This is a genomic window from Enterobacter sp. C6 (genome assembly GCF_008122455.1).
GTDB classification, from domain to species: domain Bacteria; phylum Pseudomonadota; class Gammaproteobacteria; order Enterobacterales; family Enterobacteriaceae; genus Enterobacter; species Enterobacter pseudoroggenkampii.
On the sequence record NZ_QPFW01000232.1, the window covers coordinates 1 to 56,885 of the forward strand.

The following is a 56,885-nucleotide window of genomic DNA, read 5'->3' on the forward strand; positions in this document are numbered from 1 at the left end:
GAGCTGGTACCACGACAGGTGCGGCGGGTTCAGTTCGATCGCCTGGCGCAGGTCATCCAGCGCCTCTTCCAGCGACTGATCCGGCAGGCCGTGCATCAAATCGAGGTTGAAGCTGCGAAGATTAAGCCCGGTCGCCAGGTTTGCCGCGCGCTTCGCCTCTTCCGGGCCGTGAATGCGCCCAAGACGTTTTAGCTTCGGTTCGCTAAAGCTCTGCACGCCGATGGAGATGCGGTTTACGCCCGCGCGCTTATAGTCGACAAAACGGTCGGCCTCAACGGTGCCGGGGTTGGCTTCCATCGTAATTTCAGCATCCGCTGCCAGGTTCAGGCGCGCACGCACGCCGTCCAGCAGCGTCTGCATCGCCGGGCCTGAAAGCAGGCTCGGCGTACCGCCACCAATGAAAATGGTCTTAACTTCACGTCCCTGTGCGTAAGGTACATCGGCGTCCAGGTCGGCCAGCAGATGCGCAACGTAATCATCGTGCGGCACTTCGCCCTTCAGCGCGTGCGAGTTGAAATCGCAGTACGGGCATTTCTGCACGCACCACGGGATGTGAATATAAAGACTCAGAGGCGGCAAATTAGCCATTACGCAGTGCTTCCAGTAACAGTTTCAGCGCGCGTCCACGGTGGGAAATCGCGCTTTTCTCTTCGCGGGTCAGTTCCGCAGCGGTTTTGCCCTCGGTCGGGACAAAGAAAATCGGGTCGTAGCCAAAGCCGCCGTTGCCAGCCGCTTCACTGGTAATCATGCCCGGCCAGCTGCCGTGGCAGACGATAGGCGTAGGGTCTTCCGCGTGACGCAGATAGACCAGTACGCAGTGGAACTGCGCGGTGCGCTGCTCGTCCGGTACGTCTTTCAGGGCGACAAGCAGCTTTTCGAGATTCTGCTGGTCGGTGGCGTCAACGCCGGAGTAGCGCGCGGAGTAAATCCCCGGCGCGCCGCCGAGAAAATCCACGGCCAGGCCAGAGTCGTCGGCAATTGCGGGCAGGCCCGTAATTTGCGCGGCGTGGCGCGCTTTCAGGATCGCGTTTTCGATAAACGTCAGCCCCGTCTCTTCGGCGGACTCCACGCCAAGATCGGTCTGGGCGACCACGTCCAGCCCAAAATCATTTAATAGCGAGGCCAGCTCGCGCACTTTACCGGCGTTGCCGGTCGCGAGAACAACTTTCTGCATGGTTTAGTCCTGTTCTGTCAGAGCCGCGACTTCCGTCGGGATAGATTGCGGATTAAGGATTTTTACCTGTTTATGTCGCCCAAGTTCACCTTTTTCAATGATGACCTGGCTTTTGGCGACGCGAAACTGTTTTGCCAGATATTTAGTCAGATGCGCGTTCGCCTGGCCGTCAACCGGCGGGGCGGTGATGGCGACTTTTAACTCGTCGCCATGCAGCCCAACAATACCGTCACGGCTGGCTTTTGGCTGAATATACAGCCGTAAAACCAGCCCGTCAGCGCAGGTGCTTACTGCACTCATAGCGCCATCCACAGCCCCGGCAGCAGCATATTGCCCGTGGACTGTAACAGCTCAGCGATCCCCATGTTGACCACATAGAGCAGCAGAACCAGGATCATCGGGGAAAAGTCGATGCCACCCATAGACGGGAGCAGGTTACGGATTGGACGCAGCAGCGGCTCTGCCAGCTGAATCAAAGCATACTCCACCGGGCTTCGCCCCTGGCTGACCCAGCTCATGATGGCCATCACCAGCAGCACCCAGAAAATAAGCAGACCGATGGTTTTGACCAGAATCAGGACCGCAGCAATCCAGATAATCGGCTGGAAGGTGATGACCATAAACAGCACGATCGCTTTGATAACGCTCAGAATAAACGCCACCAGCAGAGACGAACTGTCGATGGGGCCCATGGCCGGGATAATACGGCGCAATGGTCCGACAACAGGCTGCGTGATTTTCACGACAAACTGCGAGAACGGATTGTAAAAATCACAGCGGGCCCACTGCATCCAGACGCGCAGCAAAAGCGCCATCGTATACAGCTCAAGCACAGTTGAGAGCAGGAAAGTCAACGTCTTCATGGCGTTCCTCAGGTTTCCTTATTATTTTGAGTAGTCGCGCGCACCGAAAATTGCCGTGCCGATGCGCACCATAGTGCTGCCTGCCGCGATGGCGGCTTCCATATCATCCGACATGCCCAGAGAAAGCGTGTCTACCGTGTTATAGCGCGCTTTAAGCGCCTCAAATGCTACAGCCATTTGCTGTGCCACGGCAAACTGCCTTTCATAACTTGACTCAGGCGCCGGAATGGCCATCAGCCCGCGCAGGGTTAAGCGCGGCAGTTCGGCCACCTCTGCGGCCAGCGCGTCCAACTCGCTCAGCGCAATGCCGGACTTGCTGTTTTCGTCGCTGATGTTGACCTGAATCAGCACGTTAAGCGCTGGCATCTCTGCCGGACGCTGGTCGTTCAGACGTGTCGCAATACGCAGACGGTCGATGGTGTGACACCAGTCGAAGTGCTCTGCCACCAGACGGCTTTTGTTCGACTGCAGCGGGCCAATAAAGTGCCACTGCAGATCCGTCTTCCCCTGTTCCTGGAAGTAGCGAATTTTATCCACGCCTTCCTGCACGTAGTTTTCACCAAACGCCCGGTGGCCTGCCGCTATCGCTTCTGCGATGGCGCTCGCAGGCTTGGTTTTGCTGACTGCAAGCAGGGTAATTTCTTCTGAAGCCCGGCCGCAACGCGTTGCTGCGGCTGAGATTTTGTCCCGGACCTGTGCCAGGTTATGCGCAATGTCGTTCATTTTCCGAGGAGTAGTCTATGGATGTGGAAGAAATTGTGGCCCTTAGTGTAAAGCATAACGTCTCCGATCTACACCTGTGCAGTGATTCGCCACCCCGCTGGCGCAGAACAGGCCGCCTTGAGCCGGCACCGTTTCCTCCTCCCGACGTTGGGGCGTTGTTAAAAGCGTGGCTCAATGATGAGCAGCAGGGGATATGGTGGGCCAGCGGGCAGGTGGATTTTGCCGTGACGGTGGCGGGAGGCCAGCGTCTGCGCGGCAGTGCCTTTAAGCAGATGAGCGGTATCTCTGTAACGCTCCGGCTGTTGCCGCGTACCTGCCCGCAGCTCGCTTCGCTGGGCGCGCCGCGGGCAATCCCGGAACTGTTGTCCAATGATGCCGGACTGATTCTGGTGACAGGAGCAACCGGCAGCGGTAAATCAACTACGCTGGCGGCGATGGTCGATTTTCTTAACCGCCATGCTGATGGCCATATCCTCACGCTTGAAGATCCGGTGGAGTTTATCTACCGGAGCGAGCGTTGTCTGATCCAGCAGCGGGAGATAGGCCAGCACAGCCCGTCATTTGCAGAAGCGCTGCGCGGTGCCTTACGCCAGGATCCGGACGTGATTCTGCTTGGGGAGTTGCGCGACAGCGAAACGATCCGCCTGGCGCTGACGGCGGCGGAGACCGGGCATCTGGTGCTGGCGACGCTGCATACGCGCGGGGCATCGCAGGCGATTGAACGGCTGGTCGATACGTTCCCGGCGCAGGAGAAAGATCCGGTGCGTAACCAGCTGGCCGGCAGCCTGCGGGCGGTGCTGGCGCAAAAGCTGCTTCCCGATCTACAGGGCGGGCGCGTCGCGCTGTATGAGCTGCTGGTGAACACTGCAGCGGCGGCGAATCTCATTCGTGAAGGGAAAACGTGGCAACTGCCCGGCATCATTCAAACCGGTCAGCAGGCAGGTATGCAGAACTTTGACCAGAGCCTGGCGGAGAGACGGGCGCAGGGGCGGCTGTAGGCCCCTGTGCTTAAAAGCCCTGCTCGAAATAGCTTTCGAGGATGATAACGGCAGAAGCGGAGTCGACGCTGCCTTTGTTCAGCGCCCGGAAGCCACCGTGCTCAAACAGACCCGCGCGCGCTTCGACGGTGCTCAGACGCTCGTCGTGCAGCTTCACGGAGACGCCAAAGCGGCCATGGATTTTGTTGGCGAACTTACGCGCCCGGGCGGTCAGCGGCTGTTCGGTACCGTCCATGTTCAGCGGCAGCCCAACAATCACGTCATCCGGTTGCCACTCCTTGAGCAGGCGCTCAATGAGGTTCCAGTCCGGCGTGCCGTCGTTGGCCTTCAGGGCCGTAAGCGGACGCGCGGTACCGGTGATGCGCTGCCCCACGGCGACGCCAATGCTTTTAGTACCAAAATCGAAGGCAAGAAGCGTTCCGCTCATCAGGCGTGCCCCGCTACGCCAGGCATGGTCAGGATATCAATGCCAATCAGCTTTGCCGCGTCACGCCAGCGATCGGCGATAGGGGTTTTAAACAGGATATTCATGTCCGCAGGGGCGGTGAGCCAGGCGTTATCGAGGATCTCTTGCTCAAGCTGGCCTTTCTCCCACGACGAATAGCCCAGCGCCACCAGCACTTCAGAAGGCTGCTCTGCGGTGCCCAGCGTTTCGAGCACGTCACGCGAGGTCGTGATAACGGTCTTGTCGGAGATGCGAATGCTGGAAGAGAATACCGGCGGCGTATGCAGGATAAAACCGCGATCTTCTGCAAGAGGTCCACCCAGCATCACGGGCTTATCAAGCCGGATTTCCGGCAGTCGCGCTTCAGCCGGGATTTTCAGCTTGTCCAGAATCCCTTCAACCTGAAGATTTTCCAGCGGTTTATTAATGATAATGCCCATCGCGCCGTCTTCATTGTATTCACAAATATAAACCACGGCGCGGCGAAAAATCGGGTCCTGGAGAGCAGGCATGGCAATAAGAAAGTGATGCTGTAAATTCATTGTCAGAGGTACTGTTTCCTGGTTTAAAAAGCGACAGCGCCCAGTATGGGGACAAACTCAGGCGCTGTCACTAATAGTATTGTTAGGTTATTTTTGTAAACGCTTTTCGATAGCGTCCATCAGCATGCCGGTGATTGAGACAGGGAATTCCGCTTCAATTTCACGAATGCAGGTCGGGCTGGTGACGTTCACTTCGGTAAGACGATCGCCGATGATATCCAGTCCGACGAAGATCAGACCTTTGGCTTTCAGCGTCGGGCCAACGCGGCGGGCAATTTCCCAGTCGCTTTCGGTTAGCGGACGCGGCTCGCCGCGGCCACCGGCGGCCAGATTACCGCGGGTTTCGCCACCCTGCGGGATACGCGCCAGGCAGTAAGGAACCGGTTCGCCATCCACCACCAGAACGCGTTTGTCGCCGTCTTTGATCGCCGGAATATAGTTCTGCGCCATGCAGTAACGCGTGCCCAGTTCGGTCAGCGTTTCGGCAATCACGCCAATGTTCGGATCGCTCTCTTTCACGCGGAAAATCGATGCGCCGCCCATGCCGTCCAGCGGTTTCATGATGATATCGCCGTGCTTCTGCCAGAATTCCTTCAGCTGCGCTTTGCTGCGGGTCACCAGGGTTTCCGGCGTCAGGTCAGAGAACCAGGCGGTGTAGAGCTTCTCGTTGCAGTCGCGCAGGCTCTGCGGCTTGTTGACGATCAGCGTGCCTTTCTCTTCAGCGCGTTCGAGAATATAGGTGCAGTAGATGTATTCGGTGTCGAACGGCGGATCTTTACGCATCAGGATGACGTTGAGATCGGCCAGGGCAATGTCCTGCTCGGTGTCGAATTCGTACCATTTGTCGTAGTTCTGCTCGACGTTAACGATGCGGGTGCGGGCGCGGGCTTCACCGTTAATCAGGTAAAGATCGTTCATCTCCATATAGTGGAGTTCATAGCCGCGACGCTGCGCTTCCAGCAGCATGGCGAAGCTGGAATCTTTCTTGATGTTAATGTTTGCGATGGGGTCCATCACGATGCCGAGCTTGATCATGTTCTTCTCCGTTAATGCTTCAACCCAGATCGCCAAACCGTACCTGTAGCGCGGTAATGGCCGTGAGTGCCGTTGTCTCAGTGCGCAGAACGCGAGGTCCCAACAGAATATCAGTAAACTGGTAACGTGCCGTCATCGCAATTTCGTCCGCCGACAGGCCGCCTTCGGGGCCAATCAGCAGGCGTACGCGCTCAACGGGCAGGGGCAGCGTATTGATGCTGGCGCTGGCGCGCGGATGAAGATTGAGCTTCAGCCCACTGTCCTCTTCTGCACACCACTCCTCCAGATCCATCGCCGGGCGGATCTCCGGAATACGGTTGCGGCCACTCTGTTCGCAAGCCGCAATGGCAATTTTCTGCCACTGCTGGATCTTTTTGTTCAGACGTTCCGCATCCAGTTTAACGCCACAGCGTTCAGAAAAAAGTGGCGTAATGAGGCTTACACCCAGTTCAATGGATTTCTGAATGGTGAACTCCATTTTCTCGCCGCGCGACATCACCTGGCCCAGATGGATGTGCAGCGGTGATTCCCGGTCGTCCACTTCGCCACGCAGGACGTTAACGTGTACGCTTTTTTTATCAGACCGCGTGATTTCCGCGTCGAAAACCTGGTTCGAGCCGTCGAACAGCTGTATTGCCTGACCTGCGCCCATGCGCAGCACGCGGCCAACGTGGTTGGCAGCGTCATCAGACAGGGCGATTTCGCGGCCTGCGGTAATCAGTTCAGGATGGTAAATGCGGGGAATGCGCATAGTCAGAAATTCCATGTGTCATGCGATATAAGCGAATTGCCGTAGTGTAGGTTAGCTCTTTTGCGCCTGGCAAGCCCGCTGGACGTAAGGGTTGTGATTCCCCTGGACTCTGGCGATACGTTCGTCGCGCTGGCATTCCCACTCCGTCACCGGGTACTGCTTGTCCCAGGCGTTGAACAGCTGCGTCTGCTGGCGGGAGAGATTGATGTCGTAACGGTCACGCATATAGAAGTAGGTGCGGGCAATGCTGCCGCGCGCGCGGGCAGGGGGCTCGGCGACTTTCTCTTTAAAATCAACCTTCATACCGCACTGGCCGTACTGGCCTTCGCCACCGTTCCACTGGCTGTACATGAAATTACCCCGGTCGCCGTTCACTTCACCCACGGCAGGCTGCAGGTTATGCATATCGCTTTCCATCTGGCGATACACCGGATCTTTGGCGCAGTTTTTACGTCCGCCATCCTGCCAGCACTGGCGCTGGTGGCCAAACTGCCAGGCCGGAACGACATGCTCCCATTCAATACGGCTGGCGCGGTTTTCGTTTTTACGCACCTTGTAGCCGCAGGACTCAAGGTCAACGACCCCTTTTTTACCCTGCCAGTTAATTTTACAGCCGCAGTAGAAATCGCCCGGCACGTCGGCGTTCACCTTCACGCCTGCGGCCTTGGCCTGGGAAAAACTGTTGATACCGTCGGCCAGAGCATGGCCTGAGAGCGCCGTCGTCAGAAAGGCGACCGCGAGAGAAAAATTACGGGACATCTTACACTCCGTGTCAAAACGAGCCCGCAACGTAACGAATGTTGTTCCTGTATGCAATCAGTCAGATCAGGAAAGTTCCTGAAAGTTCAGATGATTATTCCGCAACCAGCGGCTCGCCGCATTTGACGCAGCGGTAGGTCGCCTCGCCGCGCACCACGCGATTATGGCGACGGACGGTAAGCTGGTGCTGCTGACATTGGCAGCGGTAGGGGAAGGTATTGCGGCGCACCGATTCCAGCTCGAACTGATGGGTACGGCGTGCCGGAACGCCGAGCACTGCCTCCATCATCCACTTCCACTCTTTTCCATGCGGCGCGACGCGGCCAAAGTGTTTCCACACCAGCAGATGTGCCAGCTCGTGCGGTACCACTTCCTCGATAAACGCCTGCTGGTTTTCCATCATCAGCACCGGGTTAAGGCGGATCTCATACGACTCGAGCCAGGCGGTACCGGCCGAGGTTCCACGCTGCTGGTAGACGAGTTTGGGTTCAGGATAATTGCGACCGAGCTTCAGGTTCGCCTGGGCGAGTTTTTCCCGCAGGCTGCGCATAACGGCCTGCTGAATGGCGATGGGGAGACGGGGTGCTTTCATAGGGGCAGAGCATAAAGCGCGAAGCGGGGAGGCGCAAGAGGCGCCTCCCGCAAGATAATTAGTCGTGAGCGCCGATTTCGCGCAGAGGACGACCTTTCATCAGGTTACGTTCAATATGTTCCAGCGAAACGTGTTTGGTTTCTGGAACCAGCCAGATGGTCAGCACAATAAAGAAGATGTTCAGACCGGCGTAGACCCAGAAGGTGTTCGCGTTGCCCAGGGTATTGAGCATGGTCAGGAACGTTGCGCCGACGATCATGTTGGCAACCCAGTTTGTTGCGGTAGAGCAGGTGATACCAAAATCACGCCCTTTCAGCGGCTGGATCTCCGAGCACAGCACCCAAATCAGCGGACCGGCGCTCATCGCAAACCCGACGATAAACATCAGCAGCATGCCTACCGCAAAGTACTGGGCGGTTGGGGAGTGAATGCCCACATGCATCATGGTACCGAGGACGCCCATACCGGCCGCCATCACCAGGAAGCCCAGCGTCAGGGTTGGCTTACGTCCCCAGCGGTCCACCAGACCGATGGCGATAAAGGTCGCCAGCACGTTGGTCAGACCCACGATGACGGTCCCCCACATCTGCTCGGTGGTGTTGGTATAACCCGCCAGCTCAAAGATTTTTGGCGCGTAGTACATGATGACGTTCATCCCGGTGAACTGCTGCATGACCTGCAGCAGCACGCCAAGGAACACCGCACGGCGGAAGTTGCTGTTCTCTTTAAACAGCGCCCAGCCGGACTGTTTGACCTTCAGGCTTTCGCGGATCTCTTCCAGCTCGTTTTTTGCCTCCGCGCTGGTATCGCGCAGGCGAAGCAGCACGCGTTCAGCATCGTGGAATCGACGTTTTGCAGCGAACCAGCGCGGGCTGTCCGGCAGGAAGAAGACGCCAATCAGCAGCAGGATGGCCGGGATGATGATCACGCCGAGCATCCAGCGCCATGCGCCGCTGTAGCTAAACGCGGTATCGGAAAGGTACGCGCCCAGGATACCGATGGTGATCATGAGCTGGTACATCGAAATCATACTGCCGCGGATTTTCTCCGGCGCGATTTCAGACAGGTAAAGCGGGGCGGTATAGGACGCCACGCCCACGGCCAGACCAAGCAGCACGCGTGAAACCAGCAGAACCTCAACGTTAGGCGCTGCGGCAGAGAAGAGTGAACCGGCAACGAACAGGATCGCGCCGATCATCAGGCTCTTTTTACGCCCGAGCTTGAAGGAGAGCCAGCCGCTGCCGACGGCCCCAACGGCAGCGCCAAACATCATGGAGCTGACCACCCACTCCTGGGTGTGAGCGCTGATCTGGAACTCGTCAGTGATGAAAGGCAATGCACCGGCAATCACGCCGATATCCAGGCCAAAAAGTAATCCTGCCAGGGCGGCGAGGAAACAGACGAAGAATGTCATCGCCTTGTTGGACGTACGCCCCTGTTTTTTATTGTCAGGCATTATGCCCTCCAGTTGGGTTATCAGTTTTATTGATGTAAAGGGTAGGTGAGTGACTCGTAAAAATATGTGAGATTAATCACATAGGTGTAATCGGTTACACTAACGTGGAACCGTAAAAATAATTAAAGCTTTGAAAATATAGAGGTAAACGAGGTGATGCGCATCGCGTTTGTTAGAATTTCGGACTTAACTGAAATGAAATGTAACAGCAGAAGAAAGGCGATCAGGCAAAGAGATTATTCTGAAAGCGGGATATATTTGGCATGGTGTAATCGGTTTCAAACATAAAAAAAGGCCAGCCCGAAGGCTGGCCTTTTAAAGGCGATGTCAGTCGATTACTTCAGACCGGCAGCTTCACGCAGCAGGGCGGCTTTGTCGGTTTTTTCCCATGGGAAATGTTCACGACCAAAGTGACCGTATGCTGCGGTTTCTTTGTAGATTGGGTGCAGCAGATCCAGCATCTGAATCAGGCCGTATGGACGCAGGTCGAAGAACTCGCGCACCAGCAGCGTCAGCTGTTCTGAAGGCACTTTTTCAGTACCGAAGGTTTCAACCATGATGGAGGTTGGTTCAGCCACGCCGATAGCGTAGGAAACCTGGATCTCACAGCGGTCAGCCAGGCCGGCGGCAACGATGTTTTTTGCCACATAACGTGCAGCGTACGCCGCAGAACGGTCAACTTTAGACGGATCTTTACCGGAGAACGCACCGCCACCGTGACGCGCCATGCCGCCGTAGGTATCAACGATGATTTTACGACCGGTCAGGCCGCAGTCACCCATTGGGCCGCCGATAACGAAGCGTCCGGTTGGGTTGATGAAGAATTTGGTTGCAGAGCTCAGCCATTCTGTCGGCAGAACCGGCTTGATGATCTCTTCCATCACCGCTTCCTGCAGGGATTTCTGATCGATATCTTCGGAGTGCTGGGTAGACAGAACCACCGCGTCAATACCAACGATTTTACCGTCGTCGTACTGGAAAGTGACCTGGCTTTTCGCATCCGGGCGTAGCCACGGCAGGGTGCCGTTTTTACGCACTTCAGCCTGACGCTGCACCAGACGGTGTGCGTAGGTGACCGGTGCTGGCATCAGCACGTCGGTTTCGTTGGTTGCATAGCCGAACATCAGACCCTGGTCGCCCGCGCCCTGTTCCAGCGGATCGGCACGGTCAACGCCCTGGTTGATGTCTGGAGACTGTTTGCCAATCGCGCTCAGTACCGCGCAGGAGTTGGCATCAAAGCCCATATCAGAATGCACATAGCCGATCTCACGCACCGTGTTACGGGTGATCTCTTCGATATCAACCCATGCGCTGGTGGTAATCTCACCGCCAACCAGAACCATGCCGGTTTTGACATAGGTTTCACACGCTACGCGCGCTTTTGGATCCTGCGCCAGGATCGCATCCAGCACCGCATCGGAGATTTGGTCAGCAATTTTATCAGGATGTCCTTCTGATACGGACTCGGACGTAAACAGGTGTTTTGCCATGTTTTATTTCACCTAAGAGGAATTTGGTTAGCTCAAGCTGCTGTGTGGAATAGCCAAAGGAGATAATTCTACCAAGGCCTGCAGGTTTTTGACACTGGCAGTATGAGTGTTAATCAGTATAGATGGATTAACATCTGGATGGCTATTTTAGGTCACTTCTTCGCCCGATTTCCAGTTTTTTTTGACTAACCTCTCACTCAGTTGAAATTGCTGCTGGCAATAATTCCTGACGGCCCCGGCAACACGCGCATTTTTGTTTTGCTTTTTAGCCCCCTTCTCGGTATAAAACGCGGCGCGCGGCTCATATAAAATAAGCGCTCGATGAACTCATCGTGTCGCCACTTCCAGCCGGGTTAAGCAGTGAACTTTTAGCTTTGGCTTGGGGTCCGTTTCAGCAGAGGCGGCCGTGGAGGTGATACGAGATAATGAACCATCGTTTTCCGCTAATTCAGCGCAGCCGTTCTGGCGCGTATTTGATTCCCGCAACCCGCATTTCTAGTCTGCAAACCTGCCGATGTTATACCCATCTCGGCGCTTCTCAGGATTCCAGGGCCGGTCACGCTTTGTGAAAACTGAACAAGGGCGCTCTTGTTAATACAAGAGTTTTCTCGTGGTTTCGCCGAACCTTGTCATACAGAGTTCGGATACGTGTTTTACAATGATATGAATAAGAAACCGGTCGCACGGTCTGGATTTCAGCATACTCTGCTGGGAAACGGAGCCGTTTATGGGTTGTTATCGCCGTATAACGCTGCGATAGTAGTCAACTGTTTTACACTTAATACAAAGAGTTGAGGTTCGCTATGTCTGACGACATGTCTTCTTTTTCGCCTTCGTCAGCGGGCGAACAGGGTGTACTACGTTCTATGCAGGAGGTTGCGATGAGCTCCGAGGAAGCCAGCAAAATGCTGCGCACTTACAATATTGCCTGGTGGGGCAATAACTACTACGACGTCAACGAACTGGGCCACATCAGCGTCTGCCCGGATCCGGACGTCCCTGAAGCGCGCGTGGACCTTGCTAAACTGGTGAAAGCCCGTGAAGCTCAGGGCCAGCGTTTGCCTGCACTGTTCTGCTTCCCGCAGATCCTGCAACATCGCCTGCGTTCTATTAACGCCGCCTTCAAGCGCGCGCGTGAGTCCTACGGCTATAAAGGCGACTACTTCCTGGTTTACCCAATCAAGGTAAACCAGCACCGCCGCGTGATTGAATCCCTGATCCACTCCGGCGAGCCGCTGGGGCTGGAGGCTGGCTCCAAAGCGGAGCTGATGGCGGTTCTGGCGCATGCGGGCATGACCCGTTCGGTGATCGTCTGTAACGGCTATAAAGACCGTGAATACATTCGTCTGGCACTGATTGGCGAGAAGATGGGCCACAAGGTCTATCTGGTTATCGAAAAGATGACCGAAATCGCCATCGTGCTGGAAGAGGCCGAGCGTCTAAACGTGGTGCCACGCCTTGGCGTGCGTGCGCGTCTGGCGTCACAGGGTTCCGGTAAATGGCAGTCCTCCGGCGGCGAAAAATCCAAGTTCGGCCTGGCGGCGAACCAGGTGCTGCAGCTGGTGGAAATCCTGCGCGAGCGCGGTCGTCTCGACAGCATTCAGCTGCTGCACTTCCACCTCGGCTCGCAGATGGCCAACATTCGCGACATCGCCACCGGCGTGCGTGAATCCGCGCGGTTCTACGTTGAGCTGCACAAGCTTGGCGTGAACATTCAGTGCTTCGACGTGGGCGGCGGCCTGGGCGTGGACTACGAAGGGACCCGCTCGCAGTCGGACTGCTCCGTGAACTACGGCCTGAACGAATACGCGAACAATATCATCTGGGCGATCGGCGATGCCTGTGAAGAGAACGGCCTGCCGCACCCGACGGTAATCACCGAATCCGGCCGCGCGGTCACCGCGCACCATACGGTGCTGGTCTCTAACATCATCGGCGTTGAGCGTAGCGAAATCACCGAAGCGACGCCTCCGGCAGACGATGCCCCGCGCTCCCTGCAAAGCATGTGGGAAACCTGGCAGGAAATGCACGAGCCGGGCACGCGTCGTTCCCTGCGCGAATGGCTGCACGACAGCCAGATGGACCTGCATGACATCCACGTGGGGTATTCCTCAGGCACCTTCAGCCTGCAGGAGCGCGCGTGGGCGGAGCAGCTCTATCTGAACATGTGCCATGAAGTGCAGAAACAGCTCGACCCGAGCAACCGTGCGCACCGTCCGATTATCGACGAGCTGCAGGAGCGTATGGCGGATAAGATTTACGTCAACTTCTCGCTGTTCCAGTCAATGCCGGATGCCTGGGGTATCGACCAGCTGTTCCCGGTTCTGCCGCTGGAAGGGCTGAACCACGCTCCGGAACGTCGCGCGGTGCTGCTGGACATCACCTGTGACTCCGACGGTGCTATCGACCACTACGTTGACGGCGACGGTATCGCAACGACGATGCCAATGCCGGAGTACGACCCGGAGAACCCGCCGATGCTGGGCTTCTTTATGGTCGGCGCGTATCAGGAGATCCTCGGCAACATGCACAACCTGTTCGGTGATACCGAGGCGGTTGACGTGTTTGTCTTCCCTGACGGCAGCGTGGAAGTTGAGCTGTCTGACGAAGGGGATACCGTGGCGGACATGCTGGAATACGTTCAGCTGGATCCGAAAACCCTGCTGACGCAGTTCCGCGACCAGGTGAAAAACACCGGGCTGGACGATGCGCTGCAGCAGCAATTCCTGGAAGAGTTTGAAGCGGGTCTGTACGGGTACACCTACCTGGAAGACGAGTAGGAAAACCTCCCTCTCCCTGTGGGAGAGGGTCGGGTGAGGGCATCAGCTCGCACAATGCCCTATACTCACTTGAACCCGTATGCATTACCGGCGATAATTCGCCCCAATAAGCGATTTACGAATCAATCCCTTCCTCGTCGGGTTTAACGACGCGGAGGGGATTTTTTTTCATCTGTTTTTAATGTATCGACTTTAAAAGAGGTCAGGACATGAGCACTTTAGGTCATCAGTACGATAACTCTCTGGTATCTAACGCGTTTGGTTTTTTACGCCTTCCAATGAACTTCCAGCCGTACGACAGCGACGCGGACTGGGTGATCACTGGCGTGCCGTTCGATATGGCAACATCTGGCCGTGCGGGTGGTCGTCACGGCCCGGCGGCGATTCGTCAGGTTTCCACTAACCTGGCCTGGGAGCATAACCGCTTCCCGTGGAACTTCGACATGCGCGAGCGCCTGAACGTGGTGGACTGCGGTGACCTGGTGTATGCCTTTGGTGACGCGCGTGAGATGAGCGAAAAGCTGCAGGCCCACGCCGAGAAGCTGCTGGCTGCCGGTAAGCGCATGCTCTCCTTCGGCGGCGACCACTTCGTGACCCTGCCGCTGCTGCGCGCCCACGCGAAGCACTTCGGTAAAATGGCGCTGGTACACTTTGATGCGCATACCGACACCTACGCGAACGGCTGTGAGTTTGACCACGGCACCATGTTCTTCACCGCGCCGAACGAAGGTCTGATCGACCCGAACCACTCCGTGCAGATCGGTATTCGCACTGAGTTCGACAAAGATAACGGCTTCACCGTGCTGGATGCGGGCCAGGTTAACGATCGCGGCGTGGATGACATCCTCGCGCAGGTGAAGCAGATCGTGGGTGATATGCCCGTGTATCTGACCTTCGACATCGACTGCCTGGATCCGGCATTTGCACCGGGTACCGGTACGCCGGTGATCGGCGGCCTGACCTCAGACCGCGCCATCAAGCTGGTACGCGGCCTGAAGGATCTGAACATTGTCGGGATGGACGTGGTGGAAGTGGCGCCTGCGTATGACCAGTCCGAAATCACTGCGCTGGCCGCAGCGACCCTGGCACTGGAAATGCTCTACATCCAGGCTGCCAAAAAAGGCGAATAAGCCTCTCCTGGCGTGAAAAAAACCTCTCCATGGAGAGGTTTTTTATTGCCTTTAGAACACGTTAAACGGGTATTCCACGTAAGCGCGGATTTCGTCCCCGCCCACGTTATAGTCGCTGGCGTTGCTTGAGACGCGCAGCACGGAGTAGCGCAGTTTCAGTTTCAGATCCTTCGCCGGGCCATCCTGCACCTGGTACTGGATCTGGTTAAACCACTCGTGCTCTTTACCGTTGCTGGTTTCAGCGGTTTTGATGTTATCGCCGCGCACGTAGGCGGTGGTCCAGCTCAGGCCCGGTAAACCAAGGCCGCCAAAGTCCAGACCGTAGGATGCCTGCCAGGAACGTTCATCTTCGCCGTTAAAATCAGACCAGTAGGAGTTCGCCAGCCAGATGGTGTTACCGCCGTCACCCACGCCGCCCTGGTCGCGATAGCCGCCATAGTTGTAGCCGGTGCTGCCGCTGCTCTGCTGGTAGGCCACTTTGAACGTGTGAATATCCCAGATGTAGCTCGCCGCCAGGCTCCAGATGGTGTTGCTGCGGCCCGTGTCGAGGCTGTCAGCGTAACCCTGGTCCAGACGGGAGTTATAGCCGTTGAAGTCGAGCACCAGCTGCTGCCCGGTGCTGAACGGCTGTTTGAAGTTCAGGCCCAGATACTGCTTGTTCATCACCTCTTCATTATGAGAAGCGTAAAGCGCGCCGCTGAACTGGTCGTTGAACTGGTAGCTTGCGCCGCCGAAGGAGAGGCTCTTCAGCCCGCTGTCGTGGCGGTCATCGCTTTTACGCTGCTCGTCGGTGAAGTAACCGGCGTTGATTTCCAGACCGTCGATCTCTTTTGAGGTCAACATAGCGCCGGTGTAGCTTTCAAACAGCAGACGGGAGCTGTCGGCATTGATGATAGGCAGCTCAGGACGCTGATTCCCGTAGCTCAGCACGGTGTTCGATATGCGCATTTTGGCGGTAGCGCCAAACTTTGCCAGATCGGATTTTGCCCGGCCATCATCTTCCTGTTTAAAGAAGTCGATGCCGCCTGCGCCGCTTTTGCCCCGGCCGCCGTCCAGGCGCACGCCGTATTGAGCAATACCGTCCACACCAAAGCCCACCAGCCCTTCGGTATAGCCGGATGCAAACGTGGCGATGATCCCCTGACCCCATTCGGCTTTGTCCTGCTGGCCCTGATGGTAGTCGCGGCTGATATAGGCATTGCGTAAAAACAGATCCAGATGGCTGTCGTCAATAAAACCCTGACTGTCGGATTGCTGGCTTGCAGCGGCAGGTAATGCGGCAAATAAACTTAAAGCAATTAATGATAATTCTTTTTTCACGGAGGGAACGTCTCTGTCTGGATATATTAATTTGAATAACTGCGGAAGTGATAATTACCGGAAAAAGTGACCTTTGCAATAATTATGTGACCAGACATTTCAATATGATAACGTTGATTTGGCGGGGCTTTCAGGGGTGTTATCGATACGTGCTGTTAAGTTAACAATTCATGCGAAATAAAAGGGAGGCAAATATGCCTCCCGGTAAAATTATTTAATTCCGTCTGCAGCCATACGGTCGCGAATATGCTGTGCGCGCTCTTCTGAGGCAGGGTGATCGTCAAACATGGAGCTTTGACGTCCCGCTTCCAGTTTGGCCAGTTTTTCAAAGCTGGTGGCTAAACCTGATGGATTAATGCCGCGTTTGCGCAACAGATCGTAGGAGTAATCATCCGCTTCGGACTCCTGACGCTGGGAGAACTGGGAGTTAACCAGCTTTTCACCCACGTCGCCAAGCTGCGACTGCGACAGGCTGCCAACGATACCACCCGCTGAGGCCGCCGCAGCGCGGATGGCGTTAGTGCCTAAAGCAACCTGCATCCCTTTCTTCACGTGGCCCAGGGCAACGTGGCCCATTTCATGGCCGATGACCGCTTCCACTTCGTTGTCGGTCATCATGTCCATCAGCCCGCTATAGACGCGGATGCAGCCGTTCGCCATCGCGAAGGCGTTCACGTCTTTCGCCATGTACACCTTGTAGTTCACCGGCTGGCCGTTGATGTTATCGCCCAGCGCAGAAGCAATCTTATTCAGACGCTGCGTGTAGGTACTGTTAGCCGGCGCAAGCGTGGCTTTTCCGTCCATATCTTTACAGGCCTGGTCGCTCAGCGCTTTCACCTGCGCATCGCTCAGGGAATAGGCCTGGAAGGCCTCTGCGCCTGACGTCATCAGACCGTTAGAATCCATATTCTGACAGCCGCTCAGCAGGAGCGTTGTACCCAGGGCCAGCACTATTGCACGCATTTTCATGAGGTTGCTTCCGTACTCGTTAATCTGAATAAAATCCGAAAAGTGCACCGTCAGCGAAGCCGGTGTCGGGCTAAGTATAAGGAATATCGACAGAGCCGGGCGAGCAGATTGCGCAACATGCGAGCATGATCCAGAGATTTCTTAACAAGCAAAAGAATGCTCCATGTACATGACTTGCGGCTTGGGTTACATTGTTGGCACTTTTTTCCGGCGTAGCCCAAAACGCGCTGTCGTCAAGGGCATGGCCTTTAACAGTCCGATCTGGAGTTAAAATGTCCTCACGTAAAGAGCTTGCTAATGCTATTCGTGCGCTGAGCATGGACGCAGTACAGAAAGCCAAATCCGGCCACCCAGGGGCCCCTATGGGTATGGCTGATATCGCCGAAGTCCTGTGGCGCGATTTCCTGAACCACAACCCGCAGAACCCGTCATGGGCTGACCGCGACCGTTTCGTACTGTCTAACGGCCACGGCTCTATGCTGATCTATAGCCTGCTGCACCTCACCGGCTACGATCTGCCAATTGAAGAGCTGAAAAACTTCCGTCAGCTGCACTCTAAAACTCCAGGTCACCCGGAAGTGGGCTACACCGCTGGCGTAGAAACCACCACTGGTCCGCTGGGTCAGGGTATTGCTAACGCTGTGGGTATGGCGATTGCTGAGAAGACGCTGGCGGCGCAGTTCAACCGTCCTGGTCACGACATCGTTGACCACTTCACCTATGCGTTCATGGGCGACGGCTGCATGATGGAAGGCATTTCTCACGAAGTGTGCTCCCTGGCAGGTACCCTGAAGCTGGGCAAACTGGTTGCGTTCTATGACGACAACGGTATCTCCATCGACGGTCACGTTGAAGGCTGGTTCACCGACGACACCGCTAAACGTTTCGAAGCCTACGGCTGGCACGTTGTGCGTGGCGTTGATGGCCACGATGCTGACTCGATTAAACGTGCAGTAGAAGAAGCGCGCGCGGTGACGGACAAGCCGTCCCTGCTGATGTGCAAAACCATCATCGGCTTCGGTTCACCGAACAAAGCGGGTACGCACGACTCCCACGGCGCGCCGCTGGGCGACGCGGAAATCGCACTGACCCGCGAAGCGCTGGGCTGGAAACACCCTGCATTCGAAATCCCATCTGAGATCTACGCTCAGTGGGATGCAAAAGAAGTGGGCCAGGCGAAAGAAGCGGCCTGGAACGAGAAGTTCGTTGCTTACGCGAAAGCGTTCCCGCAGGAAGCGGCTGAATTCACCCGTCGTATGAAAGGCGACATGCCGTCTGACTTCGACGCGAAAGCGAACGAGTTCATCGCTAAGCTGCAGGCGAACCCGTCTAAAATCGCGAGCCGTAAAGCGTCTCAGAATGCGATTGAAGCGTTCGGTCCTCTGCTGCCTGAATTCCTCGGCGGCTCCGCTGACCTGGCACCATCTAACCTGACCCTGTGGTCCGGTTCTAAGCCAATCAACGAAGATACTGCCGGTAACTACATCCATTACGGTGTACGTGAATTCGGTATGACTGCGATTGCCAACGGTATCTCCCTGCACGGTGGTTTCCTGCCGTACACCTCTACCTTCCTGATGTTCGTTGAATATGCACGTAACGCCGTGCGTATGGCCGCGCTGATGAAACAGCGTCAGGTGATGGTCTACACCCACGACTCCATCGGTCTGGGCGAAGACGGTCCAACTCACCAGCCGGTAGAGCAGGTGGCTTCCCTGCGCGTGACCCCGAACATGAGCACATGGCGTCCGTGTGACCAGGTTGAATCCGCGGTAGCGTGGAAATACGGCGTTGAGCGTCAGGACGGTCCAACCGCGCTGATCCTCTCCCGTCAGAACCTGGCGCAGCAGGAGCGTACCCCTGAGCAGCTGGCGAACATCGCTCGCGGTGGTTACGTGCTGAAAGATAGCGCGGGCCAGCCAGAGCTGATCTTCATCGCCACCGGTTCTGAAGTTGAACTGGCTGTGGCAGCGTGGGAAAAACTGACTGCCGAAGGCGTGAAGGCGCGCGTGGTCTCCATGCCGTCTACCGACGCGTTCGACAAGCAGGATGCCGCTTACCGTGAATCCGTGCTGCCTAAAGCGGTTTCCGCTCGCGTGGCAGTGGAAGCGGGTATCGCTGACTACTGGTTCAAATACGTGGGCCTGAACGGCGCTATCGTCGGTATGACCACCTTCGGTGAGTCTGCTCCGGCAGAGCTGCTGTTCGAAGAGTTCGGCTTCACCGTTGAGAACGTTGTCGCGAAAGCGAAAGAACTGCTGTAATTGTTTGTACGGTGCGGGCTGATGCCCTCACCCCAGCCCTCTCCCACCGGGAGAGGGTGCAAACACTAAAAACGGTAACCTCTCGGTTACCGTTTTGCTTTTACCTCGCCGTAAATTATTCCACCTAAAATGTGACGCAAGTCATATAGCTCGCTTATTCATCTGGACAGACATTCCTTTTATTCCCCGATTCGCTTATTCTTGCTGAAGCGTTTCAGTCGATTAAATGTTCGACAATTGACCAATCAATCGCAGTTTGTGACAGCAAGGATTCCCCTTCGGGCGTAGCTGGATTACTCTTTCAGCCACCTCAAACTCAGGGATTGCTTTGCAGGAGATCTATGACCGTACGCGTAGCGATTAATGGCTTCGGTCGCATCGGACGTAATGTGGTTCGTGCTTTGTATGAATCCGGACGTCGGGCGGAAATAACCGTGGTGGCAATCAATGAACTGGCGGATGCTACGGGCATGGCGCATTTGTTGAAATATGACACCAGCCACGGACGCTTTGCCTGGGATGTGCGCCAGGAAAGAGATCAGCTCTTTGTGGGTGACGACGCTATTCGTGTGCTGCATGAGAACAGCATCTCCGGGCTACCCTGGCGTGAACTGGGTGTGGATGTGGTGCTTGACTGTACCGGTGTCTACGGCAACCGCGAACATGGCGAAGCGCATCTGGCTGCCGGCGCGAAAAAAGTCCTGTTTTCTCATCCCGGCAGTAACGACCTCGACGCGACCGTCGTGTTTGGCGTCAACCAGCATGAGCTGCAGGCCGAACACCGCATTGTTTCCAACGCCTCCTGTACCACCAACTGCATTATTCCGGTCATCAAACTGTTAGACGATGCGTATGGCATTGAATCCGGCACCGTGACCACGATTCACTCCGCCATGCACGATCAGCAGGTTATCGACGCCTACCATCCGGATTTACGACGCACTCGCGCGGCGAGCCAGTCAATCATTCCGGTGGATACGAAACTGGCGGCAGGGATCACCCGAATTTTTCCGCAGTTTAATGACCGGTTTGAAGCGATTGCCGTGCGTGTTCCAACGATCAACGTCACCGCGATCGACCTCAGCGTGACGGTGAAAAAACCGGTAAAAGCCTGTGAAGTCAACCTGTTGCTGCAAAAAGCGGCACAGGGGGCATTTCATGGTATAGTTGACTATACGGAATTACCGTTGGTCTCAGTAGATTTTAACCACGACCCGCACAGCGCCATCGTTGATGGCACGCAAACGAGGGTTAGTGGTGCACACCTTATCAAGACGCTGGTCTGGTGTGATAACGAATGGGGCTTTGCTAACCGAATGCTCGACACCACGTTAGCAATGGCCGCTCAAGGTTTCAGGTAAGACGCATTGTGCGTCTGCAAAACTTTAAGAATCAACGAGAGGATTCACCATGTCTGTAATTAAGATGACCGATCTGGATCTGGCTGGTAAACGCGTTTTCATCCGTGCCGATCTGAACGTACCGGTTAAAGATGGCAAAGTGACCAGCGACGCGCGTATCCGTGCATCTCTGCCAACCATCGAACTGGCTCTGAAGCAGGGCGCGAAAGTGATGGTCACCTCCCACCTGGGTCGTCCAACTGAAGGCGAGTACAACGAAGAGTTCTCTCTGCTGCCAGTGGTTAATTACCTGAAAGACAAACTGTCCAACCCGGTTCGCCTGGTGAAAGATTACCTGGACGGCGTTGACGTTGCAGCCGGTGAACTGGTTGTTCTGGAAAACGTTCGCTTCAACAAAGGCGAAAAGAAAGACGACGAGACCCTGTCCAAAAAATATGCTGCACTGTGCGACGTATTCGTGATGGATGCCTTCGGTACGGCTCACCGCGCGCAGGCGTCAACCCACGGTATCGGTAAATTCGCAGACGTAGCGTGTGCCGGTCCTCTGCTGGCTGACGAACTGGAAGCGCTGGGTAAAGCACTGAAAGAACCTGCTCGTCCAATGGTGGCTATCGTTGGTGGTTCTAAAGTTTCTACCAAACTGACCGTTCTGGATTCCCTGTCTAAAATCGCTGACCAGCTGATCGTTGGCGGTGGTATCGCGAACACCTTCGTTGCCGCTCAGGGCCACAACGTGGGTAAATCCCTGTACGAAGCAGATCTGGTTGACGAAGCCAAACGCCTGCTGAGCACCTGCGATATCCCGGTTCCAACTGACGTTCGCGTCGCGACCGAGTTCTCCGAAACCGCAACCGCGACTCTGAAGTCTGTAAACGACATCAAAGATGAAGAGCAGATTCTGGACCTGGGCGACGTTTCTGCACAGAAACTGGCTGAAATCCTCAAAAACGCAAAAACTATCCTGTGGAACGGTCCGGTAGGCGTGTTCGAATTCCCGAACTTCCGCAAAGGGACTGAAATCGTTGCTAACGCTATCGCAGACAGCGAAGCGTTCTCTATCGCAGGCGGTGGTGACACCCTGGCAGCAATCGACCTGTTCGGTATCGCTGACAAGATCTCCTACATCTCCACTGGTGGCGGCGCATTCCTCGAATTCGTGGAAGGCAAAGTACTGCCAGCAGTAGCAATGCTCGAAGAGCGCGCTAAGAAGTAAGCCATTCAAGGGCAGGGAAACCTGCCCAATTTTCAGCGCGCTTTTAAGAGCTCGCACCTTTTCTAACGGCCGAAGATACAGGACTAAGCAACATGTCTAAAATTTTTGATTTCGTAAAACCTGGCGTTATCACTGGTGATGACGTACAGAAAGTGTTCCAGGTAGCTAAAGAAAACAACTTCGCTCTGCCAGCAGTTAACTGCGTGGGTACCGACTCCATCAACGCCGTACTGGAAACTGCTGCTAAAGTTAAAGCTCCAGTTATCGTTCAGTTCTCTAACGGCGGCGCTGCGTTCATCGCAGGTAAAGGCGTGAAAACTGACATTCCTCAGGGTGCTGCAATCCTGGGCGCTATCTCTGGTGCGCACCACGTTCACCAGATGGCTGAGCACTACGGTGTTCCAGTTATCCTGCACACTGACCACTGCGCGAAGAAACTGCTGCCGTGGATCGACGGTCTGCTGGACGCGGGTGAAAAACACTTCGCGGCAACCGGTAAGCCACTGTTCTCTTCTCACATGATCGACCTGTCTGAAGAGTCACTGCACGAAAACATCGAAATCTGCTCTAAGTACCTGGCGCGCATGGCCAAAATGGACATGACCCTGGAAATCGAACTGGGTTGCACCGGTGGTGAAGAAGACGGCGTGGACAACAGCCACATGGACGCTTCTGCACTGTACACCCAGCCAGAAGACGTTGATTACGCTTACACCGAGTTGAGCAAAATCAGCCCACGCTTCACCATTGCAGCGTCCTTCGGTAACGTACACGGCGTTTACAAACCAGGCAACGTGGTTCTGACCCCAACCATCCTGCGTGATTCTCAGGAATACGTTTCCAAGAAACACAACCTGCCGCACAACAGCCTGAACTTCGTCTTCCACGGCGGTTCCGGTTCTTCTGCTCAGGAAATCAAAGACTCCGTAAGCTACGGCGTAGTGAAAATGAACATCGATACCGACACCCAGTGGGCAACATGGGACGGTATCCTGCAGTACTACAAAGCGAACGAAGCTTACCTGCAGGGCCAGCTGGGCAACCCGAAAGGCGAAGACCAGCCGAACAAGAAATACTACGATCCACGCGTATGGCTGCGCGCTGCCCAGACGTCCATGGTGACCCGTCTGGAGCAGGCTTTCAAAGAACTGAACGCGATCGACGTTCTGTAATTTGAGCTGCTAACAGCATCAGAAGGCCCGCAAATGCGGGCCTTTTTTTATGCTTTTTCAATACCCTGCCAGACCGGTTTTTGTGATCTCTTTGGCAATACTTGCGCTTTTTGTTTACCCTTTACGGACCTGCCTGTCTCCATGGGGGATGGATTTTGTGTTTTGGTTTAACAAAAGGAAGAATAAATGGAACAACTCGATGTTGTAGACAGCATCAATAACGCCGGTAACTGGCTGGTGCGTAACCAGGCGCTGCTGCTGAGCTATGCCGTGAACATCGTCGCGGCGATTGCCATCATCATCGTCGGGATGATCGTGGCGCGTATCGTATCTAACGCGGTTAACCGCGTCATGCTGGCCCGTCACATTGACGCCACGGTGGCTGACTTCCTCTCCGCACTGGTGCGCTACGGCATTATCGCCTTTACGCTGATTGCGGCGCTGGGCCGTGTGGGCGTGCAGACCGCCTCCGTCATTGCCGTTCTCGGTGCCGCCGGTCTGGCCATTGGTCTGGCGCTGCAGGGCTCGCTTTCAAACCTGGCGGCAGGCGTTTTGCTGGTCACCTTCCGTCCGTTCCGCTCCGGCGAATACGTTGACCTTGGCGGCATTGCCGGAACCGTGCTGCAGGTGCAGATTTTCTCAACGACCATGCGTACCGTCGATGGCCGCATCGTGGTCGTGCCGAACGGGAAAATCATCGCGGGCAACATCATTAACTTCTCCCGTGAACCGGTGCGTCGTAATGAGCTGATTATCAGCGTGGCGTACGACTCCGATATCGATCAGGTGAAGTCGCTGATTAGCAACATCATTGCTTCAGACGATCGCATTCTGAAAGACAAAGAGCAGACGGTTCGTCTGAACGAACTGGGCGCGTCCTCCATTAACTTCGTGGTGCGTATCTGGAGCAAGAGCAGCGATCTGCAAAACGTGTACTGGGACGTGCTGGAACGCATTAAGCGCGACTTCGACGCCAACGGCATCAGCTTCCCGTATCCGCAGATGGACGTAAACGTCAAAAAAGTTAAAGAAGCAGAATAACGTCACCCGTAGGCCCGGTAAGCGCTAGCGCCACCGGGCTTTATTTTTATAAGCCCCGCTAATCCCCAATTAAAATTATCCATTTCCTCTAATGTGATTCGCGCAGTATAGTCGGCTTCCAGAACAACACTGCGAGAAAATCGTCATGCTATCTTATTATTTTCAAGGGCTTGCATTAGGCGCGGCCATGATCCTTCCGCTCGGCCCGCAAAATGCGTTCGTGATGAATCAGGGCATCCGCCGCCAGTATCATCTGATGATTGCCCTGCTGTGCGCGGTAAGCGATTTACTGCTGATCTGTGCCGGGATTTTTGGCGGCAGCGCATTGCTGATGCAGTCTCCCTGGCTGCTGGCGCTGGTCACCTGGGGCGGCGTGGCGTTTCTGCTCTGGTACGGTTTTGGTGCCCTGAAAACGGCGATGAGCAGCAACCTCGAACTGGCGAGCGCGGAGGTCATGAAGCAGGGTCGCTGGAAGATTATCGTCACCATGCTGGCGGTCACCTGGCTTAATCCGCATGTTTATCTGGACACCTTTGTGGTGCTGGGCAGCCTGGGCGGTCAACTGGACGTAGAGCCGAAACGCTGGTTTGCGCTCGGTACGGTCAGCGCCTCGTTCCTCTGGTTCTTCGGTCTCGCCATTCTGGCGGCATGGCTGGCACCTCGTCTGCGTACGGCCAAAGCCCAGCGCATCATTAATATCCTGGTGGGGCTGGTGATGTGGTTTATTGCTTTTCAGCTGGCAAAAGAGGGAATTCACCACGTTCAGGAATTGTTCAACTAATCCTTGTCTTATGGACAACTGAACAAGACCCGCTAAGCTTGCTGGCATGCGCCCTGTTAATGGGCACTCTTCGCAACATGGAGGAATAACAGTGAAGTTTAAGGTGATGGCCCTGGCGGCATTAGTAAGTTTTGGTGCGGTGTCGGCGCAGGCAAGTGAACTGCCGGATGGCCCGCACATCGTCACTTCTGGCACCGCAAGCGTGGACGCGGTACCCGATGTTGCAACCCTGGCAATTGAAGTCAATGTGGCTGCGAAAGATGCGGCATCTGCCAAGAAGCAGGCTGACGATCGTGTTGCGCAATACCTTTCTTTCCTCGAGCAGAACGGCGTCGGTAAAAAAGATATCAACTCTGCGAACCTGCGTACTCAACCCGATTACGACTACCAGAATGGTAAAAGCATCCTGAAAGGCTACCGCGCCGTGCGTACCGTTGAAGTGACCGTGCGTCAGCTGGATAAGCTTAACTCGCTGCTGGATGGTGCGCTGAAGGCGGGTCTGAACGAAATTCGTTCCGTGTCGCTGGGCGTTGCGCAACCGGAGAAATACAAAGACGAAGCGCGTAAAGCGGCGATTGATGATGCCATTCACCAGGCGGAACAGCTGGCTTCTGGCTTTAAGAGCAAGCTCGGCCCGGTTTACAGCGTGCGTTACCACGTCTCTAACTACCAGCCAAGCCCGATGGTACGGATGATGAAGGCTGATGCAGCCCCGGTGTCCGCTCAGGAAACTTACGAGCAGCCAACCATTCAGTTCGACGATCAGGTGGATGTGGTCTTCCAGCTGGAACCCGTTGCAGCACAGCCGAAACCGGCTCAGTAATCTGTAGGCCGGGTAAGGCGAAGCCGCCACCCGGCTTATTTTTTAATCCTGTCTCAACACCTTGTGCCCGTACGCCAGCAGCGCCTCAGTGACGTTGCGCATCATCCGGCTTTCCGGCGCAAAACGGTGCCAGTAGAGCATCCGACGCTGATACAGCCCCGGCGTTAAGTCAATCAGCTCACCGCTTTTCAATTCTTTCTCAATCTGCAGATGCGGGATCATGCAGCAGGTGGTGCCCTGACGCGCAAGCTGCACGAAGGCTTCAGACGAGTTAACGATATGGCACGGCACGCTGCCCGGCGGCAGATCGAAGTTTTGCTGCAGGAACGCCTGATGCATATCGTCCAGATGGTCGAACGCCACGGCAGGGGCTTTCAGCAGCGCCGCGCGGGTGACGCCGTTCGGGAAGTAGCGCTCGGCAAAGGCTTTTGAACCCACAAACAGGTAATCCAGTGCGCCTAACTGATCGACAAGGCAGCTCGGCAACGCCTGAGGCTGGATACTGACCGCCCCAACTACCTCACCGCGACGCAGGCGCTCCTGGGTACGGGTTTCATCTTCAACCTGTAAATTCAGGCGGATAGGGGAGTCAGCTAATACCGGCGCCAGGGCCGGCAGCAGCCAGGTCGCCAGACTGTCGGCGTTGACCGCCAGAGAGAGCAGCAGCGGCGTAGAGCCCGTTTGTTCGTCACCCAGCCACTCGTCTTCCAGCAGTTCAACCTGGCGCAGCAGGGCGAGGAGCTTTTGTCCCTGCTCGGTTGGCCGTGGTGGCACGGTACGCACCAGCAGCGGCTGACCGAACATATTTTCAAGCTGTTTGATACGCTGTGATACGGCGGACTGCGTGATGCAAAGCTTTTGCGCCGCGCGCTCAAAACCTCGTTCACGAATAACTGCATCAAGTGCCTGTAGTGTTCTGTAGTCCGGACGTTTCATTGCTCTGGCTGGCTCCTTAATTTTGCTTATTCTGCACTATGACACAATTTTCCCTTTGTGGCAGACGAATTCCATTCGACGTGTTCTATAATGCGCCCTGAGTTTTCACACCACAGGCAAAACGATCATGACGCAGGATGAACTGAAAAAAGCAGTAGGATGGGCCGCTCTCCAGTACGTACAGCCGGGTACCATTGTCGGTGTCGGTACGGGATCAACCGCGGCACACTTTATCGATGCGCTGGGCACGATGAAGGGGCAGATCGAGGGCGCGGTTTCCAGCTCTGATGCTTCCACGGAAAAGCTGAAAAGCCTCGGCATTACCGTTTTCGATCTCAACGAAGTGGATCGTCTGGGGATTTACGTTGATGGCGCGGATGAAATCAACGGCCACATGCAGATGATCAAAGGCGGCGGCGCGGCGCTGACGCGCGAAAAAATCATCGCCTCCGTTGCGGACAAGTTTATCTGCATCGCAGACGCCTCCAAGCAGGTCGACATTCTGGGCAATTTCCCGCTGCCGGTCGAAGTGATCCCGATGGCGCGTAGCGCGGTTGCCCGTCAGCTGGTGAAGCTGGGCGGTCGTCCGGAATATCGTCAGGGCGTAGTCACCGACAACGGTAACGTGATCCTCGACGTTCACGGTCTGGAAATTCTCGACGCGATTGCGCTGGAAAATGCCATCAACGCTATCCCAGGCGTAGTGACCGTAGGGCTATTCGCCAATCGTGGCGCGGATGTGGCACTGATCGGCACCGCTGACGGCGTGAAAACCATCGTAAAATGATCTGACGGGGGGAGTCCTCCCCCCGCTAAAAAATTTTTGAAAAGCTAAATTCGGTGACTTGTGTCACGTTTTTGAGCCTCTTTTGCCGATCCTGCCGCGTTTGTAAATTTCCATAGCATTTTCCTCTGACATTTTGCTCTGTATGACTTTTCTTCAGAGTGCCGACGCAAACGTTCATATTGCTGCAATAGTTTTTTTTGATATGTTGGCTACAGCGGATTCATATCCAGCACAACATCAGTTCAGACAAAAACAGGGTCGGGTAAATGGCAAAGGTATCACTGGAGAAAGACAAGATTAAATTCCTGCTGGTCGAGGGCGTGCATCAAAAAGCAATCGATAGCCTTCGTGCGGCAGGTTACACCAACATCGAATTTCACAAAGGGGCGCTCGATACCGAAGAGCTGAAAGCGTCCATCCGTGATGCCCACTTCATTGGCCTGCGATCCCGTACTCACCTGACTGAAGACGTTATTGCTGCGGCGGAAAAGCTGGTGGCTATCGGCTGCTTCTGCATCGGTACCAACCAGGTTGACCTGAATGCTGCAGCCAAACGCGGTATTCCCGTCTTCAACGCCCCGTTCTCCAACACCCGTTCCGTGGCGGAGCTGGTGATTGGCGAACTGCTGCTGCTGCTGCGCGGCATTCCTGAAGCGAACGCCAAGGCGCACCGCGGCGTGTGGAACAAGCTGGCGTCTGGCTCCTATGAAGCGCGTGGTAAAAAGCTGGGGATTATCGGCTATGGCCACATCGGTACGCAGCTCGGTATTCTGGCGGAATCCCTGGGTATGCACGTGTTTTTCTACGATATCGAAAGCAAGCTGCCGCTGGGTAACGCCACCCAGGTTCAACACCTCTCTGATCTGCTGAACATGAGCGACGTGGTGAGCCTGCACGTGCCGGAAAATGCGTCCACCAAAAACATGATGGGCGCGGAAGAGCTGGCGCTGATGAAGCCAGGCTCACTGCTGATTAACGCCGCGCGCGGCACGGTTGTCGATATCCCGGCACTGGCGGATGCGCTGAAGCGTAAGCACCTGGCGGGCGCGGCCATTGACGTGTTCCCGACGGAGCCTGCCACCAACAGCGATCCGTTTACCTCTCCACTGTGCGAGTTCGACAACGTGATCCTGACGCCGCACATTGGCGGTTCTACCCAGGAAGCGCAGGAGAATATCGGTCTGGAAGTCGCGGGTAAGCTGAGCAAATATTCCGACAACGGTTCTACGCTCTCTGCGGTGAACTTCCCGGAAGTGTCGCTGCCGCTGCACGGTGGCCGTCGTCTGCTGCATATCCACGAAAACCGTCCGGGCGTTCTGACCGCGATCAACCAGATCTTTGCCGAGCAGGGCGTCAACATCGCCGCGCAGTATCTGCAAACGAACTCGCAGATGGGTTACGTGGTCATTGATATCGAAGCGGATGACGATGTTGCCGAGAAAGCGTTGCTGAGCATGAAGTCTATTGCGGGGACGATTCGCGCGCGTCTGCTGTACTGATGGTGCGAGGTAAATGCAAAACGGTAACGATAGTTACCGTTTTTTATGTTTTCACCCTCTCCCTGTGGGAGAGGGCTGGGGTGAGGGCATCAGGCTGCCTGTTTCACCACTCCCACAACTTCGATGGCGTCACTACCGCAGGCAACGGCACATCCCACTTCTCCACCGGCAACGCCTCCACGCCCTGACAATCATGCGCGTAGCCTACCGGCTGCACCCCGTACTGCTGCCAGTTTTGCAGCGTCCGGTCGTAAAAGCCGCCGCCCATCCCTAAACGCTGGCCCTGTTCATCAAACGCTACCAGCGGCGTAATCAGCACATCCAGCTGCGACAGCGGCAGCACGTCGCGCACGTCGAGTTTCGGCTCGGTGATTTTCAGGCGATTCACCACCAGCTCGCTGTGCGGGTGGTAGTGCAGAAACAGCAGATTACCGTCGCTAAACGGGTGCAGAACCGGCAGATAAACCTTCTTCCCGGCGCGCCAGAGCTGTTCTATCAGCGGTTGGGTATCCAGCTCTCCATCAAACGACAGAAATAGCGCAACGGTGTGCGCCATCACGGCAGGGGGATACGCCATCATACGGGCGGCGGCCTGCTGGGCAAAATGCGCTTGCTGATCGGCGGTTAACGCACGGCGGCGCTGACGAATGAGCTGACGGATGTCCTGGCGTGAAGCAGAAACTTCAGGGAATTGAGTCATGGTAGTCGGTAGAAGAAAAGAGAGGGAATCTCCGAGATGCCGCCGCAGGCTGTAACCCTTGAACCCTTGGTTCAAGGTGAATGTGTCGTCATAGTTTTAAGGCTTCTCGGACGGACCGAGCATGCTCACCAACCATGGAGCGCCACATTCTTGTGGTATGAAATATCGGCTCAGGGGACTGGCCCGCTTGCGAACATCTCAGAGAAATTTTGTCTTCACAGTTACTCTACCATAGTCAACTGAGAAGTGTTATTCAAACTTGGGTCCCGGTCTTTCGGGATTGCGACCTTGATCAAGCAATGCCTGTTCTATGGTCTGCTGGAGCATTTTAATGCGCTGCTCCATGCTTGCCGCGTAGTCGCGGGTCTTCGCTTTTTCCTGAGTCAGTTCATAGCTGATGTTCAACGCGGCGATGAAAACCAGCTGCTCAGTATTTGTGACTCTAGTGCGTTCTTTTAGATCTTGCAACCGCTGATTCAAATCGTCCGCTGCCTGATTCAAAGCATCCCTTTGTTCAGGCGGACAATTCACTCGCAGTGAACGGCCAAAAATCTGGAGATCGACGGGTTGTGCAGACATGCCACCTTCCTGCTGATTGACTGCGCTGCCTTCGCTTACTGCCCCGGGGGCTGCGAAGGGGCGACACTATAGCTACCCTGATGTGAAGATACAAGCCCTTTTCTGGTATCACCAGGGTCCAAAGTGGTAGCATATCATGAAACTTCCCCCCTTTGACGACGAATGCTCATGTCTATACAGAACGAAATGCCTGGTTACAAGGATTTAAACCAGTTACTGAACCAGCAGGGAGTCGGTTTAACCCCTGCCGAAATGCACGGTCTGATCAGTGGCATGCTGTGCGGCGGAAACAGCGACAGCTCATGGCAGCCGCTGATCCACGACCTCACGAATGAAGGGCTGGCGTTTGGTCACGAGCTGGCGGAAGCGCTGCGTAAAATGCATGCCGCCATCAGTGATTCGCTGGAAGACGATGGCTTCCTTTTTCAGCTTTATCTGCCTGAAGGCGACGACGTCAGCGTGTTCGATCGCGCCGATGCGCTGGCCGGCTGGGTAAATCACTATCTGCTAGGTCTGGGCGTCACGCAGCCTAAACTGGATAAAGTCACCGGCGAAGCGGGTGAAGCGATCGACGATCTGCGCAACATCGCCCAGCTTGGCTACGACGAAGACGAAGACCAGGAAGAGCTGGAAATGTCTCTCGAAGAGATCATCGAGTACGTGCGCGTGGCGGCACTGCTGTGCCACGACAACTTCACGCGCTCACAGCCGACCGCGCCGGAAGTCCGCAAGCCAACCTTACATTAAGAAAAATAACGCACAGGAGGGTGTCATGGTTATCTCAAGTCAAGAGTATTCGCGCCGCCGTCAGGCGCTGCTGGCAACAATGCAGCCGGGCAGCGCCGCGCTGATTTTTGCTGCCCCCGAAGTGACGCGCAGCGCCGACAGCGAATATCCCTATCGCCAGAGCAGCGACTTCTGGTACTTCACCGGCTTTAACGAGCCGGAAGCGGTACTGGTGCTGATTAAGAGCAATGACACCCATAACCACAGCGTGATTTTCAACCGCGTGCGCGATCTGACGGCCGAAATCTGGTTTGGCCGCCGCTTAGGGCAAGAGGCCGCACCGGAAAAGCTGGGCGTTGACCGCGCGCTGGCGTTTAGCGAAATCAACCAGCAGCTCTATCAGCTGCTTAACGGCCTCGACGTGCTCTATCACGCGCAGGGCGAATATGCGTACGCTGATGAGATTGTCTTCACCGCGCTGGATAAGCTGCGCAAAGGCTCGCGCCAGAACCTGTCCGCACCGGCCACGCTGACGGACTGGCGTCCGGTGGTGCATGAGATGCGCCTGTTCAAGTCTGAAGAAGAGCTGAATTTGATGCGCCGTGCGGGCGAAATCAGCGCGCTGGCGCACACCCGCGCGATGGAGAAATGCCGTCCCGGGATGTTCGAATACCAGCTGGAAGGCGAAATTCACCACGAATTTAACCGCCACGGCGCGCGCTATCCCTCCTACAACACCATCGTTGGCGGCGGGGAAAACGGCTGCATTCTGCACTACACCGAAAACGAAAGCGCATTGCGCGACGGCGATCTGGTGCTGATTGACGCCGGTTGCGAATATCAGGGGTACGCGGGGGATATCACCCGAACCTTCCCGGTGAACGGTAAATTCTCGCCGGCACAGCGCGCGATTTACGACATTGTTCTCGAATCCCTTGAGACGGCGCTCAGGCTGTATCGCCCTGGAACTTCCATGCAGGAAGTGACCGGTGAAGTGGTGCGCATCATGATTACCGGTCTGGTCAGGCTCGGGATCCTGAAAGGGGATGTCGACACCCTGATTGCTGAAAATGCGCATCGACCGTATTTCATGCACGGCCTGAGCCACTGGCTGGGGATGGACGTGCATGACGTTGGCGCTTACGGCACCGACCGTTCGCGCGTGCTGGAGCCGGGCATGGTGTTAACCGTGGAGCCGGGTCTGTATATCGCGCCGGATGCCGACGTGCCTGAAGAGTACCGCGGGATTGGCATTCGTATTGAAGACGACATCGTGATTACCGAAACCGGTAACGAAAACCTGACCGCGAGCGTCGTGAAAAACGCTGACGATATTGAGGCGCTGATGGCAGCGGCACGCGCATGAGCGTGATTATCGTTGGCGGCGGCATGACCGGGGCTACGCTGGCACTGGCCATTTCACATTTGACGAAAGGCCAGCTTCCGGTGCACCTGGTGGAAGCCGTTGCGCCAGAGGCGTCCAACCACCCCGGTTTTGATGCACGCGCCATTGCGCTCGCGCAGGGCACCTGCCAGCAGCTTTCCCGCATTGGCATCTGGCAGGCCATTGCCGACTGCGCCACGGCAATTAAAACCGTTCACGTCAGCGATCGCGGCCATGCTGGCTTTGTCACCCTGGACGCGCAGGATTATCGTATTGATGCTCTTGGGCAGGTTGTTGAGCTGCATGACGTCGGATTGCGTCTGTTCCGCCTGCTTCAGGACGCGCCGGGCGTTACGCTGCATTGTCCGGCGCGTGTGGCCAGCGTGAGCCGTAGTGAGGCGTCGGTTAGCGTGACGCTGGAAAACGGCACCGTCCTTGAAGGCCAGCTTCTGGTCGCCGCGGACGGTTCGCGCTCGTCGCTCGGCGCCCAGTGTGGCGTGGAGTGGCGCCAGCAGCCTTACGGCCAGGTGGCGGTCATTGCGAACGTCGCTACCGCAGCTGACCACGACGGCAGGGCGTTTGAGCGCTTTACGCAGCATGGCCCGCTGGCGATGCTGCCGATGTCGGACGGGCGCTGTTCCCTGGTGTGGTGTCATTCGCAGGATAAGGCTGAAGAGGTGAAGGCCTGGTCAGACGAACGTTTTTGTACCGAGCTGCAAAAAGCCTTTGGCTGGCGGCTGGGGCGTATCACCCATGCTGGCCAGCGGGCGGTCTACCCGCTTTCGTTGACTACGGCGTCTCAGTCCATCTCCCATCGTCTGGCGCTTGTCGGTAATGCCGCGCAGACGCTGCACCCCATCGCGGGGCAAGGGTTCAACCTTGGTTTACGCGACGTCATGAGCCTGGCGGAAACCCTTTCGCAGGCGTGGGGTGAGCAAAAAGACTGCGGGGCGTATTCGGTGCTGAGCCATTACCAGAAGCGCCGCCAGGCGGATAAAGAGGCCACCATCGGTGTGACCGATGGTCTGGTCCATCTTTTTGCCAATCGCTGGGCACCGCTGGTTGCGGGCCGCAACCTCGGGCTGATGGCGATGGAACTATTCATTCCGGCACGTGACGTGCTGGCGCAGCGGACCCTGGGTTGGGTCGCGCGTTAAGGAGTTATCACCGTGCAAAATGTTGATGTCGCCATCGTTGGCGGCGGAATGGTCGGACTGGCATTGGCCTGTGGTTTACAGGGCAGCGGCCTGCGCGTGGCGGTGCTGGAGCAAAAGCAGCCTCAGCCCGTTGTCCCGGATGCGCCGCCGGAACTCCGCGTCTCGGCGATCAATGCCGCCAGCGAGAAATTGCTGACGCACCTTGGCGTCTGGTCAGATATTGTGGCACAGCGCGCCAGCTGCTATCACGGCATGGAAGTGTGGGATAAAGACAGCTTTGGTCATATTGCTTTTGATGATGAAAGCATGGGCTATAGCCATCTGGGTCACATTGTTGAAAACGCGGTGATCCACCACGCGCTGTGGCAGAAAGCACAGCAGTGCAGCGACGTGACCCTGATTGCGCCTGCGCAGATCCAGCAGGTGGCGTGGGGCGAAAACGAGGCGTTTATCACCCTGCAGAGCGGCGACATGCTGACCGCGCGTCTGGTGGTCGGTGCTGACGGTGCCAACTCCTGGCTGCGTAATAAAGCCGATATCCCGCTGACCTTCTGGGACTATCGTCATCACGCGCTGGTGGCAACGATCCGCACCGAAGAGCCGCACGGCGGCGTGGCGCGCCAGATTTTCCACAACGACGGCATACTGGCGTTCCTGCCGCTTGCCGATCCGCACCTGTGCTCGATTGTCTGGTCCCTGGTGCCGGAGAAAGCCCAGCAGATGCAGGAGGCAACGCCGGACGCCTTTAACCAGGCGCTGTGCGTGGCCTTTGATAACCGCCTTGGCCTGTGCACGCTTGAAAGCGAGCGTCAGGTGTTCCCGTTAACCGGCCGCTACGCGCGTCAGTTTGCCGCGCACCGTCTGGCGCTGGTGGGGGATGCGGCGCATACCATTCATCCGCTGGCCGGGCAGGGCGTTAACCTTGGCTTTATGGACGCGGCGGAGCTGGTCGAGGAGCTGCGTCGCCTGCATCGCGAAGGGAAGGACATCGGGCAGCATCTCTATCTGCGCCGCTACGAGCGCAGCCGCAAGCACAGTGCGGCGATGATGCTGGCGGGCATGCAGGGCTTCCGCGAGCTGTTTGCTGGGGCGAATCCGGCGAAAAAACTGCTGCGCGACATCGGACTCAAGCTTGCTGACACCCTTCCGGGCGTTAAACCCCAACTCCTCCGTCAGGCGATGGGTCTTAACGACCTGCCGGACTGGCTACGTTAATTTAGACCCCTGTCACACTTTCTTTTCCCGGCCTCTGCGCCGGGGAAATTCCCTCGTTTGAAATATTCTAATTTCACGTCATTTTTCGCATTAGATAATCTAATGTCGCGTTTTTCTCGTTACGGAAATTCGGCCCGATTTTCCGCACGAAATATCACCATGTGCTAAATCCTGTTAGATCATTGTTAATTTTGTGCGGGGTTAATCGCATTTTTCCAGTGAATAACTCTGTAGGCTTTTTAGCGTTTTTTGGTCATAAGCTAATGTGATGACCCATTTTGCCTTATGGTTAACCGCCGGTTTCGGTGGTAAGTTCAGGTAAAAGAGAACGTTTGCGTCGGTGCCCGAACGCGGTGCCGATACCGGGTTTCACGGTGAATTTTTCAACGAGGACAAGATGGCTCAACAGACTCCTTTGTACGAACAACACGTGTTATGCGGCGCCCGCATGGTGGACTTCCATGGCTGGATGATGCCGCTGCACTACGGCTCGCAGATTGATGAGCACCACGCGGTGCGCACCGATGCCGGTATGTTCGACGTGTCCCACATGACGATTGTCGATCTGCACGGTAGCCGCACCCGGGAGTTTTTGCGTTATCTGCTGGCAAACGACGTCGCCAAACTGAAGACGCCGGGTAAAGCGCTCTATACCGGCATGCTGAATGCCTCGGGCGGCGTGATTGATGACCTTATCGTCTATTACTTCACTGAAGATTTCTTCCGCCTCGTTGTAAACTCCGCCACCCGCGAAAAAGACCTCTCCTGGATCACCCAACACGCCGAACCTTATGCCATCGACATCACCGTCCGTGACGATCTGTCGCTGATCGCCGTGCAGGGGCCGAACGCGCAGGCGAAAGCCGCCTCTCTGTTTAACGACGAGCAGCGCAACGCCACCGCTGGCATGAAGCCGTTCTTCGGCGTGCAGGCGGGCGATCTGTTTATCGCCACCACCGGCTACACCGGTGAAGCGGGCTACGAAATTGCGATGCCAAACGAGAAGGCCGCTGATTTCTGGCGTGCGCTGGTGGAAGCGGGCGTGAAGCCTGCGGGTCTGGGCGCGCGCGATACGCTGCGTCTGGAAGCGGGGATGAACCTTTACGGTCAGGAGATGGATGAAGGCGTCTCTCCGCTCGCCGCCAACATGGGCTGGACCATCGCATGGGAACCGGCTGACCGTGACTTTATTGGTCGTGAAGCGCTGGAGATGCAGCGCGAGAAAGGCACCGAACAGCTGGTGGGCCTGGTGATGACCGAGAAGGGCGTGCTGCGCGGCGAACTGCCGGTGCGCTTTACCGATGCTGACGGCAATCCTCGTGAAGGCGTGATCACCAGCGGAACCTTCTCACCGACGCTGGGCTACAGTATTGCACTGGCACGCGTGCCGGCGGGGATTGGCGAAACGGCGGTGGTGCAAATCCGCAACCGTGAAATGCCGGTCAACGTAACCAAACCGATTTTTGTTCGCGCCGGTAAGCCGGTCGCCTAATCATTTTTATCAGGAGAACTTCAATGAGCAATGTGCCAGCAGAACTGAAATACAGCAAAGAACACGAGTGGCTGCGCAAAGAGGCGGACGGCACTTACACCGTAGGGATCACCGAGCACGCGCAAGAGCTGCTGGGCGACATGGTGTTTGTTGACCTGCCTGACGTGGGCACGACCGTTAGCGCGGGCGACGACTGCGCCGTGGCGGAGTCCGTAAAAGCGGCCTCTGACATCTACGCCCCTGTGAGCGGCGAAATCGTTGCCGTCAACGACGCGCTGAGCGATTCGCCAGAGCTGGTGAACAGCGAGCCTTATGAAGGCGGCTGGATCTTCAAGATCAAAGCCAGCGACGAATCCCAGGTTGCCGCGCTGCTGGATGCGACCGCGTACGAAGCACTGTTAGAAGACGAGTAAGTCATTAACCCTCTCCCCTTTGGGGAGAGGGAGAAAACACATTCACTGCACGTTTCAGGAACCATCGCTCATGACACAGACTTTAAGCCAGCTTGAAAACCGTGGCGCCTTCATTGAACGTCACATTGGGCCGGATGCTCAGCAACAGCAGGAGATGCTGAAGACGGTTGGCGCGGATTCATTAAACGCACTGATCGGCCAGATTGTGCCAAAAGACATCCAGCTTGCCACGCCGCCTCAGGTGGGGGAAGCCACTACGGAATTCGCCGCGCTGGCGGAGCTGAAGGCTATTGCCGGCCTGAATAAGCGCTATAAGTCTTACATTGGCATGGGCTACACCAACGTGCAGCTGCCGCCGGTTATCCTGCGCAACATGCTGGAAAACCCGGGCTGGTACACCGCTTACACCCCGTATCAGCCAGAAGTTTCCCAGGGCCGTCTGGAAGCTTTGCTGAACTTCCAGCAGGTGACGCTGGACCTGACAGGCATGGATATCGCCTCTGCTTCTCTGCTGGATGAAGCCACCGCCGCCGCCGAAGCGATGGCGATGGCAAAACGCGTGAGCAAGCTGAAAAATGCCAACCGCTTCTTCGTCGCGGCGGACGTGCATCCGCAGACGCTGGACGTGGTGCGTACTCGCGCAGAGACCTTCGGCTTTGACGTGATCGTCGACGACGCTGACAAAGTGCTGGATCATCAGGACGTCTTCGGCGTGCTGCTGCAGCAGGTAGGTACGACGGGTGAAGTACACGACTACGGCGCGCTGATTGCCGAGCTGAAATCCCGCAAAGTGGTTGTCAGCGTTGCCGCCGATTTTATGGCGCTGGTGCTGCTGACGGCGCCGGGTAAACAGGGCGCAGATATCGTATTCGGCTCCGCACAACGCTTCGGCGTGCCGATGGGCTACGGCGGTCCGCACGCGGCGTTCTTCGGCGCGAAAGATGAATTCAAACGCTCCATGCCTGGCCGTATTATCGGCGTCTCCAAAGATGCTGCCGGTAACACCGCGCTGCGCATGGCGATGCAGACCCGCGAGCAGCACATCCGCCGCGAGAAAGCGAACTCCAACATCTGTACCTCACAGGTGCTGCTGGCAAACATCGCCAGCCTGTACGCCGTGTTCCACGGCCCGGCTGGCCTGAAACGCATTGCCAGCCGCATTCACCGCCTGGCCGATATTCTGGCCTGCGGTCTGCAGCAGAAAGGCCTTAAGCTGCGCCACGCCCACTACTTCGACACCCTGTGCGTGGACGTGGCGGACAAAGCGGCCGTGCTGGCGCGTGCGAATGCGGCAGAGATTAACCTGCGCAGCGACATCCACAACGCCGTCGGCATTACGCTGGATGAAAGCACCACCCGTGACGATATCCTGAACCTGTTCAGCGTGCTGCTGGGTGACGCGCACGGTCTGGACATTGATGCGCTCGACAAAGAGGTCGCGCTCGACAGCCGCTCCATTCAGGACAGCATGCTGCGTAACGACGCCATCCTGACGCACCCGGTCTTTAATCGCTATCACAGCGAAACCGAGATGATGCGTTACATGCACTCTCTGGAGCGCAAGGATCTGGCGCTGAACCAGGCGATGATCCCGCTGGGCTCCTGTACCATGAAGCTGAACGCCGCGGCAGAGATGATCCCGATCACCTGGCCTGAATTCTCCGAGCTGCACCCGTTCTGCCCGCCAGAGCAGGCGGAAGGTTATCACATGATGATCAACCAGCTTTCCGACTGGCTGGTGAAGCTTACCGGTTATGACGCGCTCTGCATGCAGCCGAACTCCGGCGCGCAGGGCGAGTACGCGGGCCTGCTGGCGATCCGTCACTATCACGAAAGCCGCAACGAAGGCCACCGCGATATCTGCCTGATCCCAAGCTCAGCCCACGGTACCAACCCGGCCTCTGCCCAGATGGCGGGCATGGAAGTGGTGGTGGTGGCGTGCGATAAGAACGGCAACATCGATCTGGCCGACCTGCGTGCTAAAGCCGAGCAGGCGGGCGACAAGCTTTCCTGCATCATGGTGACCTATCCGTCCACTCACGGCGTGTACGAAGAGACCATCCGTGAAGTGTGTGAAGTCGTGCACCAGTTCGGCGGTCAGGTATACCTCGACGGCGCAAACATGAACGCTCAGGTGGGCATTACCTCTCCGGGCTTTATCGGCGCGGACGTGTCGCACCTGAACCTGCACAAAACCTTCTGCATCCCGCACGGCGGTGGCGGCCCGGGCATGGGCCCTATCGGCGTGAAAGCGCACCTGGCACCGTTTGTGCCGGGCCACAGCGTGGTGCAGATTGAAGGCATGCTGACCCGTCAGGGCGCGGTCTCTGCGGCACCATTCGGCAGCGCCTCTATCCTGCCAATCAGCTGGATGTATATCCGCATGATGGGCGCGGAAGGGCTGAAGCAGGCGAGCCAGGTGGCGATCCTGAATGCCAACTATATTGCGACTCGCCTGAAGTCCGCCTTCCCGGTGCTCTATACCGGCCGTGACGGTCGCGTGGCGCACGAGTGCATTCTGGATATTCGTCCGCTGAAAGAGCAGACCGGTATTAGCGAGCTCGATATCGCCAAGCGTCTCATCGACTACGGCTTCCACGCGCCAACCATGTCGTTCCCGGTTGCGGGCACGCTGATGGTGGAGCCAACGGAGTCCGAAAGCAAAGCCGAGCTGGACCGCTTTATCGACGCGATGCTGGCCATCCGCATGGAGATCGACCGCGTACAGGACGGCGAGTGGACGCTGGAAGATAACCCGCTGGTTAACGCCCCGCACACCCAGCACGAGCTGGTGGCAGAGTGGAATCACGGCTATTCCCGCGAGCTGGCGGTCTTCCCGGTAGGCGTGGCGAACAAATACTGGCCGACCGTGAAGCGTCTTGATGACGTCTACGGCGACCGTAACCTGTTCTGCTCCTGCGTGCCGATGAGCGAATACCAGTAATAGTGCTGCTGTAGTAACGTAGGCCGGGTAAGGCGAAGCCGCCACCCGGCTTTTTTATTGGGAGAAGCGAATGGCAATTGCACTGGTCACCGGCGCCAGCCGCGGCATCGGTAAAGCCACCGCGCTGCAGCTGGCTCGCGAAGGCTACACCGTGGCGGTGAACTATCATCACAACATTAACGCCGCGACGGACGTCATCAGGCAGATTGTGGATGCAGGCGGTAAAGCCTTTGCCGTCCGTGCAGACATCAGCGATGAAGCTCAGGTGCTGGCGATGTTTAACAGCCTCGATCGTGAAGGTGAGCCGCTGACCGCGCTGGTCAATAATGCGGGAATTCTGTTTGAGCAATCCACTATCGAGAATCTCTCCGCTGAGCGCATTAACCGCGTCCTGGCGACCAACGTCACGGGCTACTTCCTCTGCTGCCGGGAAGCGGTAAAGCGCATGTCCTTCAAACACGGCGGCAAGGGTGGGGCGATAGTGAACGTCTCTTCCGCGGCGTCACGTCTGGGCGCGCCGGGTGAATATGTGGATTATGCCGCGTCGAAGGGGGCGGTGGATTCGCTGACAACGGGTTTATCGCTTGAGGTCGCGGCGCAGGGCATTCGCGTTAACTGCGTCCGTCCGGGTCTGATCTATACCGATATCCATGCCTCAGGCGGAGAGCCGGGGCGGGTGGATCGCGTGAAATCATTGCTGCCGATGCAGCGCGGCGGCCAGCCGGAAGAGGTCGCCCAGGCGATTGTCTGGCTGCTGAGCGAAAAGGCGTCGTACGTCACGGGCAGTTTTATAGAGCTGGCGGGCGGGAAATAAAAGCCGGGTGGCGGCTTCGCCTTACCGGGCCTACACGAGTAGTAGGCCCGGTAAGCGCAGCGCCACCGGGCAAAAAATCACAGCGCCTCGCCGTTGCTGGCAATCACGCCTTTATACCACTCGAAGCTCTTCTTACGGGAACGCGACATGTCGCCCGTGCCGTCGTCGTGCTTGTTCACGTAGATAAAGCCGTAGCGCTTGCTGTACTGGCCGGTGGTGAACGACACGCAGTCGATACAGCCCCATGGCGTATAGCCCATCAGATCCACGCCATCGTGCGTCACGGCTTTGATCATCTCTTCCACGTGGGCACGCAGGTAGTCGATACGATAGTCGTCGTTGATGCTGCCGTCTTCTTCGACTTTATCGTAAGCGCCGAACCCGTTTTCCACGATAAACAGCGGCTTCTGGTAACGTTCGTACAGTTCGCACAGGGCATAACGCAGGCCCACCGGGTCAATCTGCCAGCCCCAGTCGGACGCCTTCACGTGCGGGTTCGGCACGCTGCCTTCGAAACCGGAAATGGCATCGCCGGTACCGCCTTCCGCCTTCACCGCGTTGGTCATGTAGTAGCTGAAGCCCAGGTAGTCGCAGGTACCTTCACGCAGAATCTGCTCGTCATCCGCTTCCATTTTAATGGAGAAGCCACGGCGCTCCCATTCGTTCAGCACGTAGGACGGGTAGTAGCCGCGCAGCTGGACATCGGTAAAGACATAGCGCTCGCGCATCGATTCCTGGGCAAACATCACGTCTTCCGGTTTGCAGGAGAACGGATAGAGCGCCACCATCGCCAGCATGCAGCCGACTTTCATCTCCGGGTTAATACGGCGCGCGGCTTTCACCGCCAGGGCGCTGGCCACAAACTGATGGTGCAGGACCTGGTACATGGTCTCTTCCGGATTGTCATGTTCGGTATAGACCACGCCCGAGCAGCAGTAACCGAACAGCGGCGCGCGCCAGTTTCGCTGGTTGTTGATTTCGTTGAAGGTCATCCAGTATTTGACCTTGTTTTTGTAGCGCTCGAAGACCACTTCCGCGAAGCGCACAAAGAAATCGACCACTTTACGGTTGGTCCAGCTACCGTACTCCTTCACCAGGTGCAGCGGCATTTCGAAGTGGGAGAGGGTGATTACCGGTTCAATGTTGTACTTCAGCAGCTCATCGAACATGTCGTCGTAAAATTTCAGACCCTCTTCGTTTGGCTGCGTTTCGTCACCGTTCGGGAAGATACGCGTCCAGGCAATAGAGGTGCGGAAACACTTGAAGCCCATCTCGGCAAACAGCTTGATGTCTTCTTTATAATGGCCGTGGAAATCGATAGCTTCATGATTGGGGTAGTATTTACCCGGCACCACCTCTTGCGTGATTTCGCGCGGCACGCCGTGTGCGCCGCCGGTCAATACATCGCAAATGCTTGGCCCTTTACCGCCTTTGTTCCAGCCGCCTTCTACCTGGTGAGCCGCAACCGCGCCGCCCCATAAAAAATCTTTTGGTAAGGTCAATTTTTTCATCGCTGCTATTCTCAGTAATTGGCTTATTGGCATCGAGTCTAGCAAAGCGAAATTAAATGTCACGATATAACAAGGTGTGCATAATGTGATTTGTCACATCAAAAAAACAGGGTGTTTTATTCTGTGAGTTTCTTCGCCAGTTTACGTCCCAGAGACTCCAGAATATAAATGACGGGAATTTGCGTGGTGATGTCGTAGACGCCTGCAATACGCGTCTGAGGAACATGCCAGGAGAGGTTAAAGTCTGCCAGCTTTGCGAGACGCGAGTGCTCATGGCTGGTAATGGAGAGCACTTTGCAGTGATGCAGGCTGAACTGGCTGGCGAAGCGCAGGATCTCCTCGGTCTCGCCCGAGACGGAGAGCACGATCGCCAGCGCATTTTTCGCCATATCATTGGTGACCGGGAAATAAGGGTCATCAATATGGTTGCTGAATTTTCCGATATTAGAAAAGAAACGTGCGCCATATTTTGCCAGCGAGCCTGACGTGCCTGCGCCGACAAATATAATACGTTCCGACGATAAAATAATATCGACCGCACTATCTAATAACGCGTCGAACTCTTCATTATTCACGCTTTTAAAAAAGCTGATAATTTCGCTGGCACCGAAGTTCGCCTGCTGGGGCTCGTTCTGTTCAAGATAAAGCTTAAAGCGCACGCGGAATTCAGAATAGCCTTCGCAGTTAAGCTTGCGGCAAAAGCGCAGGATAGTTGTGGTTGAGACATCTGCCGCATCCGCCAGCTCGCGGATGGTCATGTACATGACTTTGTCACGATTTTTTATGACATAGTTGTAGACCATCATCTCCAGGTTATTGAGACTGGCAATGGCGGAATGGGTGAACATACTCACAATGGCATAACTCTTATTCTGACCTCATCGTCACATCATAACATGCACCCGGACGGCAGGATCCATTTTTATGCTCTTGATTCATAATGATTAAATTTTTATGTGAACAATTGTTAGGTGAAAGATTTCTTTATATCTATGATTTTTAGGTATAAATTTTGAAATGAAATTATTTTAGCTAACAGGTGTTCACTGGAATCATTCTCAGTTAGCATAGTTATGCGATGAATAATCATCTTTTGTTTTCCCGGAGTTTTGTATGGTGAGCAGACCATTAATCGCACAGGGATATTCGCTGGCTGAGGAAGTAGCCAACAGCATCAGCCACGGCATTGGCCTGGTGTTTGGGATTGTCGGTTTAGTGTTATTGCTGGTGCAGGCGGTGGACACCAATGCCAGCGCGATGGCCATTACCAGCTACAGCCTGTATGGCGGGAGTATGATCCTGCTGTTCCTGGCGTCGACGCTGTATCACGCGATCCCGCATCAGCGAGCCAAGACGTGGCTCAAGAAATTTGACCACTGCGCTATCTATCTTCTGATTGCAGGCACCTACACACCGTTTTTGCTGGTGGGGCTCAACTCGCCGCTGTCGCGTGGCCTGATGATTGTTATCTGGAGCCTGGCACTGCTGGGGATCCTGTTTAAGCTGACCATAGCGCACCGGTTTAAGGTGCTGTCACTGGTCACCTATCTGACGATGGGCTGGCTGTCGCTGATTGTGGTGTATCAACTGGCAGTCAAACTGTCGGTAGGGGGCGTGACGCTTCTGGCCTTAGGCGGTGTGGTGTACTCGCTCGGCGTGATTTTCTACGTCTGCAAGCGCATCCCGTACAACCATGCCATCTGGCACGGCTTTGTGCTGGGCGGCAGCGTGTGCCACTTTTTGGCGATTTATCTTTATGTGGGGCAGGCGTAGTTTTTTACACCGTGCGGACGGTTGCCCTCACCCCGGCCCTCTCCCACTGGGAGAGGGAGGACACCAAAACCGTAGGCCCGGTAAGCGCAGCGCCACCGGGCGATACAGCATCACTCTTCCAGAGAATACGGCAGCGGCTCGATGCTCAGTGTGTTCGCATCGTCACGCACGCGGAACACGCTGTCAGCCTCCATGTCGTTGTTCATGACGGCCTGTACCAAAAGGCGTCCATCATCCAGCTGTACAGCGGCTAATACGGTGCCGGTGCGGCGCCAGTTATCACCCATCTTCAGCTCTAAGTCTTCACCCGCTTCAGGTACACGGCTGGCATGGCCCGCCAGCGTCCACAGCGCACGTTTGTTTGCCCCGCGGAATTTCGCACGGGCGACCATCTCCTGGCCGGTGTAACAGCCCTTTTTAAAGCTGATGCCCCCCAGCGCCTGCAGGTTGGTTGCCTGAGGAATAAACTGCGCGCTGTTTGCGGCGTCAATGATCGGCAGACCCGCTTCGATGTTCAGCGCCAGCCACTGCTGACTGTTGTTGAGCTGCGCTTCGCCGCGCAGCGCTTCGGTGACGCGTTCGGCAGTTGCCGCATCCGTAACTAACAGGAAACGCTCCGCCGGGTGTTCAAACCACAGGATGGATGTCGCGCCTTCGCTGACCACCTGCTTTTCCGCATCCGGCAGTTCGCTGAACAGATTTTTCAGCGCCGCACGCGCCTGGAAACCGGCCACACCCAGCAGGACATGTTCGTCGTCCGGGGTGATAGTGACTTTGGAAAAGACCGCGTACTTTTTCAGCTCCTTGAGCTGGGCCTCTTGCAGGCTGCGGCGCTCAATGAAGGCAAAGCCGTCCTGGCGGCGGAAGAGGCGCAGGTTGCTCCACATTTTGCCTTTTGGGTCGCAATGCGCGGCCAGCAGGTGCTGGTGTTCAGTCATCTGGCTGACGTCGGCGGTCACCTGGCCCTGCAGGTATTTTTCGGCGTCGGCACCGGTGAGCGTTGCCAGCGCCCAGTCATCAAGAGAAATAAGCGTCAGCGGCAGACGCGCAGAGGCGGCGGGCTGGCGAGGAGAAAATGGTGTAAAGGCCATAACGATATCCTGAATTGCTTAACGCTTTGATAATGCCTAATGGTAAAAGAGCCTGCAGGCAATGCAAGCGCTTTCAGCAGACCATTTGTGCCTTAAACCGGTTATGCGTAGCGCTACGCAAAATAATGTAATCCGCTGTCTTTGTGGGGATTATTCTGGAAGCCTGCTCGGCGATCGCAATATTCCAGTAATGAAACGGTCAAAAACACGTTACACTAGCTGGTGTCCCCGTAGAGAAATAAAGAACACTGAAGGGGGTACCGACTGTGCCAAACGTAATGCAGGAAACTGAACATGGATATTAACAACAAGGCCCGTATTCACTGGGCGTGCCGCCGCGGCATGCGTGAACTTGATATTTCCATCATGCCTTTCTTCGAATATGAGTATGACACCTTAAGCGACGATGATAAGCGTCTGTTTGTTCGACTGCTTGAGTCTGACGATCCGGATTTATTCAACTGGCTGATGAACCACGGCAAACCCGCCGACACCGAGTTGCAACGGATGGTGCAATTAATTCAAACACGGAATCGGGAACGTGGTCCTGTGGCAATCTGATCTTCGCGTCTCGTGGCGCTCGCAGTGGATGTCTTTATTGCTCCACGGCTTGGTTGCGGCCATTGTGTTACTGATGCCGTGGCCGCTGAGCTATACGCCGCTGTGGCTGCTGTTACTGTCGTTTGTCGTTTTTGACAGCGTACGCAGCCAGCGTCGCATTAATGCCCGCCAGGGAGAGATTAAATTACTGATGGATTCCCGCCTGCGCTGGCAGGGTAAAGAGTGGGATATCCTCGGTATGCCCTGGATGCTCAACTGCGGCATGATGTTACGGTTACGCAAGGTGGACGGCGGGCGTTGCCAGCATCTGTGGCTGGCGGCTGACAGTATGGATGCTGCCGAGTGGCGAGACCTGCGCCGGATGTTGCTACAACAGACGACGCAGGGGTAACGCGCATTAGCTAAACTTTTCTGCCATTTCGCTCAGGATCTGCTCGCACCAGCTTTGCAGGCGCTCATCGCTGAGATCGTACTGGTTGGTTTCATCCAGCGCGAGCCCAACAAACAGCTCGCCGTCGGCAATAATCGGTTTTTTACTGGTGAACTCGTAACCTTCGGTTGGCCAGTAGCCGATGAACGACACCCCTTTCGGCGCCAGCTTATCATGCAGCATGCCGAGCGCGTCCAGGAACCACTCCCCGTAACCCAGCTGATCCCCCATGCCGTACATGGCAATGATTTTGCCTTCGAGGTTGAGCGTATCAAGCTGGTCCCAGATAGCTTCCCAGTCTTCCTGTATCTCGCCGAAATCCCATGTCGGGATGCCGAGGATCAGCACGTCATACTGCTCCATCAGCGTAAGCGCGTCATCTTTCAGGTTATGCAACGTCACCAGTTCCGGGCCAATGATGTCGCGAATTTTCTCTGCCGCCATTTCGGTGTAGCAGGTGCTGGAACCATAGAACAGACCAATATTCATCGCGTAACTATCTCAATTCTTGCTTTGACTTTGCGCGTAGTGTACCAGAAACCGGTCGCAATCAGGCATAATGGCCTGACTGCAGAATCAAAGGGGCTGATGTGGAAAAGGATCTCGCACTGATCGAACAGTTTCTCGACGCGCTGTGGCTGGAGAAAAACCTGGCCGAGAATACCCTCAGCGCCTACCGTCGCGATCTCACCATGCTGGTGGAGTGGCTTGCGCACCGGGGTTTATCCCTTGCGAGTGCACAGCGTGACGACCTGCAGGCGCTGCTTGGGGAACGTATCGCAGGGGGCTACAAAGCCACCAGTTCCGCACGTTTACTCAGCGCCATGCGTCGGCTGTTCCAGCATCTCTATCGTGAGAAGATCCGCGAGGACGATCCCAGCGCGCTGCTGGCATCCCCTAAACTCCCGCAGCGGCTGCCTAAAGATCTCAGCGAAGCACAAGTTGAGAGATTATTACAGTCACCGGCAGTTGACCTGCCGCTGGAGTTACGCGATAAAGCCATGCTTGAGCTATTGTATGCTACCGGCCTGCGCGTTTCGGAACTGGTTGGTCTGACGATGAGCGACATCAGCCTGCGTCAGGGCGTGGTGCGCGTCATCGGTAAAGGAAACAAGGAAAGGCTGGTTCCGCTGGGTGAAGAGGCGGTTTACTGGCTGGAAACGTACCTGGAGCATGGTCGTCCGTGGCTGCTCAACGGCGCGTCTATCGACGTTCTGTTTCCGAGCCAGCGCGCGCAGCAGATGACGCGGCAAACGTTCTGGCATCGCATCAAGCATTACGCCACACTGGCGGGTATCGACAGTGAAAAGCTTTCGCCGCACGTATTGCGTCACGCCTTCGCGACGCATCTGTTAAACCACGGCGCTGATTTACGCGTGGTGCAGATGCTGCTGGGGCACAGCGATCTTTCCACAACGCAAATTTACACCCATGTCGCGACGGAACGCCTGCGGCAGCTACACCAACAGCACCACCCTCGTGCGTGAGTGCCGACGAATTGTAACAGGATCACTTATGAAAAAGTCTTTCGCGCTGTTCACCCTGCTGGCAGCCTCATTTACCGGTTTCGCCCATGCGGACGACGCCGCCATCAAACAGTCGCTGGCTAAGCTTGGCGTCACCGGCAGCGATATTCAGCCTGCACCGGTTGCCGGCATGAAAACGGTGCTGACGAGCAGCGGCGTGCTGTACGTCACCGAAGACGGCAAACACATTATTCAGGGGCCAATGTACGACGTGAGCGGCGCGCAGCCGGTAAACGTGACCAACCAGCTGCTGATGAAAAACCTGAACGCGCTCGAAAAAGAGATGATCGTCTATAAGGCGGCGCAGGAAAAACACGTCATTACCGTCTTCACCGACATCACCTGCGGCTACTGCCACAAGCTGCATGAAGAGATGAAAGATTACAACGCGCTGGGTATTACCGTACGTTACCTGGCCTTCCCGCGCGCGGGCGTGCAGAGCCAGCCAGAGCAGGACATGAAGGCCATCTGGTGTGCGAAAGACCGCAACAAAGCGTTTGACGACGCGATGAACGGCAAAGGCGTTAAGCCGGCCTCCTGCGACATTGATATTGCTAACCACTACGCGCTTGGCGTGCAGTTTGGCGTTAACGGTACGCCAGCGATTGTCCTGAGCAACGGCTATGTCGTTCCAGGCTATCAGGGACCGAAAGAGATGAAAGAGTTCCTCGACGCGCACCAGAAACAGTTTGGTGGTAAATAATCCGCGTGAAAGCCCCAATAAAATTGCGCCGCCGCGAGGCGGTTGAACCGGTTGATTTGCCAGACGATCTCCCGGCGCTGCTTAAGCGTCTCTACGCCAGCCGCGGCGTGCGTAGCGCTGAGGATCTTGAACGCAGCGTGAAAGGGATGCTGCCCTGGCAGCAGCTGAGCGGTATCGAAAAAGCCACTGAAATGCTCTACAACGCGCTTCGTGAGGGAACGCGGATTGTGGTGGTAGGGGATTTCGACGCCGACGGCGCAACCAGCACCGCGCTGAGCGTGCTCAGCCTGCGCGCGCTGGGCTGCGATAACGTCACGTATCTGGTGCCGAACCGTTTTGAAGACGGCTATGGCCTCAGCCCGGAAGTGGTCGATCAGGCCCACGCCCGCGGTGCACAGATGATCATGACCGTCGATAACGGGATCTCTTCCCATGCGGGCGTCGATCATGCTCACGCTTTGGGGATCCCGGTGCTGGTCACCGATCACCATCTGCCGGGCGAAACGCTGCCGGATGCGGAAGCGATTATTAATCCCAACCTGCGCGACTGCGATTTCCCGTCGAAATCCCTCGCAGGCGTGGGCGTGGCGTTTTATCTGATGCTGGCGTTACGTACCCTGTTACGCGACAAGGGCTGGTTCGACTCCCGCGGTATTGCCGTACCGAACCTGGCCGAATATCTCGATCTGGTGGCGCTGGGTACCGTCGCGGACGTGGTGCCGCTTGATACCAATAACCGCATTTTGACCTGGCAGGGCTTAAGCCGCATCCGGGCAGGCAAGTGCCGCCCGGGGATCAAGGCGCTGCTGGAGATTGCCAACCGCGATCCGCTCAAGCTGGCGGCAAGCGATTTGGGCTTTGCCCTTGGGCCGCGCCTGAACGCGGCCGGAAGACTGGACGATATGTCCGTTGGCGTCGCGCTGCTGCTGTGCGACAACATCGGTGAGGCGCGCGTGCTGGCCAATGAGCTGGACGCGCTGAACCAGACCCGCAAAGAGATTGAGCAGGGGATGCAGGCCGAAGCGCTGACCCTGTGCGAAAAACTTGAACGCAGCGGCGATACGCTGCCGGGCGGCCTGGCGATGTACCATCCTGAGTGGCATCAGGGCGTGGTCGGCATTCTGGCGTCGCGCATTAAAGAGCGTTTCCACCGTCCGGTGATCGCGTTCGCCCCCGCGGGCGACGGCACGCTCAAAGGCTCTGGCCGCTCAATCCAGGGTCTGCACATGCGTGATGCGCTAGAGCGTCTTGATACGCTGTATCCGGGCCTGATGCTCAAGTTTGGCGGCCATGCGATGGCGGCGGGCCTGTCGCTGGAAGAGGCGAAGTTCGACGAGTTTCAGCGTCTGTTTGGTGAACTGGTCACCGACTGGATCGACCCGGCCCTGCTGCAGGGGGAAGTTGTGTCCGATGGCGAGCTTTCACCGCTTGAGATGACGATGGACGTGGCGCAAATGCTCCGCGATGCTGGTCCATGGGGGCAGATGTTCCCGGAACCGTTGTTCGACGGGCGTTTCCGCCTGCTGCAACAGCGTATCGTCGGTGAACGTCATCTGAAAGTGATGGTTGAACCGGTCGGCGGCGGCCCGCTGCTGGACGGTATTGCCTTTAACGTTGACACGGCGGTATGGCCGGACAACGGCGTGCGCGAGGTCGAGCTGGCGTACAAACTGGACATCAACGAGTTTCGCGGTAACCGCACCCTTCAGATCATCATCGACAATATCTGGCCAATTTAGCGGCAGTAATCTCTATAAAAAAGGGCGTGGATTCGGTACAATCCCGCTCTTATCACCGCATTTTGACAAGTCCATAAAAGAAAACAGACCATGTTTGAAATTAATCCGGTAAAAAACCGTATTCAGGACCTCACGGAGCGCTCTGACGTTCTTAGGGGGTATCTTTGACTACGATGCCAAGAAAGAGCGTCTTGAAGAAGTAAACGCCGAGCTGGAACAGCCGGACGTCTGGAACGAACCTGAACGCGCACAGGCGCTGGGTAAAGAGCGTTCCTCTCTCGAAGCTATCGTAGATACGCTGGATCAAATGGCCCAGGGGCTGGAAGATGTTTCCGGTTTGCTGGAGCTGGCCGTCGAAGCCGACGACGAAGAAACCTTTAACGAAGCCGTAGCAGAACTCGACGTGCTGGAAGAAAAGCTGGCGCAGCTTGAATTCCGTCGCATGTTCTCCGGCGAATACGACAGCGCTGACTGCTATCTCGATATTCAGGCAGGTTCTGGCGGTACCGAAGCGCAGGACTGGGCCAGCATGCTGATGCGCATGTATCTGCGCTGGGCCGAAGCGCGCGGCTTCAAAACCGAAATTATCGAAGAGTCTGAAGGTGAAGTGGCCGGTATTAAATCCGTCACCATCAAGATCATCGGTGATTATGCCTACGGCTGGCTGCGCACTGAAACCGGCGTTCACCGCCTGGTGCGTAAGAGCCCGTTCGACTCCGGCGGCCGTCGTCATACCTCCTTCAGCTCCGCGTTCGTTTACCCGGAAGTTGATGAAGATATCGATATCGAAATCAACCCGGCGGACCTGCGTATCGACGTTTATCGCGCATCCGGCGCGGGCGGCCAGCACGTTAACCGTACGGAATCGGCGGTGCGTATTACCCACATTCCAACCGGGCTGGTCACGCAATGCCAGAACGACCGTTCCCAGCATAAGAACAAAGACCAGGCCATGAAGCAGATGAAAGCGAAGCTTTATGAGCTGGAGATGCAGAAGAAAAATGCTGAGAAACAGGCGATGGAAGACAACAAGTCCGACATCGGCTGGGGCAGCCAGATCCGTTCTTACGTCCTTGATGACTCCCGCATCAAAGACCTGCGTACCGGGGTTGAAACCCGCAACACGCAGGCGGTGCTGGACGGCAGCCTGGACCAATTTATCGAAGCAAGTTTGAAAGCAGGGTTATGAGGAACCAACATGTCTGAACAACAAGCACAGGGCGCTGACGCGGTAGTCGATCTTAACAACGAACTGAAAACCCGCCGCGAGAAGCTGGCAGCGCTGCGCGAGCAGGGCGTGCCGTTCCCGAACGATTTTCGTCGTGACCATACCTCAGACCAACTGCACGCTGACTTCGACGCGAAAGAGAACGAAGAGCTGGAAGCGCTGAACGTTGAAGTGGCCGTTGCAGGCCGCATGATGACCCGTCGTATCATGGGTAAAGCCTCCTTCGTGACCCTGCAGGACGTTGGCGGCCGTATTCAGCTGTACGTTTCCCGTGACGATCTGCCGGAAGGCATCTATAACGAGCAGTTCAAGAAGTGGGACCTGGGCGATATCCTGGGCGCAAAAGGTAAACTGTTCAAAACCAAAACTGGTGAACTGTCTATCCACTGCACCGAGCTGCGTCTGCTGACCAAAGCCCTGCGCCCGCTGCCGGACAAATTCCACGGCCTGCAGGATCAGGAAGCGCGCTACCGTCAGCGCTACCTGGATCTCATCTCTAACGATGAATCCCGCAAGACCTTCAAAATTCGCTCCCAGATCATGGCCGGTATCCGCCAGTTCATGGTCAACCGCGACTTTATGGAAGTGGAAACCCCGATGATGCAGGTGATCCCTGGCGGCGCGTCTGCGCGTCCGTTCATCACCCATCACAACGCTCTGGACCTGGACATGTACCTGCGTATCGCGCCGGAACTGTACCTGAAGCGTCTGGTGGTTGGTGGTTTTGATCGCGTGTTCGAGATCAACCGTAACTTCCGTAACGAAGGTATCTCCGTTCGTCATAACCCAGAGTTCACCATGATGGAACTCTATATGGCGTATGCGGATTACAAAGATCTGATCGAGCTGACCGAATCCCTGTTCCGTACCCTGGCGCAGGATATTCTGGGCACCACGCAGGTTCCTTACGGTGAAGAAGTCTTCGACTTCGGCAAGCCGTTCGAAAAACTGACCATGCGCGAAGCGATCAAGAAATACCGTCCTGAAACCAACATGGCGGATCTGGATAACTTCGATTCTGCGAAAGCGATCGCCGACAGCATCGGTATCAAGGTTGAGAAGAGCTGGGGTCTGGGCCGTATCGTAACCGAGATCTTCGAAGAAGTGGCCGAAGCGCACCTGATTCAGCCGACCTTCATCACCGAGTACCCGGCTGAAGTCTCTCCGCTGGCGCGTCGTAATGACCAGAACCCGGAGATCACTGACCGCTTCGAATTCTTCATTGGCGGCCGTGAGATCGGCAACGGCTTTAGCGAGCTGAACGATGCGGAAGACCAGGCTCAGCGCTTCCAGGATCAGGTTGACGCGAAAGCGGCAGGCGACGACGAAGCGATGTTCTTCGACGAAGACTACGTGACCGCGCTGGAGCACGGCCTGCCACCAACGGCGGGTCTGGGTATTGGTATCGACCGTATGGTGATGCTGTTCACCAACAGCCACACCATCCGTGACGTGATCCTGTTCCCGGCGATGCGCCCGGTGAAATAAGGCGTTAAGATGTAAAAAAAGCCCCGAAAGGGGCTTTTTTATTGCGCCGCGAAGGCTTTGAGTTTTTCGCGGGCGGTCGTCGCTTCCATGACCATCCACGGGCTAAATGCCCAGGGCGTCGCGTCCAGCGCGAGGAATAGCGCGTCCAGCTCAACCCACTGATAGTCCATCACTTCATCTTCGTTTATCGTCACGTCATTGGTGATGCGGGCGGCGAATACCGGGCAAATTTCGTTTTCCACGATCCCGGACGGGTCGGTTTCCCGATAGCGAAATTCAGGGGCGACGGCGGTGATATCGGCCAGTTCCGCGCCCACTTCAAAGCGGCAGCGGCGGATTATCGCCTGTATCATCTCTTCGCCGGACTGCGGGTGGCCGCAGACGGAGTTGGTCCAGACGCCGGGCCAGGCTTTTTTGCTTAAGGCGCGCCGGGTGATCAGACATTCGCCTTTTGCGTTAAAAAGCCAGGAAGAGAACGCCAGATGCAGCGGGGTATGTAACGTGTGCGCGGCATATTTTTCCTGAGTGCCAATCACCATTCCCTGGTCGTTTACCAAAATAACGTGTTCTTGAATACTCATTGATGCTCCAGTGCCAAAATGCCGAGTGGTTCAGCACCATCAGCCGAAGCATTATACTGCATTCTTATACGAACGGTTTGGCTCGTAGAGCGGAAAAGGGCATGACCCCTGTTCGTTTTGGCTGTTATCATAGGGCGCCATTCACGCTGACCGAGGATCTGTTTTGTTTGCAGGAAGCCTGACGAAAAATCCCATTACCGCTGTTTTTTGCCTGACGTTGACGCTATTCCTGGCGGGCTGTTCAGGGAGCAAATCTTCGGATACGGGAAGCTATTCCGGTTCGGTCTACACCGTCAAACGCGGGGACACCCTGTACCGGATTTCGCGCGCAACGGGGACCAGCGTGAAGGATCTGGCGCGGATGAATAATCTTTCTCCGCCCTACACCATCGAGGTGGGGCAGCAACTGAAGGTGAGCGGCGGAACGTCCTCGGGTAAAAAATCCTCTTCGAAAGGCAAAACCGCCAAAGTGACGCCGTCCTATCAGGTGCCGCAATCGTCATGGCCGCCGGTTGGACAGCGCTGCTGGATTTGGCCTGCCAGCGGTAAAGTGGTCGCCCCTTACTCACTCTCTGAGGGTGGTAACAAGGGGATTGATATCGCCGCTGCGCGCGGTACGCCGGTTTATGCCTCCGGGGCCGGGAAGGTGGTTTACGTGGGTAACCAGCTGCGCGGCTACGGTAACCTGATCATGATTAAGCATGGCGAAGACTACATCACGGCCTATGCGCACAACGACACGATGCTGGTCAACAACGGGCAGAACGTCAAAGCAGGGCAGAAGATTGCCACCATGGGCAGCACCGGTACGGATGCGGTGAAGCTGCATTTCCAGATCCGCTATAAGGCGACGGCCATCGATCCGCAGCGTTATCTTCCTGCGCCTGGCAGCAAACCGAAGTGCTAAGTGATTATTTAATCGCCGGTTAGTTGTGAAGAGGCTTGTATGAAGGTGCGTAAGGTCTATAATGCCTTACGCACCTCAAAGCGGGCGTAGTTCAATGGTAGAACGAGAGCTTCCCAAGCTCTATACGAGGGTTCGATTCCCTTCGCCCGCTCCAATCTCCTGATAAATAAATAAGTTATGATTTAGCAGTTAGTTACGTTGCCCCGCTTTAGCAGGTACAACTTAAACTACCCATTGTTCTACACCCACACCTGTCGCGTGATTGGTCTGTGGTACAAGGGAGCATATCGTCACGCTGGCGGTGGTTCCAGGTTCTTACCGCGACAGCAAAACAACGAACAAAAAGCCGCATACCTGGCATAACTCCCGAACAGATTGATCATACGCATTTAAGCCCGATGTGCGGCCTTGTGGCTGCGTAAACAGGTGTATAGTGGTAAACGTACCTGCACACGATATGCAGGCCCTGCCAGCGCTTCGCTCACGCTCCGAAAGGTACACGAGCACCCTGATAAGGTGTGATCCCTCTGACAATCTGATTTGGTCACTGGTGACTTTCGCAAAGCGAAACCAACCAGGTTGGCCTGATGCAGTCGCTATGCTCCGCTTGTTGCTTGTACCACTAACGGGGCTTTATGGCTTCTATTGTCTGAAATCTGATACATTGCACAAACATCATGTGGATTACTGTAAAGTTCATCACTATGATTATGTGTGCCATTGCCAGTTAAGAAATGCGGAGAGGACAATATGGATGTTACTGATGAGGCTTTGCTGGGTTCTGGCTTTACACCATCGGATTTGAAGAAGATAAAGAACAACGTTGAAAGCTATGGTGGAACGTTGGGGAATGCAATCAGGGACCTGGCCAGGCGATTTATTCTTGCCGTGTGGGTTGTATCCGGTTGCCTTGCTGTTTTCATTTTTCTTGTGATGTTCGCATCTGAGCAGAGTGTTTTCTCTGGTGCTATTGGCCTTTCTTGTGGCGCAGCGGTTGCAATTTTTATACAACCGCCTGTACTTGCTTATAAATCTTGGCGATTCTGTAGAGCGAACAAATCTTAATTAGTACTGTTATCAGTAGCCAGAAGATCAAAAATGACTTTCGCTTTGACACCATATCCAGCGATTTTCATGGTTAGCTTAGGCTTGCTCATTGTGTCAACTTTTCGGTAGTAATCACGCGGCAGCCAACGGAATAATCGCCAAGCTCCGGGTTTCCTTGCTAAGCCGAAGATACTATAGACACTCGCCCCTAGAGTCACCGTATTATAAAGAGCTAATCCACTTTTTGGGCTAAACCCCATAAATTGTGCGGTCTCCATTGCGCCATCAGCAAAAATTCCTTCCGATTTGGATTGTTCACCATAGCGAAGATGGCTTGCTTCTTTTGTTATACCGTTAATACCATCAACAAATAAAACTGCTCCTGCAAGAACTCCAACAGGGGTCATAGTGGACATCATAACCATCCCACCAAATAATGCTGCTCCAGATACCACTATATGGATTGCCGAAATCACGTATCCGACGATTTTATTGTTTTCCCTGACAAACTCGACCTTTGCATAAAGTTGGGCGGCTCTGGTTCTTAACAAGCGTTCTTGTTCTTGCAGATTATCTGTTTCGGCACGCAGATTTTTGATGCATGCAATGCATTCTTCATCGGTTTTGGCCCGTCGTGCAGTTTCAAATTCTTTCTCTACAACCTGCCTTATCTCTTCGACAAACTTGATACGTGTTATCCCATCTTGCAAATAGAATGCTGATAGCCGATTGGCAGTTTCGACGAGTTTCCGGGCTTCCAGATTTACCATGGTATCTGACCATGTTCTGTTCCAGCCCCTGTTGAGCAGCGCAATATCCATTAAAGACTCCATCCCAAAATGTGTCTGGTCATTTTAAGTGCAATAAGGTCGAAGACAACAGGAAATACTTTCACAACCCGCCCCGTGGGGGGCCGTCTCTTTATTCTCCCAGTTTACATCTTCCTGCTTAAAATATCCTGGTGTTGCCACTGCGTCACACCAGCGTGAAAGCTGGCTATGCTCTTAGAAGGGTATGGCTGTGAGGTAGACAGGTACTAAGTAGATTGAATCATGCACTCTATAAGCCGCCTGGTTGTGAAAGGTGTAGATGGTTCCCTTCACTGACAGATAGATCGCATCATTTTCGACTTTCCTCAATGCGTTTTTGTCCGTAGTGATCATGAAAGGCTCGTCATCGTCCTTCAGACTCTTAATAAATGATTTATCGTCTTTGTTAGCATCATACAAATAGAAACGGTAGGAAAAGCCTGTGGTGGCGCCTGCACTCGCTCCCGTGATGAATAGATTAGCCTGGTTGTTTACTTTCACCTTCTTGATAATCTCTTGCTCAAGTGGTGAGAAGTGCAGCATGTTGTAAACCCCAAAGGCGATAACAATCAACGGTATCAGAAGAAGATACCGTCTCTTAAAAACCTGTGCGTTTTGCATAGTCGATACCCGCTCTTATCCAATATTGGTCATTAGGATCATCGCCGTAAGGCGTTGAGCCATACCAATTACCAAAAGCCGCATCAGTTGTTCCTGCGCGACTTTGCGCCCATCCTGCGCCCCTAAGTAATACTTCGTCAGGAATCCCCGCAGCGTGACCAACAGCCCCGTAATGGAAGTTTCCAAAACTCTCGAACTGTCTATCGCGCTGTTTGTAATCCCATGGTCCATGCCCTCTTACCTGCTGATAAAACCATGCATAGGTGAGGGCTGACGGGCCACGATGAAAGCGAGCCATCATCATATTACTGACGATATTCACGCCTGGCGGGGCGAAAGAGGACACATCAAACGGCGGGTGAGGTGATGCCGCTAATGTTGGGTATCTCACGCTTGCGCTCTCTCATTCCATGCATCGGTGAACTGCACGTTACCATCGCAGTATTTCCATGTGATTTTTTCATAACGAAGTTCTACGCACTCAAGGTGGGTATGCTTCTCTTTGGTCGGATCTTTGGTGTCGTGCATCACTGGCGAAACGC

At 55.8% G+C, this 56,885-nt stretch carries 58 protein-coding genes, 1 tRNA gene and 1 other RNA gene (1 of these 60 running past the window's edge); 32 read left to right on the top strand and 28 right to left on the bottom strand.

What is annotated here, in order from left to right; genetic code table 11:
• From hemW to DOU50_RS15105, 5 genes are all read right to left on the bottom strand, one after another.
• On the bottom strand, nt 1–588 hold a 588-nt coding region (gene hemW, locus DOU50_RS15085; RefSeq protein WP_148769679.1), incomplete at its 3' end, for a radical SAM family heme chaperone HemW.
• On the bottom strand, nt 581–1,174 hold the full coding sequence (locus DOU50_RS15090; RefSeq protein ID WP_148769680.1) for an XTP/dITP diphosphatase: 594 nt from the start codon (nt 1,172–1,174) through the stop codon (nt 581–583). The genes hemW and DOU50_RS15090, both read right to left, overlap by 8 nt.
• A 3-nt stretch (nt 1,175–1,177) precedes the next feature.
• Nucleotides 1,178–1,474 (bottom strand): DUF167 family protein YggU, encoded by a 297-nt coding sequence (gene yggU, locus DOU50_RS15095; RefSeq protein ID WP_008499758.1) that lies wholly within the window; start codon nt 1,472–1,474, stop codon nt 1,178–1,180.
• On the bottom strand, nt 1,471–2,037 hold the full coding sequence (locus DOU50_RS15100; RefSeq protein ID WP_024906554.1) for a YggT family protein: 567 nt from the start codon (nt 2,035–2,037) through the stop codon (nt 1,471–1,473). The genes yggU and DOU50_RS15100 overlap by 4 nt, the downstream gene beginning before the upstream one ends.
• Nucleotides 2,038–2,058: 21 nt before the next feature.
• The gene (locus DOU50_RS15105) at nt 2,059–2,760 is read right to left on the bottom strand and encodes a YggS family pyridoxal phosphate-dependent enzyme (RefSeq protein ID WP_024906555.1); all 702 of its coding nucleotides are present in this window, start codon (nt 2,758–2,760) and stop codon (nt 2,059–2,061) included.
• A 17-nt stretch (nt 2,761–2,777) separates the two neighbouring features.
• On the opposite strand from DOU50_RS15105, the gene DOU50_RS15110 reads away from it, so the two are divergent.
• Nucleotides 2,778–3,758: a type IV pilus twitching motility protein PilT gene (locus DOU50_RS15110; protein ID WP_061714497.1), complete on the top strand. Its 981-nt coding sequence runs from the start codon at nt 2,778–2,780 to the stop codon at nt 3,756–3,758.
• A 10-nt stretch (nt 3,759–3,768) separates the two neighbouring features.
• On the opposite strand, the gene ruvX is transcribed toward DOU50_RS15110, so the two are convergent.
• The 8 genes from ruvX to metK form a co-directional block, all read right to left on the bottom strand.
• Entirely contained in the window at nt 3,769–4,185 is a 417-nt protein-coding gene (ruvX, locus tag DOU50_RS15115; RefSeq protein WP_021242076.1) for a Holliday junction resolvase RuvX, read from the bottom strand.
• Nucleotides 4,185–4,745 carry a YqgE/AlgH family protein gene (locus DOU50_RS15120; protein ID WP_032645077.1) on the bottom strand — a complete coding sequence of 187 codons (561 nt, stop codon included), beginning with the start codon at nt 4,743–4,745 and terminating at the stop codon, nt 4,185–4,187. The genes ruvX and DOU50_RS15120 overlap by 1 nt, the downstream gene beginning before the upstream one ends.
• Nucleotides 4,746–4,832: 87 nt before the next feature.
• Nucleotides 4,833–5,780 (bottom strand): glutathione synthase, encoded by a 948-nt coding sequence (gshB, locus tag DOU50_RS15125; protein WP_148769681.1) that lies wholly within the window; start codon nt 5,778–5,780, stop codon nt 4,833–4,835.
• A gap of 19 nt (nt 5,781–5,799) precedes the next feature.
• Nucleotides 5,800–6,531 (bottom strand): 16S rRNA (uracil(1498)-N(3))-methyltransferase, encoded by a 732-nt coding sequence (gene rsmE / locus DOU50_RS15130; protein WP_024906558.1) that lies wholly within the window; start codon nt 6,529–6,531, stop codon nt 5,800–5,802.
• A 51-nt stretch (nt 6,532–6,582) separates the two neighbouring features.
• Nucleotides 6,583–7,290: a deoxyribonuclease I gene (gene endA, locus DOU50_RS15135; RefSeq protein ID WP_148769682.1), complete on the bottom strand. Its 708-nt coding sequence runs from the start codon at nt 7,288–7,290 to the stop codon at nt 6,583–6,585.
• 94 nt (nt 7,291–7,384) lie between these two features.
• Nucleotides 7,385–7,882: a SprT family zinc-dependent metalloprotease gene (locus DOU50_RS15140; RefSeq protein WP_032650144.1), complete on the bottom strand. Its 498-nt coding sequence runs from the start codon at nt 7,880–7,882 to the stop codon at nt 7,385–7,387.
• A 58-nt stretch (nt 7,883–7,940) separates the two neighbouring features.
• A complete protein-coding gene (galP, locus tag DOU50_RS15145; RefSeq protein WP_024906560.1) occupies nt 7,941–9,338 on the bottom strand; it encodes a galactose/proton symporter in 1,398 nt (465 codons plus the stop codon).
• Nucleotides 9,339–9,673: 335 nt separating this feature from the next.
• Nucleotides 9,674–10,828, bottom strand: a complete 1,155-nt coding sequence (gene metK, locus DOU50_RS15150) for a methionine adenosyltransferase (protein ID WP_010435443.1) — start codon at nt 10,826–10,828, stop codon at nt 9,674–9,676.
• Between the two features lie 663 nt (nt 10,829–11,491).
• Here metK and yqgB point away from each other — a divergent pair.
• The 3 genes from yqgB (at nt 11,492) to speB (ending at nt 14,738) form a co-directional block, all read left to right on the top strand.
• A complete protein-coding gene (gene yqgB / locus DOU50_RS15155) occupies nt 11,492–11,623 on the top strand; it encodes an acid stress response protein YqgB (protein ID WP_127312443.1) in 132 nt (43 codons plus the stop codon).
• Nucleotides 11,624–11,631: 8 nt separating this feature from the next.
• Nucleotides 11,632–13,608, top strand: a complete 1,977-nt coding sequence (gene speA, locus DOU50_RS15160) for a biosynthetic arginine decarboxylase (RefSeq protein WP_024906561.1) — start codon at nt 11,632–11,634, stop codon at nt 13,606–13,608.
• Nucleotides 13,609–13,817: 209 nt separating this feature from the next.
• Nucleotides 13,818–14,738 carry an agmatinase gene (gene speB / locus DOU50_RS15165; protein ID WP_008499737.1) on the top strand — a complete coding sequence of 307 codons (921 nt, stop codon included), beginning with the start codon at nt 13,818–13,820 and terminating at the stop codon, nt 14,736–14,738.
• 51 nt (nt 14,739–14,789) lie between these two features.
• On the opposite strand, the gene DOU50_RS15170 is transcribed toward speB, so the two are convergent.
• Together DOU50_RS15170 and DOU50_RS15175 are read right to left on the bottom strand one after the other, a co-directional pair.
• Nucleotides 14,790–16,058 carry an OprD family outer membrane porin gene (locus DOU50_RS15170; RefSeq protein WP_148769683.1) on the bottom strand — a complete coding sequence of 423 codons (1,269 nt, stop codon included), beginning with the start codon at nt 16,056–16,058 and terminating at the stop codon, nt 14,790–14,792.
• Nucleotides 16,059–16,268: 210 nt separating this feature from the next.
• On the bottom strand, nt 16,269–17,027 hold the full coding sequence (locus tag DOU50_RS15175) for a M48 family metallopeptidase (RefSeq protein WP_021242066.1): 759 nt from the start codon (nt 17,025–17,027) through the stop codon (nt 16,269–16,271).
• Nucleotides 17,028–17,299: 272 nt separating this feature from the next.
• On the opposite strand from DOU50_RS15175, the gene tkt reads away from it, so the two are divergent.
• The 7 genes from tkt (at nt 17,300) to DOU50_RS15215 (ending at nt 25,682) form a co-directional block, all read left to right on the top strand.
• Nucleotides 17,300–19,291: a transketolase gene (gene tkt / locus DOU50_RS15185; RefSeq protein WP_148769684.1), complete on the top strand. Its 1,992-nt coding sequence runs from the start codon at nt 17,300–17,302 to the stop codon at nt 19,289–19,291.
• Between the two features lie 341 nt (nt 19,292–19,632).
• A complete protein-coding gene (epd, locus tag DOU50_RS15190; RefSeq protein ID WP_023333324.1) occupies nt 19,633–20,652 on the top strand; it encodes an erythrose-4-phosphate dehydrogenase in 1,020 nt (339 codons plus the stop codon).
• A 49-nt stretch (nt 20,653–20,701) separates the two neighbouring features.
• A complete protein-coding gene (gene pgk, locus DOU50_RS15195) occupies nt 20,702–21,865 on the top strand; it encodes a phosphoglycerate kinase (RefSeq protein WP_024906565.1) in 1,164 nt (387 codons plus the stop codon).
• Between the two features lie 92 nt (nt 21,866–21,957).
• Nucleotides 21,958–23,037 carry a class II fructose-bisphosphate aldolase gene (gene fbaA, locus DOU50_RS15200; protein ID WP_008499731.1) on the top strand — a complete coding sequence of 360 codons (1,080 nt, stop codon included), beginning with the start codon at nt 21,958–21,960 and terminating at the stop codon, nt 23,035–23,037.
• A gap of 186 nt (nt 23,038–23,223) precedes the next feature.
• Nucleotides 23,224–24,078, top strand: a complete 855-nt coding sequence (gene mscS / locus DOU50_RS15205) for a small-conductance mechanosensitive channel MscS (protein ID WP_024906566.1) — start codon at nt 23,224–23,226, stop codon at nt 24,076–24,078.
• 145 nt (nt 24,079–24,223) lie between these two features.
• The gene (gene argO / locus DOU50_RS15210; protein ID WP_148769685.1) at nt 24,224–24,859 is read left to right on the top strand and encodes an arginine exporter ArgO; all 636 of its coding nucleotides are present in this window, start codon (nt 24,224–24,226) and stop codon (nt 24,857–24,859) included.
• A 91-nt stretch (nt 24,860–24,950) separates the two neighbouring features.
• A complete protein-coding gene (locus tag DOU50_RS15215; protein WP_024906567.1) occupies nt 24,951–25,682 on the top strand; it encodes an oxidative stress defense protein in 732 nt (243 codons plus the stop codon).
• Between the two features lie 42 nt (nt 25,683–25,724).
• Here DOU50_RS15215 and argP read toward each other — a convergent pair whose 3' ends face one another.
• Nucleotides 25,725–26,618 (bottom strand): DNA-binding transcriptional regulator ArgP, encoded by an 894-nt coding sequence (argP, locus tag DOU50_RS15220; protein WP_148769686.1) that lies wholly within the window; start codon nt 26,616–26,618, stop codon nt 25,725–25,727.
• A gap of 127 nt (nt 26,619–26,745) precedes the next feature.
• Here argP and rpiA point away from each other — a divergent pair, with 127 nt between their 5' ends.
• Nucleotides 26,746–27,405 carry a ribose-5-phosphate isomerase RpiA gene (gene rpiA / locus DOU50_RS15225; protein WP_014885151.1) on the top strand — a complete coding sequence of 220 codons (660 nt, stop codon included), beginning with the start codon at nt 26,746–26,748 and terminating at the stop codon, nt 27,403–27,405.
• A gap of 266 nt (nt 27,406–27,671) precedes the next feature.
• Nucleotides 27,672–28,904 carry a phosphoglycerate dehydrogenase gene (gene serA, locus DOU50_RS15230; RefSeq protein WP_048991660.1) on the top strand — a complete coding sequence of 411 codons (1,233 nt, stop codon included), beginning with the start codon at nt 27,672–27,674 and terminating at the stop codon, nt 28,902–28,904.
• A gap of 103 nt (nt 28,905–29,007) precedes the next feature.
• On the opposite strand, the gene DOU50_RS15235 is transcribed toward serA, so the two are convergent.
• From DOU50_RS15235 to zapA, 3 genes are all read right to left on the bottom strand, one after another.
• Nucleotides 29,008–29,604: a 5-formyltetrahydrofolate cyclo-ligase gene (locus tag DOU50_RS15235; RefSeq protein WP_148769687.1), complete on the bottom strand. Its 597-nt coding sequence runs from the start codon at nt 29,602–29,604 to the stop codon at nt 29,008–29,010.
• Between the two features lie 24 nt (nt 29,605–29,628).
• Nucleotides 29,629–29,812, bottom strand: a non-coding RNA gene (ssrS, locus tag DOU50_RS15240) — 6S RNA.
• Between the two features lie 41 nt (nt 29,813–29,853).
• Nucleotides 29,854–30,183 (bottom strand): cell division protein ZapA, encoded by a 330-nt coding sequence (gene zapA, locus DOU50_RS15245; RefSeq protein ID WP_006811891.1) that lies wholly within the window; start codon nt 30,181–30,183, stop codon nt 29,854–29,856.
• 168 nt (nt 30,184–30,351) lie between these two features.
• Here zapA and DOU50_RS15250 point away from each other — a divergent pair, with 168 nt between their 5' ends.
• The 8 genes from DOU50_RS15250 (at nt 30,352) to DOU50_RS15285 (ending at nt 40,328) form a co-directional block, all read left to right on the top strand.
• Complete coding sequence (locus DOU50_RS15250) at nt 30,352–30,930, top strand: YecA family protein (RefSeq protein WP_024906571.1); 579 nt, start codon at nt 30,352–30,354, stop codon at nt 30,928–30,930.
• Between the two features lie 31 nt (nt 30,931–30,961).
• Nucleotides 30,962–32,275, top strand: a complete 1,314-nt coding sequence (gene pepP / locus DOU50_RS15255) for a Xaa-Pro aminopeptidase (protein WP_148769698.1) — start codon at nt 30,962–30,964, stop codon at nt 32,273–32,275.
• Nucleotides 32,272–33,450: a 2-octaprenyl-6-methoxyphenyl hydroxylase gene (gene ubiH, locus DOU50_RS15260; protein ID WP_148769688.1), complete on the top strand. Its 1,179-nt coding sequence runs from the start codon at nt 32,272–32,274 to the stop codon at nt 33,448–33,450. The genes pepP and ubiH overlap by 4 nt, the downstream gene beginning before the upstream one ends.
• Nucleotides 33,451–33,462: 12 nt before the next feature.
• Nucleotides 33,463–34,665 (top strand): FAD-dependent 2-octaprenylphenol hydroxylase, encoded by a 1,203-nt coding sequence (ubiI, locus tag DOU50_RS15265; RefSeq protein ID WP_148769689.1) that lies wholly within the window; start codon nt 33,463–33,465, stop codon nt 34,663–34,665.
• Nucleotides 34,666–35,062: 397 nt separating this feature from the next.
• Nucleotides 35,063–36,157, top strand: coding sequence for a glycine cleavage system aminomethyltransferase GcvT (gene gcvT, locus DOU50_RS15270; protein ID WP_024906575.1), 1,095 nt, complete (start codon nt 35,063–35,065; stop codon nt 36,155–36,157).
• A 23-nt stretch (nt 36,158–36,180) separates the two neighbouring features.
• Nucleotides 36,181–36,570: a glycine cleavage system protein GcvH gene (gcvH, locus tag DOU50_RS15275; protein ID WP_008499718.1), complete on the top strand. Its 390-nt coding sequence runs from the start codon at nt 36,181–36,183 to the stop codon at nt 36,568–36,570.
• 70 nt (nt 36,571–36,640) lie between these two features.
• On the top strand, nt 36,641–39,514 hold the full coding sequence (gcvP, locus tag DOU50_RS15280) for an aminomethyl-transferring glycine dehydrogenase (RefSeq protein WP_148769690.1): 2,874 nt from the start codon (nt 36,641–36,643) through the stop codon (nt 39,512–39,514).
• 70 nt (nt 39,515–39,584) lie between these two features.
• Nucleotides 39,585–40,328, top strand: a complete 744-nt coding sequence (locus DOU50_RS15285; protein ID WP_024906577.1) for an SDR family oxidoreductase — start codon at nt 39,585–39,587, stop codon at nt 40,326–40,328.
• A gap of 77 nt (nt 40,329–40,405) precedes the next feature.
• Here DOU50_RS15285 and bglA read toward each other — a convergent pair whose 3' ends face one another.
• Nucleotides 40,406–41,839 carry a 6-phospho-beta-glucosidase BglA gene (bglA, locus tag DOU50_RS15290; protein WP_148769691.1) on the bottom strand — a complete coding sequence of 478 codons (1,434 nt, stop codon included), beginning with the start codon at nt 41,837–41,839 and terminating at the stop codon, nt 40,406–40,408.
• A 116-nt stretch (nt 41,840–41,955) separates the two neighbouring features.
• Nucleotides 41,956–42,687: a MurR/RpiR family transcriptional regulator gene (locus tag DOU50_RS15295; protein WP_032650129.1), complete on the bottom strand. Its 732-nt coding sequence runs from the start codon at nt 42,685–42,687 to the stop codon at nt 41,956–41,958.
• A 265-nt stretch (nt 42,688–42,952) separates the two neighbouring features.
• On the opposite strand from DOU50_RS15295, the gene trhA reads away from it, so the two are divergent.
• Nucleotides 42,953–43,612 (top strand): PAQR family membrane homeostasis protein TrhA, encoded by a 660-nt coding sequence (gene trhA, locus DOU50_RS15300; protein ID WP_024906580.1) that lies wholly within the window; start codon nt 42,953–42,955, stop codon nt 43,610–43,612.
• Nucleotides 43,613–43,722: 110 nt separating this feature from the next.
• On the opposite strand, the gene ygfZ is transcribed toward trhA, so the two are convergent.
• Nucleotides 43,723–44,703 (bottom strand): tRNA-modifying protein YgfZ, encoded by a 981-nt coding sequence (gene ygfZ, locus DOU50_RS15305; RefSeq protein ID WP_024906581.1) that lies wholly within the window; start codon nt 44,701–44,703, stop codon nt 43,723–43,725.
• A 294-nt stretch (nt 44,704–44,997) separates the two neighbouring features.
• Here ygfZ and sdhE point away from each other — a divergent pair, with 294 nt between their 5' ends.
• Together sdhE and DOU50_RS15315 are read left to right on the top strand one after the other, a co-directional pair.
• Complete coding sequence (gene sdhE / locus DOU50_RS15310) at nt 44,998–45,264, top strand: FAD assembly factor SdhE (RefSeq protein WP_006178375.1); 267 nt, start codon at nt 44,998–45,000, stop codon at nt 45,262–45,264.
• Nucleotides 45,245–45,655, top strand: a complete 411-nt coding sequence (locus DOU50_RS15315; protein WP_023326024.1) for a protein YgfX — start codon at nt 45,245–45,247, stop codon at nt 45,653–45,655. Before sdhE ends, DOU50_RS15315 begins: the two co-directional genes overlap by 20 nt.
• 6 nt (nt 45,656–45,661) lie before the next feature.
• On the opposite strand, the gene fldB is transcribed toward DOU50_RS15315, so the two are convergent.
• Entirely contained in the window at nt 45,662–46,183 is a 522-nt protein-coding gene (gene fldB / locus DOU50_RS15320) for a flavodoxin FldB (RefSeq protein WP_090418575.1), read from the bottom strand.
• A gap of 101 nt (nt 46,184–46,284) precedes the next feature.
• On the opposite strand from fldB, the gene xerD reads away from it, so the two are divergent.
• From xerD to lysS, 5 genes are all read left to right on the top strand, one after another.
• Complete coding sequence (xerD, locus tag DOU50_RS15325; RefSeq protein ID WP_148769692.1) at nt 46,285–47,181, top strand: site-specific tyrosine recombinase XerD; 897 nt, start codon at nt 46,285–46,287, stop codon at nt 47,179–47,181.
• A gap of 28 nt (nt 47,182–47,209) precedes the next feature.
• Nucleotides 47,210–47,923, top strand: a complete 714-nt coding sequence (gene dsbC / locus DOU50_RS15330) for a bifunctional protein-disulfide isomerase/oxidoreductase DsbC (RefSeq protein ID WP_024906584.1) — start codon at nt 47,210–47,212, stop codon at nt 47,921–47,923.
• Nucleotides 47,924–47,928: 5 nt separating this feature from the next.
• Nucleotides 47,929–49,662, top strand: a complete 1,734-nt coding sequence (gene recJ / locus DOU50_RS15335; protein ID WP_024906585.1) for a single-stranded-DNA-specific exonuclease RecJ — start codon at nt 47,929–47,931, stop codon at nt 49,660–49,662.
• 90 nt (nt 49,663–49,752) lie between these two features.
• Nucleotides 49,753–50,851, top strand: a protein-coding gene (gene prfB, locus DOU50_RS15340) for a peptide chain release factor 2 (protein WP_095908218.1) whose coding sequence is annotated in 2 segments (ribosomal slippage) — nt 49,753–49,827 and nt 49,829–50,851 — 1,098 coding nt in all. Because the reading frame shifts where the segments join, the coding sequence is not laid out codon by codon here.
• A 9-nt stretch (nt 50,852–50,860) separates the two neighbouring features.
• A complete protein-coding gene (gene lysS / locus DOU50_RS15345) occupies nt 50,861–52,378 on the top strand; it encodes a lysine--tRNA ligase (RefSeq protein WP_024906586.1) in 1,518 nt (505 codons plus the stop codon).
• Nucleotides 52,379–52,416: 38 nt separating this feature from the next.
• On the opposite strand, the gene idi is transcribed toward lysS, so the two are convergent.
• Nucleotides 52,417–52,959 (bottom strand): isopentenyl-diphosphate Delta-isomerase, encoded by a 543-nt coding sequence (gene idi, locus DOU50_RS15350; RefSeq protein ID WP_148769693.1) that lies wholly within the window; start codon nt 52,957–52,959, stop codon nt 52,417–52,419.
• A gap of 163 nt (nt 52,960–53,122) precedes the next feature.
• Here idi and actS point away from each other — a divergent pair, with 163 nt between their 5' ends.
• From actS to DOU50_RS15365, 3 genes are all read left to right on the top strand, one after another.
• Nucleotides 53,123–53,866, top strand: a complete 744-nt coding sequence (gene actS, locus DOU50_RS15355; protein WP_148769694.1) for an amidase activator ActS — start codon at nt 53,123–53,125, stop codon at nt 53,864–53,866.
• Between the two features lie 80 nt (nt 53,867–53,946).
• Nucleotides 53,947–54,020, top strand: a tRNA-Gly gene (locus DOU50_RS15360).
• Nucleotides 54,021–54,616: 596 nt separating this feature from the next.
• A complete protein-coding gene (locus tag DOU50_RS15365; protein ID WP_090418557.1) occupies nt 54,617–54,931 on the top strand; it encodes a hypothetical protein in 315 nt (104 codons plus the stop codon).
• Here the strand turns inward: DOU50_RS15365 and DOU50_RS15370 are convergent.
• The 4 genes from DOU50_RS15370 to DOU50_RS15385 all read right to left on the bottom strand — a co-directional run.
• Complete coding sequence (locus tag DOU50_RS15370) at nt 54,928–55,734, bottom strand: DUF4225 domain-containing protein (protein WP_023306876.1); 807 nt, start codon at nt 55,732–55,734, stop codon at nt 54,928–54,930. The two genes, DOU50_RS15365 and DOU50_RS15370, sit on opposite strands and share 4 nt — an antisense overlap.
• A 183-nt stretch (nt 55,735–55,917) precedes the next feature.
• On the bottom strand, nt 55,918–56,343 hold the full coding sequence (locus DOU50_RS15375; protein WP_148769695.1) for a hypothetical protein: 426 nt from the start codon (nt 56,341–56,343) through the stop codon (nt 55,918–55,920).
• Entirely contained in the window at nt 56,321–56,665 is a 345-nt protein-coding gene (locus DOU50_RS15380) for a polymorphic toxin type 44 domain-containing protein (protein ID WP_228117537.1), read from the bottom strand. The genes DOU50_RS15375 and DOU50_RS15380 overlap by 23 nt, the downstream gene beginning before the upstream one ends.
• Before the next feature lie 65 nt (nt 56,666–56,730).
• Nucleotides 56,731–56,885, bottom strand: partial view of an Hcp family type VI secretion system effector gene (locus DOU50_RS15385; protein ID WP_088204235.1) — the final stretch only. The gene runs 337 nt beyond the window's last position; the window shows 155 of its 492 coding nt (coding positions 338–492); the start codon falls outside the window, past its right edge — the gene reads right to left on this strand; its stop codon occupies nt 56,731–56,733.

Coding starts and splice junctions, on each gene's coding strand:
- mscS (WP_024906566.1), top strand. CDS start 23,224: ATGGAACAACTCGATGTTGTAGACAGCATCAATAACGCCGGTAACTGG.
- DOU50_RS15365 (WP_090418557.1), top strand. CDS start 54,617: ATGGATGTTACTGATGAGGCTTTGCTGGGTTCTGGCTTTACACCATCG.
- DOU50_RS15370 (WP_023306876.1), bottom strand. CDS start 55,734: ATGGATATTGCGCTGCTCAACAGGGGCTGGAACAGAACATGGTCAGAT.
- zapA (WP_006811891.1), bottom strand. CDS start 30,183: ATGTCTGCACAACCCGTCGATCTCCAGATTTTTGGCCGTTCACTGCGA.
- DOU50_RS15110 (WP_061714497.1), top strand. CDS start 2,778: ATGGATGTGGAAGAAATTGTGGCCCTTAGTGTAAAGCATAACGTCTCC.
- DOU50_RS15295 (WP_032650129.1), bottom strand. CDS start 42,687: ATGTTCACCCATTCCGCCATTGCCAGTCTCAATAACCTGGAGATGATG.
- bglA (WP_148769691.1), bottom strand. CDS start 41,839: ATGAAAAAATTGACCTTACCAAAAGATTTTTTATGGGGCGGCGCGGTT.
- DOU50_RS15120 (WP_032645077.1), bottom strand. CDS start 4,745: ATGAATTTACAGCATCACTTTCTTATTGCCATGCCTGCTCTCCAGGAC.
- speA (WP_024906561.1), top strand. CDS start 11,632: ATGTCTGACGACATGTCTTCTTTTTCGCCTTCGTCAGCGGGCGAACAG.
- gshB (WP_148769681.1), bottom strand. CDS start 5,780: ATGATCAAGCTCGGCATCGTGATGGACCCCATCGCAAACATTAACATC.
- DOU50_RS15235 (WP_148769687.1), bottom strand. CDS start 29,604: ATGACTCAATTCCCTGAAGTTTCTGCTTCACGCCAGGACATCCGTCAG.
- DOU50_RS15175 (WP_021242066.1), bottom strand. CDS start 17,027: ATGAAAATGCGTGCAATAGTGCTGGCCCTGGGTACAACGCTCCTGCTG.
- fbaA (WP_008499731.1), top strand. CDS start 21,958: ATGTCTAAAATTTTTGATTTCGTAAAACCTGGCGTTATCACTGGTGAT.
- idi (WP_148769693.1), bottom strand. CDS start 52,959: ATGAGTATTCAAGAACACGTTATTTTGGTAAACGACCAGGGAATGGTG.
- rsmE (WP_024906558.1), bottom strand. CDS start 6,531: ATGCGCATTCCCCGCATTTACCATCCTGAACTGATTACCGCAGGCCGC.
- lysS (WP_024906586.1), top strand. CDS start 50,861: ATGTCTGAACAACAAGCACAGGGCGCTGACGCGGTAGTCGATCTTAAC.
- gcvT (WP_024906575.1), top strand. CDS start 35,063: ATGGCTCAACAGACTCCTTTGTACGAACAACACGTGTTATGCGGCGCC.
- sdhE (WP_006178375.1), top strand. CDS start 44,998: ATGGATATTAACAACAAGGCCCGTATTCACTGGGCGTGCCGCCGCGGC.
- DOU50_RS15100 (WP_024906554.1), bottom strand. CDS start 2,037: ATGAAGACGTTGACTTTCCTGCTCTCAACTGTGCTTGAGCTGTATACG.
- DOU50_RS15375 (WP_148769695.1), bottom strand. CDS start 56,343: ATGCAAAACGCACAGGTTTTTAAGAGACGGTATCTTCTTCTGATACCG.
- dsbC (WP_024906584.1), top strand. CDS start 47,210: ATGAAAAAGTCTTTCGCGCTGTTCACCCTGCTGGCAGCCTCATTTACC.
- gcvP (WP_148769690.1), top strand. CDS start 36,641: ATGACACAGACTTTAAGCCAGCTTGAAAACCGTGGCGCCTTCATTGAA.
- DOU50_RS15090 (WP_148769680.1), bottom strand. CDS start 1,174: ATGCAGAAAGTTGTTCTCGCGACCGGCAACGCCGGTAAAGTGCGCGAG.
- trhA (WP_024906580.1), top strand. CDS start 42,953: ATGGTGAGCAGACCATTAATCGCACAGGGATATTCGCTGGCTGAGGAA.
- gcvH (WP_008499718.1), top strand. CDS start 36,181: ATGAGCAATGTGCCAGCAGAACTGAAATACAGCAAAGAACACGAGTGG.
- metK (WP_010435443.1), bottom strand. CDS start 10,828: ATGGCAAAACACCTGTTTACGTCCGAGTCCGTATCAGAAGGACATCCT.
- ygfZ (WP_024906581.1), bottom strand. CDS start 44,703: ATGGCCTTTACACCATTTTCTCCTCGCCAGCCCGCCGCCTCTGCGCGT.
- DOU50_RS15250 (WP_024906571.1), top strand. CDS start 30,352: ATGTCTATACAGAACGAAATGCCTGGTTACAAGGATTTAAACCAGTTA.
- speB (WP_008499737.1), top strand. CDS start 13,818: ATGAGCACTTTAGGTCATCAGTACGATAACTCTCTGGTATCTAACGCG.
- serA (WP_048991660.1), top strand. CDS start 27,672: ATGGCAAAGGTATCACTGGAGAAAGACAAGATTAAATTCCTGCTGGTC.
- fldB (WP_090418575.1), bottom strand. CDS start 46,183: ATGAATATTGGTCTGTTCTATGGTTCCAGCACCTGCTACACCGAAATG.
- DOU50_RS15140 (WP_032650144.1), bottom strand. CDS start 7,882: ATGAAAGCACCCCGTCTCCCCATCGCCATTCAGCAGGCCGTTATGCGC.
- yggU (WP_008499758.1), bottom strand. CDS start 1,474: ATGAGTGCAGTAAGCACCTGCGCTGACGGGCTGGTTTTACGGCTGTAT.
- DOU50_RS15285 (WP_024906577.1), top strand. CDS start 39,585: ATGGCAATTGCACTGGTCACCGGCGCCAGCCGCGGCATCGGTAAAGCC.
- tkt (WP_148769684.1), top strand. CDS start 17,300: ATGTCCTCACGTAAAGAGCTTGCTAATGCTATTCGTGCGCTGAGCATG.
- ruvX (WP_021242076.1), bottom strand. CDS start 4,185: ATGAGCGGAACGCTTCTTGCCTTCGATTTTGGTACTAAAAGCATTGGC.
- pgk (WP_024906565.1), top strand. CDS start 20,702: ATGTCTGTAATTAAGATGACCGATCTGGATCTGGCTGGTAAACGCGTT.
- ubiH (WP_148769688.1), top strand. CDS start 32,272: ATGAGCGTGATTATCGTTGGCGGCGGCATGACCGGGGCTACGCTGGCA.
- argO (WP_148769685.1), top strand. CDS start 24,224: ATGCTATCTTATTATTTTCAAGGGCTTGCATTAGGCGCGGCCATGATC.
- argP (WP_148769686.1), bottom strand. CDS start 26,618: ATGAAACGTCCGGACTACAGAACACTACAGGCACTTGATGCAGTTATT.
- yqgB (WP_127312443.1), top strand. CDS start 11,492: ATGAATAAGAAACCGGTCGCACGGTCTGGATTTCAGCATACTCTGCTG.
- DOU50_RS15105 (WP_024906555.1), bottom strand. CDS start 2,760: ATGAACGACATTGCGCATAACCTGGCACAGGTCCGGGACAAAATCTCA.
- galP (WP_024906560.1), bottom strand. CDS start 9,338: ATGCCTGACAATAAAAAACAGGGGCGTACGTCCAACAAGGCGATGACA.
- rpiA (WP_014885151.1), top strand. CDS start 26,746: ATGACGCAGGATGAACTGAAAAAAGCAGTAGGATGGGCCGCTCTCCAG.
- epd (WP_023333324.1), top strand. CDS start 19,633: ATGACCGTACGCGTAGCGATTAATGGCTTCGGTCGCATCGGACGTAAT.
- endA (WP_148769682.1), bottom strand. CDS start 7,290: ATGTCCCGTAATTTTTCTCTCGCGGTCGCCTTTCTGACGACGGCGCTC.